This is a genomic window from Fulverythrobacter fulvus (assembly GCF_037154085.1).
In the GTDB taxonomy this organism is placed as follows: Bacteria; Pseudomonadota; Alphaproteobacteria; order Sphingomonadales; family Sphingomonadaceae; genus Andeanibacterium; species Andeanibacterium fulvum.
Map to the genome: position 1 here is coordinate 55,779 of NZ_JBANRM010000003.1, position 55,392 is coordinate 111,170.

Annotated in this window: 60 protein-coding genes (2 of these 60 running past the window's edge); 23 read left to right on the forward strand and 37 right to left on the reverse strand. The window is 64.3% G+C overall.

The genetic code is table 11. The annotated features are described in order from the left end of the window. The 4 genes from WFP36_RS09940 to WFP36_RS09955 form a co-directional block, all read right to left on the reverse strand. On the reverse strand, positions 1-524 hold the 5' portion of the coding sequence (locus WFP36_RS09940) for a cytochrome b (protein WP_336980143.1). 19 nt of this gene lie to the left of the window's left edge; the window shows 524 of its 543 coding nt (coding positions 1-524); its start codon is at positions 522-524; the stop codon falls past the left edge of the window. Positions 525-589: 65 nt separating this feature from the next. Beyond that, a complete protein-coding gene (locus WFP36_RS09945; protein WP_336980145.1) occupies positions 590-1,120 on the reverse strand; it encodes a DUF1003 domain-containing protein in 531 nt (176 codons plus the stop codon). Next, positions 1,117-2,727 (reverse strand): lysine--tRNA ligase, encoded by a 1,611-nt coding sequence (locus tag WFP36_RS09950; RefSeq protein ID WP_336980147.1) that lies wholly within the window; start codon positions 2,725-2,727, stop codon positions 1,117-1,119. Before WFP36_RS09950 ends, WFP36_RS09945 begins: the two co-directional genes overlap by 4 nt. Before the next feature lie 292 nt (positions 2,728-3,019). Beyond that, on the reverse strand, positions 3,020-4,039 hold the full coding sequence (locus tag WFP36_RS09955) for a hypothetical protein (RefSeq protein WP_336980149.1): 1,020 nt from the start codon (positions 4,037-4,039) through the stop codon (positions 3,020-3,022). Positions 4,040-4,537: 498 nt separating this feature from the next. On the opposite strand from WFP36_RS09955, the gene WFP36_RS09960 reads away from it, so the two are divergent. The 3 genes from WFP36_RS09960 to WFP36_RS09970 are packed head-to-tail and all read left to right on the forward strand — an operon-like array spanning position 4,538 to position 8,163. Beyond that, the gene (locus tag WFP36_RS09960) at positions 4,538-4,885 is read left to right on the forward strand and encodes a GFA family protein (protein ID WP_336980151.1); all 348 of its coding nucleotides are present in this window, start codon (positions 4,538-4,540) and stop codon (positions 4,883-4,885) included. A 9-nt stretch (positions 4,886-4,894) separates the two neighbouring features. Beyond that, a complete protein-coding gene (locus WFP36_RS09965) occupies positions 4,895-7,633 on the forward strand; it encodes an ATP-dependent DNA helicase (RefSeq protein WP_336980787.1) in 2,739 nt (912 codons plus the stop codon). Beyond that, on the forward strand, positions 7,630-8,163 hold the full coding sequence (locus tag WFP36_RS09970) for a SixA phosphatase family protein (RefSeq protein ID WP_336980153.1): 534 nt from the start codon (positions 7,630-7,632) through the stop codon (positions 8,161-8,163). The genes WFP36_RS09965 and WFP36_RS09970 overlap by 4 nt, the downstream gene beginning before the upstream one ends. A gap of 153 nt (positions 8,164-8,316) precedes the next feature. Here WFP36_RS09970 and WFP36_RS09975 read toward each other — a convergent pair whose 3' ends face one another. From WFP36_RS09975 to rpmF, 5 genes are all read right to left on the reverse strand, one after another. Then, on the reverse strand, positions 8,317-8,709 hold the full coding sequence (locus WFP36_RS09975; protein ID WP_336980155.1) for a MerR family transcriptional regulator: 393 nt from the start codon (positions 8,707-8,709) through the stop codon (positions 8,317-8,319). Between the two features lie 21 nt (positions 8,710-8,730). Beyond that, complete coding sequence (locus tag WFP36_RS09980; protein ID WP_463323412.1) at positions 8,731-9,027, reverse strand: integration host factor subunit alpha; 297 nt, start codon at positions 9,025-9,027, stop codon at positions 8,731-8,733. A gap of 126 nt (positions 9,028-9,153) precedes the next feature. Beyond that, complete coding sequence (locus tag WFP36_RS09985) at positions 9,154-10,119, reverse strand: beta-ketoacyl-ACP synthase III (RefSeq protein WP_336980157.1); 966 nt, start codon at positions 10,117-10,119, stop codon at positions 9,154-9,156. Further along, positions 10,116-11,198, reverse strand: a complete 1,083-nt coding sequence (gene plsX / locus WFP36_RS09990; RefSeq protein ID WP_336980158.1) for a phosphate acyltransferase PlsX — start codon at positions 11,196-11,198, stop codon at positions 10,116-10,118. The genes WFP36_RS09985 and plsX overlap by 4 nt, the downstream gene beginning before the upstream one ends. A gap of 24 nt (positions 11,199-11,222) precedes the next feature. Continuing rightward, positions 11,223-11,402 (reverse strand): 50S ribosomal protein L32, encoded by a 180-nt coding sequence (gene rpmF / locus WFP36_RS09995; RefSeq protein ID WP_226794022.1) that lies wholly within the window; start codon positions 11,400-11,402, stop codon positions 11,223-11,225. A 202-nt stretch (positions 11,403-11,604) separates the two neighbouring features. Between rpmF and WFP36_RS10000 the strand changes: the two genes are divergently transcribed. Next, positions 11,605-11,997, forward strand: a complete 393-nt coding sequence (locus tag WFP36_RS10000) for an MAPEG family protein (RefSeq protein WP_336980159.1) — start codon at positions 11,605-11,607, stop codon at positions 11,995-11,997. Here the strand turns inward: WFP36_RS10000 and WFP36_RS10005 are convergent. Then, positions 11,994-12,635: an MBL fold metallo-hydrolase gene (locus tag WFP36_RS10005; RefSeq protein WP_336980788.1), complete on the reverse strand. Its 642-nt coding sequence runs from the start codon at positions 12,633-12,635 to the stop codon at positions 11,994-11,996. The genes WFP36_RS10000 and WFP36_RS10005 overlap by 4 nt on opposite strands. A gap of 198 nt (positions 12,636-12,833) precedes the next feature. Further along, entirely contained in the window at positions 12,834-13,493 is a 660-nt protein-coding gene (locus tag WFP36_RS10010; protein WP_336980160.1) for a S24 family peptidase, read from the reverse strand. A gap of 125 nt (positions 13,494-13,618) precedes the next feature. On the opposite strand from WFP36_RS10010, the gene WFP36_RS10015 reads away from it, so the two are divergent. Further along, positions 13,619-13,807 carry a hypothetical protein gene (locus tag WFP36_RS10015; protein ID WP_336980161.1) on the forward strand — a complete coding sequence of 63 codons (189 nt, stop codon included), beginning with the start codon at positions 13,619-13,621 and terminating at the stop codon, positions 13,805-13,807. Beyond that, the gene (locus WFP36_RS10020) at positions 13,797-14,168 is read left to right on the forward strand and encodes a hypothetical protein (protein WP_336980162.1); all 372 of its coding nucleotides are present in this window, start codon (positions 13,797-13,799) and stop codon (positions 14,166-14,168) included. Before WFP36_RS10015 ends, WFP36_RS10020 begins: the two co-directional genes overlap by 11 nt. A 153-nt stretch (positions 14,169-14,321) precedes the next feature. On the opposite strand, the gene WFP36_RS10025 is transcribed toward WFP36_RS10020, so the two are convergent. From WFP36_RS10025 to WFP36_RS10060, 8 genes are all read right to left on the reverse strand, one after another. Next, positions 14,322-15,260, reverse strand: coding sequence for an NAD(P)-dependent oxidoreductase (locus WFP36_RS10025; protein WP_336980163.1), 939 nt, complete (start codon positions 15,258-15,260; stop codon positions 14,322-14,324). 3 nt (positions 15,261-15,263) lie between these two features. Continuing rightward, a complete protein-coding gene (locus WFP36_RS10030; RefSeq protein ID WP_336980164.1) occupies positions 15,264-15,800 on the reverse strand; it encodes a DUF3828 domain-containing protein in 537 nt (178 codons plus the stop codon). Further along, entirely contained in the window at positions 15,797-17,305 is a 1,509-nt protein-coding gene (gene cysS / locus WFP36_RS10035) for a cysteine--tRNA ligase (RefSeq protein WP_336980165.1), read from the reverse strand. Before cysS ends, WFP36_RS10030 begins: the two co-directional genes overlap by 4 nt. Positions 17,306-17,353: 48 nt before the next feature. After that, positions 17,354-17,878 (reverse strand): DUF2939 domain-containing protein, encoded by a 525-nt coding sequence (locus WFP36_RS10040; RefSeq protein ID WP_336980166.1) that lies wholly within the window; start codon positions 17,876-17,878, stop codon positions 17,354-17,356. A gap of 76 nt (positions 17,879-17,954) precedes the next feature. Continuing rightward, positions 17,955-18,851 (reverse strand): EamA family transporter, encoded by an 897-nt coding sequence (locus tag WFP36_RS10045; RefSeq protein WP_336980167.1) that lies wholly within the window; start codon positions 18,849-18,851, stop codon positions 17,955-17,957. A 92-nt stretch (positions 18,852-18,943) separates the two neighbouring features. Next, the gene (gene cobT, locus WFP36_RS10050) at positions 18,944-20,764 is read right to left on the reverse strand and encodes a cobaltochelatase subunit CobT (RefSeq protein WP_336980169.1); all 1,821 of its coding nucleotides are present in this window, start codon (positions 20,762-20,764) and stop codon (positions 18,944-18,946) included. Positions 20,765-20,791: 27 nt separating this feature from the next. Next, positions 20,792-21,448 carry a fructose-6-phosphate aldolase gene (fsa, locus tag WFP36_RS10055; RefSeq protein WP_226794030.1) on the reverse strand — a complete coding sequence of 219 codons (657 nt, stop codon included), beginning with the start codon at positions 21,446-21,448 and terminating at the stop codon, positions 20,792-20,794. A gap of 207 nt (positions 21,449-21,655) precedes the next feature. Further along, on the reverse strand, positions 21,656-22,357 hold the full coding sequence (locus tag WFP36_RS10060) for a DUF4197 domain-containing protein (RefSeq protein ID WP_336980171.1): 702 nt from the start codon (positions 22,355-22,357) through the stop codon (positions 21,656-21,658). Positions 22,358-22,414: 57 nt separating this feature from the next. Between WFP36_RS10060 and WFP36_RS10065 the strand changes: the two genes are divergently transcribed. Together WFP36_RS10065 and WFP36_RS10070 are read left to right on the forward strand one after the other, a co-directional pair. Further along, a complete protein-coding gene (locus WFP36_RS10065) occupies positions 22,415-24,580 on the forward strand; it encodes a primosomal protein N' (protein ID WP_336980172.1) in 2,166 nt (721 codons plus the stop codon). A gap of 131 nt (positions 24,581-24,711) precedes the next feature. Beyond that, positions 24,712-26,292, forward strand: coding sequence for a tetratricopeptide repeat protein (locus WFP36_RS10070; RefSeq protein WP_336980173.1), 1,581 nt, complete (start codon positions 24,712-24,714; stop codon positions 26,290-26,292). Between the two features lie 4 nt (positions 26,293-26,296). Here WFP36_RS10070 and WFP36_RS10075 read toward each other — a convergent pair whose 3' ends face one another. Beyond that, a complete protein-coding gene (locus tag WFP36_RS10075) occupies positions 26,297-27,331 on the reverse strand; it encodes a bifunctional transcriptional activator/DNA repair enzyme AdaA (protein ID WP_336980174.1) in 1,035 nt (344 codons plus the stop codon). A gap of 190 nt (positions 27,332-27,521) precedes the next feature. Here WFP36_RS10075 and WFP36_RS10080 point away from each other — a divergent pair, with 190 nt between their 5' ends. The 6 genes from WFP36_RS10080 (at position 27,522) to WFP36_RS10105 (ending at position 34,047) form a co-directional block, all read left to right on the forward strand. Continuing rightward, positions 27,522-29,090 carry a S1 family peptidase gene (locus WFP36_RS10080; RefSeq protein ID WP_336980175.1) on the forward strand — a complete coding sequence of 523 codons (1,569 nt, stop codon included), beginning with the start codon at positions 27,522-27,524 and terminating at the stop codon, positions 29,088-29,090. A 173-nt stretch (positions 29,091-29,263) separates the two neighbouring features. After that, complete coding sequence (locus WFP36_RS10085; protein WP_336980176.1) at positions 29,264-29,818, forward strand: F0F1 ATP synthase subunit delta; 555 nt, start codon at positions 29,264-29,266, stop codon at positions 29,816-29,818. 2 nt (positions 29,819-29,820) lie between these two features. Next, complete coding sequence (gene atpA, locus WFP36_RS10090; protein WP_336980177.1) at positions 29,821-31,350, forward strand: F0F1 ATP synthase subunit alpha; 1,530 nt, start codon at positions 29,821-29,823, stop codon at positions 31,348-31,350. 27 nt (positions 31,351-31,377) lie between these two features. Then, positions 31,378-32,256 carry a F0F1 ATP synthase subunit gamma gene (locus WFP36_RS10095; RefSeq protein WP_336980178.1) on the forward strand — a complete coding sequence of 293 codons (879 nt, stop codon included), beginning with the start codon at positions 31,378-31,380 and terminating at the stop codon, positions 32,254-32,256. 59 nt (positions 32,257-32,315) lie between these two features. Continuing rightward, positions 32,316-33,785: a F0F1 ATP synthase subunit beta gene (atpD, locus tag WFP36_RS10100; RefSeq protein ID WP_336980179.1), complete on the forward strand. Its 1,470-nt coding sequence runs from the start codon at positions 32,316-32,318 to the stop codon at positions 33,783-33,785. Positions 33,786-33,789: 4 nt separating this feature from the next. After that, the gene (locus WFP36_RS10105; protein WP_336980180.1) at positions 33,790-34,047 is read left to right on the forward strand and encodes an ATP synthase F1 subunit epsilon; all 258 of its coding nucleotides are present in this window, start codon (positions 33,790-33,792) and stop codon (positions 34,045-34,047) included. Between the two features lie 92 nt (positions 34,048-34,139). On the opposite strand, the gene WFP36_RS10110 is transcribed toward WFP36_RS10105, so the two are convergent. The 4 genes from WFP36_RS10110 to WFP36_RS10125 all read right to left on the reverse strand — a co-directional run bounded on the left by WFP36_RS10110 (position 34,140) and on the right by WFP36_RS10125 (position 36,749). Continuing rightward, on the reverse strand, positions 34,140-35,144 hold the full coding sequence (locus WFP36_RS10110; RefSeq protein ID WP_336980181.1) for an SMP-30/gluconolactonase/LRE family protein: 1,005 nt from the start codon (positions 35,142-35,144) through the stop codon (positions 34,140-34,142). Positions 35,145-35,167: 23 nt separating this feature from the next. Continuing rightward, positions 35,168-35,974 carry a hypothetical protein gene (locus WFP36_RS10115; RefSeq protein WP_336980182.1) on the reverse strand — a complete coding sequence of 269 codons (807 nt, stop codon included), beginning with the start codon at positions 35,972-35,974 and terminating at the stop codon, positions 35,168-35,170. Next, on the reverse strand, positions 35,974-36,348 hold the full coding sequence (locus WFP36_RS10120; protein WP_336980183.1) for a DUF6152 family protein: 375 nt from the start codon (positions 36,346-36,348) through the stop codon (positions 35,974-35,976). Before WFP36_RS10120 ends, WFP36_RS10115 begins: the two co-directional genes overlap by 1 nt. Positions 36,349-36,464: 116 nt before the next feature. Next, positions 36,465-36,749 (reverse strand): HNH endonuclease family protein, encoded by a 285-nt coding sequence (locus WFP36_RS10125; protein ID WP_336980184.1) that lies wholly within the window; start codon positions 36,747-36,749, stop codon positions 36,465-36,467. Between the two features lie 75 nt (positions 36,750-36,824). On the opposite strand from WFP36_RS10125, the gene WFP36_RS10130 reads away from it, so the two are divergent. After that, positions 36,825-38,318, forward strand: coding sequence for an ArnT family glycosyltransferase (locus WFP36_RS10130; protein ID WP_336980185.1), 1,494 nt, complete (start codon positions 36,825-36,827; stop codon positions 38,316-38,318). Positions 38,319-38,333: 15 nt separating this feature from the next. Here the strand turns inward: WFP36_RS10130 and WFP36_RS10135 are convergent, their stop codons facing one another. The 3 genes from WFP36_RS10135 to WFP36_RS10145 all read right to left on the reverse strand — a co-directional run bounded on the left by WFP36_RS10135 (position 38,334) and on the right by WFP36_RS10145 (position 41,354). After that, a complete protein-coding gene (locus tag WFP36_RS10135; RefSeq protein WP_336980186.1) occupies positions 38,334-39,257 on the reverse strand; it encodes a DMT family transporter in 924 nt (307 codons plus the stop codon). Next, positions 39,254-40,168, reverse strand: coding sequence for a DMT family transporter (locus tag WFP36_RS10140; RefSeq protein WP_336980188.1), 915 nt, complete (start codon positions 40,166-40,168; stop codon positions 39,254-39,256). The genes WFP36_RS10135 and WFP36_RS10140 overlap by 4 nt, the downstream gene beginning before the upstream one ends. Before the next feature lie 160 nt (positions 40,169-40,328). Then, positions 40,329-41,354 (reverse strand): glycosyltransferase family 2 protein, encoded by a 1,026-nt coding sequence (locus WFP36_RS10145; RefSeq protein WP_336980189.1) that lies wholly within the window; start codon positions 41,352-41,354, stop codon positions 40,329-40,331. Between the two features lie 86 nt (positions 41,355-41,440). On the opposite strand from WFP36_RS10145, the gene WFP36_RS10150 reads away from it, so the two are divergent. The 6 genes from WFP36_RS10150 to WFP36_RS10175 all read left to right on the forward strand — a co-directional run bounded on the left by WFP36_RS10150 (position 41,441) and on the right by WFP36_RS10175 (position 48,724). Continuing rightward, positions 41,441-43,381, forward strand: coding sequence for a hypothetical protein (locus WFP36_RS10150; protein WP_336980190.1), 1,941 nt, complete (start codon positions 41,441-41,443; stop codon positions 43,379-43,381). Positions 43,382-43,468: 87 nt separating this feature from the next. Further along, positions 43,469-44,416, forward strand: coding sequence for a hypothetical protein (locus tag WFP36_RS10155; RefSeq protein WP_336980191.1), 948 nt, complete (start codon positions 43,469-43,471; stop codon positions 44,414-44,416). Beyond that, positions 44,413-45,108 (forward strand): class I SAM-dependent methyltransferase, encoded by a 696-nt coding sequence (locus tag WFP36_RS10160; RefSeq protein WP_336980192.1) that lies wholly within the window; start codon positions 44,413-44,415, stop codon positions 45,106-45,108. Before WFP36_RS10155 ends, WFP36_RS10160 begins: the two co-directional genes overlap by 4 nt. A gap of 7 nt (positions 45,109-45,115) precedes the next feature. Next, positions 45,116-46,180 (forward strand): glycosyltransferase family 4 protein, encoded by a 1,065-nt coding sequence (locus tag WFP36_RS10165; protein ID WP_336980193.1) that lies wholly within the window; start codon positions 45,116-45,118, stop codon positions 46,178-46,180. Positions 46,181-46,358: 178 nt separating this feature from the next. Then, positions 46,359-47,876, forward strand: coding sequence for a CpaF family protein (locus WFP36_RS10170; RefSeq protein WP_336980194.1), 1,518 nt, complete (start codon positions 46,359-46,361; stop codon positions 47,874-47,876). 326 nt (positions 47,877-48,202) lie between these two features. Continuing rightward, positions 48,203-48,724 carry a DUF3788 domain-containing protein gene (locus tag WFP36_RS10175; RefSeq protein WP_336980195.1) on the forward strand — a complete coding sequence of 174 codons (522 nt, stop codon included), beginning with the start codon at positions 48,203-48,205 and terminating at the stop codon, positions 48,722-48,724. 134 nt (positions 48,725-48,858) lie between these two features. On the opposite strand, the gene WFP36_RS10180 is transcribed toward WFP36_RS10175, so the two are convergent. From WFP36_RS10180 to WFP36_RS10210, 7 genes are all read right to left on the reverse strand, one after another. Then, positions 48,859-49,848 carry a zinc-dependent alcohol dehydrogenase family protein gene (locus tag WFP36_RS10180; protein ID WP_419716628.1) on the reverse strand — a complete coding sequence of 330 codons (990 nt, stop codon included), beginning with the start codon at positions 49,846-49,848 and terminating at the stop codon, positions 48,859-48,861. 43 nt (positions 49,849-49,891) lie between these two features. Then, a complete protein-coding gene (locus WFP36_RS10185; RefSeq protein ID WP_336980196.1) occupies positions 49,892-50,257 on the reverse strand; it encodes a c-type cytochrome in 366 nt (121 codons plus the stop codon). After that, positions 50,254-50,637, reverse strand: a complete 384-nt coding sequence (locus WFP36_RS10190) for a hypothetical protein (RefSeq protein WP_336980198.1) — start codon at positions 50,635-50,637, stop codon at positions 50,254-50,256. The genes WFP36_RS10185 and WFP36_RS10190 overlap by 4 nt, the downstream gene beginning before the upstream one ends. A gap of 71 nt (positions 50,638-50,708) precedes the next feature. Next, on the reverse strand, positions 50,709-51,278 hold the full coding sequence (locus WFP36_RS10195) for a TMEM165/GDT1 family protein (protein ID WP_336980199.1): 570 nt from the start codon (positions 51,276-51,278) through the stop codon (positions 50,709-50,711). Between the two features lie 273 nt (positions 51,279-51,551). Beyond that, positions 51,552-52,052 (reverse strand): GNAT family N-acetyltransferase, encoded by a 501-nt coding sequence (locus WFP36_RS10200; protein ID WP_336980200.1) that lies wholly within the window; start codon positions 52,050-52,052, stop codon positions 51,552-51,554. Position 52,053: 1 nt separating this feature from the next. Then, positions 52,054-52,317, reverse strand: coding sequence for a YjhX family toxin (locus WFP36_RS10205; protein ID WP_082384704.1), 264 nt, complete (start codon positions 52,315-52,317; stop codon positions 52,054-52,056). 203 nt (positions 52,318-52,520) lie between these two features. After that, on the reverse strand, positions 52,521-52,769 hold the full coding sequence (locus WFP36_RS10210; RefSeq protein ID WP_336980201.1) for a hypothetical protein: 249 nt from the start codon (positions 52,767-52,769) through the stop codon (positions 52,521-52,523). Positions 52,770-52,831: 62 nt separating this feature from the next. Here WFP36_RS10210 and WFP36_RS10215 point away from each other — a divergent pair, with 62 nt between their 5' ends. Both WFP36_RS10215 and WFP36_RS10220 read left to right on the forward strand, forming a co-directional pair. Beyond that, complete coding sequence (locus WFP36_RS10215; RefSeq protein WP_336980202.1) at positions 52,832-53,776, forward strand: DMT family transporter; 945 nt, start codon at positions 52,832-52,834, stop codon at positions 53,774-53,776. 64 nt (positions 53,777-53,840) lie between these two features. After that, a complete protein-coding gene (locus tag WFP36_RS10220) occupies positions 53,841-53,975 on the forward strand; it encodes an entericidin A/B family lipoprotein (protein WP_054529412.1) in 135 nt (44 codons plus the stop codon). Between the two features lie 24 nt (positions 53,976-53,999). On the opposite strand, the gene WFP36_RS10225 is transcribed toward WFP36_RS10220, so the two are convergent. The 3 genes in view from WFP36_RS10225 to WFP36_RS10235 are tightly spaced (at most 8 nt apart) and all read right to left on the reverse strand, a layout consistent with a single transcriptional unit that may run on beyond the window. Further along, positions 54,000-54,593 (reverse strand): DUF938 domain-containing protein, encoded by a 594-nt coding sequence (locus tag WFP36_RS10225; protein ID WP_336980206.1) that lies wholly within the window; start codon positions 54,591-54,593, stop codon positions 54,000-54,002. Between the two features lie 8 nt (positions 54,594-54,601). Beyond that, positions 54,602-55,306, reverse strand: coding sequence for an NAD(P)H-binding protein (locus WFP36_RS10230; protein ID WP_336980207.1), 705 nt, complete (start codon positions 55,304-55,306; stop codon positions 54,602-54,604). An 8-nt stretch (positions 55,307-55,314) separates the two neighbouring features. After that, on the reverse strand, positions 55,315-55,392 hold the final stretch of the coding sequence (locus WFP36_RS10235; RefSeq protein ID WP_336980208.1) for a deoxyguanosinetriphosphate triphosphohydrolase. 1,098 nt of this gene lie beyond the right edge of the window; the window shows 78 of its 1,176 coding nt (coding positions 1,099-1,176); the start codon falls outside the window, past its right edge; the stop codon is at positions 55,315-55,317.

Here is a 55,392-nt window from a genome sequence, read left to right on the forward strand (position 1 = left end):
AAAGGCAGCATCCGGAACAGATTGCCGTCCCTGTCGAAGAATGTGTGCTTGAGCGCGCCGAGGATATGCACCGCGATCAGCGCCAGCATCACCGTGCCGCCCGTGGCATGGGCTTCGAAGATCGAGTGGCCCAGTTCCGGGTTCTTGCCCACGGGCAGCGCAGGCACGGTCACGCCATAGACGTCCACGGCCAGCGCATAATAGGACTGGCCCAGCCAGCCGCCCAGCGGCAGGCCGATCAGCAGCACGTAGAATAGCAGGTGGACGGCCTTTGCCGCCGTCTTTTCCCATGGCTTGAGCGAGGATGCGAGCGGCGGCGGGGCCTTCGCCAGACGCCACAACAGGCGCAGCACGGTGAGCGCCAGGATCACCATCCCCAGCTCCTTGTGCTGGTCCATCACTCGCATCTTTTCAGCAATTTCAAGATTTTCGGCCGATTCCGCGATCCGCCAGTTCACGATCACGGCAATGGCAATCAGCCAGTGGAGCAGCATCGCCACGGTTGAATAGCGTGTCTGCGTCATGGTCCCGTCTCCTCTTGATCCCCGTAGCGAAATGGTACTCACGCGCCACCGGGTAGCAAGGAAAACTATTCCTTGCCGCTGTCAGCAGCCTGACCTTCCACATGGCCCATTTCGCGGGCCAGCCGGTCGAGCCGGTGCGCGATGCGGATCAGTTCCAGCTGGGCGCGCAGGTTCACTTCGTAATCGTGGCGGGCGGCGATCCGGTCTTTCTTGGCCTGCCGGTTCTGGCTCATCATGATGATCGGCGCCTGTACGGCGGCCAGCATGGACAGCATCAGATTGAGGAAGATGAAGGGATAGCGATCGAACGGGGCGAACCCCAGCGCGGCGAAGGCATCGCTGTTGATCACCACCCAGGCCAGCAGCACAAGGCCGAAGCCCACGATGAAGCCCCAGCTGCCGCCCACTGCCGCAACCTTGTCGGCCAGCCGGTCGCCGAACCCGGCGTGGATCTGGTTTGCCTCTTCGCGGTCGCCGACGAACACCGTGCCGGCGGCGACGCGCTTGATCACCCGCTGTTCGTCCGGCGCCAGATCCTCAAGCTCGCGGCCCAGCAATTCGCGGGCCAGCTTGTGAGGATCGGCCGGAGCGTTCACTTGGCCAGCGCTTCCGCGATCAGGCGGCGGGTATTGGCCACGCCGTATAGCGCGATGAAGCTGCCCATGCGCGGCCCCTGGCTGGAGCCGAGCAGCGTTTCGTAAAGCGCCTTGAACCAGTCGCGCAGGCTTTCGAAACCGAAGCGTTCGTCCTTGCCGATCTCGTAGACTTCGGTCTGCAGATCCTCGGCCGATGCATCTTCCGCGGTGGTCGCCAGCACCGCATCGAGCGCGGCGAGCGCCGCGGCCTCATTGGCGTCAGGCGCGCGGCGGACCAGCGTGGGGGCCACGAAATCGCGATTATAGGCCAGCGCCTTGTCGACCAGAATGTTCAGTTCCGGATGATGCTTGGGATCGGCATCGTGGACGTAATTGCCGAGGTAATTCCACACCTGCTCATGCGTGGCATGCGTGCCCAGCACGCCCACCAGATTGAGCAGCAGGCCATAGGTCACTGGCAGCGTATCGCCATCGCCGCCGTGATAGCCATTGGCGCGCAGCAGGTTCCACGCGGGGTTGCCGAGCTGCTGTTCAATCGGCTGTTCGGGAATCTTGGCCCGGAACTGCCAATATTCGTCCACCGCGCGCGGGATCACGCCGACATGCAGCTGCTTGGCGCTCTTGGGTTCGCGGAACAGGTAGAAGCCCAGCGATTCCTCGCTGCCATAGGTCAGCCATTCCTCGATGGTCAGGCCATTGCCCTTGGACTTGGAAATCTTCTCGCCATTCGCATCCAGGAACAGCTCGTAGATCATGCCTTCAGGCTTACGCCCGCCAAGGATTTGCGCGATCTTGCCGGACTGAGTGACGCTGTCGGTCAAGTCCTTGCCGCACATTTCGTAATCGACGCCCAGCGCGACCCAGCGCATCGCCCAGTCGACCTTCCATTGCAGCTTGGACTTGCCGCCCAGGATCGACTGTTCGACCACTTCGCCATCATCCTCGAACCGGACGATCCCGGCCTCCGCATCCACCACTTCGATGGGCACCTGCAACACATGGCCGGTCTTTTCGCTGATCGGCAGGACGGGCGAATAGGTCTTGCGGCGTTCTTCGCGCAGAGTGGGCAGCATCACGCCCATGATCGCATCGTAATGCTTGAGGACATTCTTCAGCGCATCGTCGAACTCGCCGGAATCGTACCGGTCCGACGCGGCGACGAATTCATAGTCGAAGCCGAAACGGTCGAGGAAATCGCGCAGCATCGTGTTGTTGTGATGGGCGAAGCTGGCATGCCCCTTCTCGAAGGGGTCGGGAATGCGGCTCAGCGGCTTGTGGAGGTTTTCACGCAGCACTTCGGCATTGGGGATATTGTCGGGCACCTTGCGCAGCCCGTCCATATCGTCGGAGAAGGCGATCAGGCGCGTGGGATGGCCGCCGGTCAGCACTTCATAGGCGCGGCGCACCAGCGTGGTGCGCAGCACTTCCTGGAAAGTGCCGATATGCGGCAGGCCCGAGGGACCATAGCCGGTTTCGAAGACCACGGGGACGAGATTGCCCGCCGCATCGCGCTTGCCGCCGGGAAAGCGTTTGGCGAGGCGCTGGGCCTCCTGAAAAGGCCAGGCCTTGGATGTCTGTGCGGCGGCGATCAGTGCTTCATTGGTCATGGCGCGGGTCCATTGCGCCTTGCGCGCCATTTCGCAAGTGCGGCGATTCGATTTGGCCTGAATCGGCCCGGAATCCCGCCGAAGTTGACAAAGTTGACACGGTACAGGGATTTGCAATCCCCACCCCTGCGGAAGGGGCGTCAACTTCGCGAAGGGAGGGAGGGCGCGGGCTCATCGCATCCCTGCTAGCGCATTGGCCGCATGTAGGACAGGCGTGTAGAACAGGCGTGTAGGACAGGCGGGGAAAGAGGCGACCGCTCACACGGCCGCCTCCCCCCGCAGGTGGCATAGGTCAGGCCGCCTGCAAGTGCTTGCGCCGGGCCAGTTCAGGCCAGACATGGGGATAGTCGCTCAGGTCGATCCACGGATCGGCATGTTCGAACTTGCGGCCGATCGATTGCAGGATCAGGCGCGCGCGCTTCAGCCGGGCACGGCGAGAGCGGAACGGATTGGCCTTGTCCGGCGGCGCATCCAGCATCCGGAAGAGCAGCGCGTCACGCTCCTCGAACCGGGCGGGAAGCCTGCGCGGCAGGTCCACTGCCTCACCGCCCCGACGACGAACGGTTGAGGCGCCAGTCGGACGGCCGAATAGGGGCTGGCCAAACAGGGGCTGGATCGTCAGCGGCGTGACCGTGGCGGCGACAGCAGCCGGGGCGGCCGGTTCGGCAAGCGGTTGCGCCGAATGCCTGACCGGAGGCGCGGTCACGGCAGGCCGCGTAACCACGGGCGGCTGATCCTTGGGCCGGCGCCTGCGCAGCGGGCCGCTGAACAGGGCGAGCAACAGGACCGTGCCAGCCGCGCCCCAGGCAATGCCGTCAATCGCCTTGATCACCGCATTATCGGGATCGTTCGGGCTTTGCGCCGCAGGCAGGACCTCCTCCGAGCCGAGCGGTTCTTCGGACAGCGCCGTGGTTTCAACCGGGAAGTAATCCGTATTCACGGGCTGAGGAGCGACAGGCTCCGTCTGCTGGGCCTGCTGGGCGGCAGGCTCAGGCGCGCCAGAAGCCGTGCGCTGGGGTGCCGCCACCCGGCTTTCACGCGCCACAGGCGCTGCTGCCGGAGCTGCACTCTCCTCTTCGACTTCCACAGGTATCGGCTGGACGATGGGAGTCGCCTGCATCACCGGCGCCTGCGCGGCAGGAGAGGCCGGAGCAGCCGAAGGTGTAGCAGGCGGAATGTCGGGCGCCTGCGTCGAAGGAGGCGGCGCTGGCACCACCGGCTCCAGCGGAGGCACGATTTCAGGAGGCGGTGCGGCAGGCGGGTCCACCTGAGGGGGAACCACCTGAGCCGAAAGGCCGGTTGAACCAAGCACAAGTACCGCGGCAATCGCGGCAGTCGCGCAACGAGCGGATGTGAGTTTCCTTTCCATAGTGAAAGTAAAACGCCCGCCCGCTGGGCCACGTTCCTTCATCTACGGTTCACGCCGGGCACAAAATCCGGAGTTTTCCTTGATTTTTGCGCCTGCAAAACGGGTTGAATTGAAAATCACTTGCGATGGATTGCCGTGACTAAAAACGGATTGAATATTCGCTCGGAACGACTTGTCGTTAAGGTTCAACAGTTCGTCTCAAGACAATGCCACCCTTTTCCTCTCCCCTTGCGGGAGAGGATAGCAAAGCTTGCATCCGCAAGGATGCTAGCGGCGCTTGGCGAGGGGTTGGTGCAGAACTCCCTCTCCAACTTCGGGTAGGCCCTGAACGGGCCAACCCTTCGTATCCTCTCCCACAAGGGGAGAGGAACTATTGCTCGAACTTGCCCATTGTTCTCATTACGTTCTAAACTCCGGACCACCAGAGTCGAGGAGAGCCCCATGAGCTATACCGGCCATTGCCATTGCGGCGCCGTGTCCTTCACCGTGGAGGCTGACCTTCCGGAAAATGCCATCGAGTGCAATTGCAGCCATTGCAGCGACAAGGGGCTGATCCTCACCTTCGTGCCCGCCGGGCAGTTCACGCTGGACAAGGGCGCTGACGATCTTGGCGAATATCGCTTCAACACCCGCACTATCGCCCATCGCTTCTGCAATATTTGCGGCTGCGAGCCCTTTGCCGAAGGAACCAGCCCCAATGGTGAGATGCGCGCGATCAATCTGCGCTGCGTCGATGCTGCGGATCTTTCGGCAATCCGGCTCGACCCGGTGGACGGCGCGTCTTACTGACGGGGAGTGATTCAGCCCCTCCCCCTTCCCGCGCTTCATGCCAGCCACGCCGGCAGCTGGCTGCGCGCGGCCAATGGCTCCACGCGCGCGGTGGGCAAGGGGGAAGCGATCATGGCGGCGGCCGATACGCCGCTGCTGATCCTCAATGCCCCGCTGGTGGCGACCCGGCTGGGCTATCCGGACCTGTCCGGGCTGGATTTGCTGGAACTCTTCGCCTTCATTCACCCCGCCCGTTTCTGCGTGCCCACGCCCAAGGGCCTCGCCCATGCGCTGGGGCTGGAAGAACCGGCGAGCGACGATGGCGTGCCCGCTTTGCTCCAGTTGGCGGCGGGCAGGCTGCTGGAAACCTGCGAGAGCGAGGAATGGCAGGAACGCGAAGGCGCATGGAGCGTGCTGCAATCGCTGATGCGGCTGCGCTGGCCGTGGGCGAACGTGATCGCGCCGCATATCCGCCAGCCGCAGCGCGCCGAACGCTGGCTGTTCACGCGCCTGCCCGAATGGGAGGAAACGCCCGAGCGGCCCCAGCCCGCGCAAGTCACGCTTACGCCGGAGGAAGTGCGCGCCCGCCTTGCAACGCTCACCGGATCGGGCGCGGAGGAACGCGAAAGCCAGCGCGCCTATGCCGCCGAGGCCGCCAGCGCCTTCTCCCCGCGAGACCGGCGCGGCGTGCCGCATATGCTGCTGGCACAGGCGGGCACGGGCATCGGCAAGACGCTGGGCTATCTCGCTCCGGCCTCGCTCTGGGCCGAGAAATCGGGCGGCACGGTGTGGGTCTCCACCTTCACCAAGAACCTCCAGCGCCAGTTGCGCCGCGAAAGCCGCCGGGCCTGGCCCAACACCCGCTCGGATGGCACCCAGCCGGTAGTGGTGCGCAAGGGGCGCGAGAACTACCTCTGCCTGCTCAATCTGGAAGATGCGCTGCAAGGCGGCTTTGGCGGGCGCGCGGCGGTGCTGGCGCAACTGGTGGGGCGCTGGGCCGCCTATACGCAGGATGGCGACATGATCGGCGGGGACCTGCCCGGCTGGCTCGGCACATTGTTCCGCAACCGCGCGATCCGCAGCCTGACCGACCAGCGCGGCGAATGCGTCTATGCCGGTTGCCCGCATTATCGCAAATGCTTCATCGAACGCGCGGCGCGGGCCAGCGCGCAGGCCGATCTGGTGATCGCCAATCACGCGCTGGTGATGGTCAATGCAGCCAGAGGGCGAGACCATGCCCAGCGCCCCACCCGCATCGTGTTCGACGAAGGCCATCATGTATTCGATTCGGCCGATTCCACTTTCGCGGCGGAACTGACCGGGCTGGAATGCGTGGAACTGCGCCGCTGGATCACCGGCCCGGAACGCGGATCGAAAGGCCGCCGCCGGGGCCTAGCCGCGCGGCTGGCGGACATAGCCTCTTATGACGAGGCAGGTGGCAAGGCCGTGGCCGATGCCGTCACCGCCGCAGAGGCCCTGCCCGGCGAAGGCTGGCTGCAGCGGCTGGCGGAAAACCAGCCCTCCGGCCCGCTGGAGGAACTGCTCGCGGGCGTACGCGCCCTTACTTACGCGCGCGACGAAAGCGGCGGGCAGGAAGCAGGCTATGGCATTGAGACCGAGGCTGCCCAGCTTGACGGCAATTTCATCGAACTGGCCCAGCAGGCCGCGCAGGCGCTGGCGGCGATCCGCTCGCCCCTGATGAAGCTCTCCCTCCGGCTTGAGGCACTGCTGGAAGACCCGCCCGACTGGCTGGACGGCCAAGGCCGCGCCCGCATGGAAGGGGCGCGCTATTCGCTCAAATGGCGTATCGACATGCTCGCCTCGTGGGAGGCCCTGCTTGACCGTCTGGGCGGCGCGGCGGACCCGGATTTCGTGGACTGGCTGGCGGTCGACCGTTCCGACGCGCGCGAATACGATATCGGCCTGCACCGCCGCTTCCTCGATCCGATGAAGCCCTTCGCGCAGGTCGTGTTGGAACCCGCACATGGCGTGATGCTGACCAGCGCGACGCTGAAGGATGGCGGGGAATGGCAGGCCGCCCTTGCCCGCTCCGGCGCGAACTGGCTGGATTCGGCGCCTTTGCTGACCGAGCATGAAAGCCCGTTCGACTATGCCTCCAATGCGGAAGTGCTGATCGTCACCGATGTGAAGAAGGGCGATATTGCCGCTTTGGCAGGCGCCTATGCCCGGATCATCGAGGCATCGAAGGGCGGCGTGCTGGGCCTGTTCACTGCCATCCGACGGCTGCGCGCGGTCCATGGCCGCATTGCCGACCGGCTGGCGCGCAACGGCCTGCCGCTTTACGCCCAGCATGTCGATCCGATCGACACCGGCACGCTGGTGGACATCTTCCGCGACGATCCGCGCGCTTCGCTGCTGGGCACCGATGCGCTGCGCGACGGGGTGGACGTGCCCGGCGAATCGCTGCGCTGCGTGGTGATGGAACAGGTGCCCTGGCCCAAGCCCTCCATCCTCCACCGCGCCCGCCGCGCGGCCGGCGGCGGAAGCTCCTTCGATGACCGGATCATCCGTGCGCGCCTCGCCCAGGCCTTCGGCCGCCTGATCCGCAGCAAGGACGACAAGGGCCATTTCGTGGTCCTTTCCTCTGCCTTCCCCACAAGGCTGACGGCGGCTTTCCCCAAGGGCACGCCTGTCATCCGCCTGACGCTCGATGAGGCTTTACATCGCATCGCGAGCGGTGTTTCTGGGGCAAGCGACGCGATTCCGGCCCCTCCGGCATCGCCGCTGGAAGGATCCACGCCCTCGTGAAACTGCTCGGCCTTCTGCGCCATGCCAAATCCGATTGGGACGATATCGGCCTGCGCGATTTTGATCGCGGGCTGAACAATCGCGGCCGCAAGGGCGCCGCGCTGATGGGCCAGCATATCCGCGATCAAGGCATTGCCTGGCAGCAGGTCGTCGCCAGCCCTGCCGAGCGCGTGAAGCGCACGCTGGAAGCCGCCGGGATCGACGGCAACGTCAATTGGCAGGACCGCGCCTATCTCGCCAGTTCCAGCACGCTGATGGAACTGCTGCGCACGGTGGAGGGCAGCCCGGACAGCGTGCTGCTGGCGGGCCATAATCCGGGCCTGCAGGAACTGATCTTCGATCTGGTTCCACCCGATGCCGAAAACGCGCTGTTCGACGCGGCGGCGGAGAAATACCCCACCGCCACTTTCGCCGTGCTGGAACTGGATATTACCGACTGGCCGGAGCTGGAGCCCAATTGCGGGCGGCTCGTCTATCTCGCTCGCCCGCGCGATCTCGATCCTGAACTCGGGCCCGAAGGTAGGGAATAGCCCCCCTCCGCCTCACTCGTCATTGCGAGGAGGCGAAGCCGACGCGGCAATCCAGAGCCGAATATAACTGCGCGGGATCGCCGAGGGACTGCGTCCCTCGCGATGACGAAACGGCAATTACGGTGAGCCGGGAAGCCGCGCCTCAGCGGCCGATCAACGCTCCAGCGCGGCAGCCAGCCTGCCGCGGATCGCGCGCAGCTGCGGGACGATATCGCCCGCTGCCGGATGGACTTCGCTCTCGCGCAGCTGGGCCTGCTTGGCTTCGGCAGCATTTGCGGAAGCCTTTCCGCCCGACAAAGCCAGCCGTGCACCTTTCAGCGTATAGCCTTCCCGGTTCACCAGCCGGTCGATCGTATCGACGATGCGGATGTCTTCCGGACGATAGTAGCGCCGCCCGCCGCTGCGTTTCAGCGGCTTGAGCATGGGGAACTGCTGTTCCCAATAACGCAGGACGTGCTGCTTTATCCCTAATGCACGCGCCACTTCGCCGATCGTGCGCAGCGCATCGGCATCCTTGCCGTCGCTGAACCTCGGATCAATTTCCACTTTGCCCCTGCTTTCCTGTATTTAGCCCTGGCTTACCCGGTCTTTCAGGATCTGGCTGGCGCGAAAGGTCAATACGCGGCGCGGCGTAATCGGCACCTCGATCCCGGTCTTGGGATTGCGGCCGATACGTTCATTCTTGTCCCGTAACAAGAAAGTTCCGAAACCGGATATTTTAACATTTTCCCCGCGCTCCAATGCGTGGCACATATGGTCGAGAATAGCCTCGACCATTGCCAGCGATTCCGCGCGGGAAAAGCCCATCTTGCGATTGATCACCTCAGCGAGATCTGCGCGTGTGAGCGTGCCGACCGAACGCATCATCTTCCCGTCCCCTGTTCAGATATCCTGGACAGTTCCAATGGGGACAACCTAACACTTTGTGTGAACAAGGCAATATAACCCGCATTTCCGCGGTTCATTCATATAGCCGAAGTTTTCAGGAAATCAGATGCGGAGCAGGCTGGCGCCCCAGGTGAAGCCCCCGCCCATGGCTTCCAGCATCACCAGATCGCCCTGTTTGATACGCCCGTCCCGCACCGCGAAATCGAGTGCCAGGGGCACCGAAGCGGCCGAAGTATTGGCGTGACGATCGACGGTTACGATCACTTTTTCGTTAGCGAGGCCCAGCTTGCGGGCAGTGGCATCGAGGATACGCGCATTGGCCTGATGCGGCACGACCCAATCGAGATCGGCGGCAGTAAATCCAGCCTCTTCAAGCACTTCCTCAAGAACCTCGGCCAGATTCACCACGGCATGGCGGAACACTTCGCGGCCCTTCATGCGCACCTTGCCCACCGTTCCGGTGGAAGAGGGGCCGCCATCGGTGAACAGTAGTTCGTTATGGGCGCCATCGGCATGCAGACGGGTGACCAGCACGCCCGGACCGTCTTCCGAAACCTCCTCCGCAGTGAGCACGACTGCCCCTGCACCATCCCCGAAAAGGACGCAGGTGGCACGGTCTTCCCAGTCCAGAATCCGGCTGAAGGTTTCCGCACCGATAACCAATGCACACCTAGCCATTCCGGTCTTGAGTAGCGAATCAGCAACACCCAGAGCGTAGAGGAATCCCGAACAGACCGCCGATACGTCGAAGGCGATTCCCCCGTTGCAGCCCAGCGCATCCTGCACCTTGGTGGCGGTCGCGGGGAAGGTCTGGTCGGGCGTGGCAGTGGCCAGGACGATCAGGTCCACGGCGGAGCCATCGATGCCTGCCGCGGCCAGCGCCTTGCGCGCTGCCTCGGTCGCCAGACTGGAAGTGGTCTCGCTCTCGCCTGCGATATGGCGCGACCGGATGCCGGTGCGCTCCACGATCCATTCGTCGCTCGTATCGACAGTGCGGGCGAGCTCTTCATTGGTCACTGCGCGGGCCGGCAGTGCGGAGCCGGTACCCTTGACCACGGAACGGATCATGCTGCGTTCTCTTTATCTTGTCCGTTTGCGGCGGAGGAATTGCCGTTATTGCGCAGCCGTTCCTCGCCCAGTTCGGCAAGGTCGGCGGCGATGCGTTCGGTAATGCTCGCCTCGAGCAGGCGTGCCGTCACGGCGACGGCGTTGGCGACGCCATTGGCGGTCGCGCTGCCGTGGCTTTTCACCACGACGCCGTTGAGGCCCAGGAAAACCGCGCCATTGTGATTGTTGGGGTCGAGATGATGGCGCAGCAGATCGGTTGCCGGGCGGCTGACCAGGAACCCGAATTTGGAGCGCAGGGAGCTTTGGAAGCTGCGGCGCAGCAGATCGGCCACGAAGCGAGCCGTGCCTTCCACTGCCTTGAGCGCGATATTGCCCGAAAAACCGTCGGTCACCACCACGTCGACATCGCCGCGCGACAGACCGTTGGCTTCCACGAAGCCTTCGAACTGCATCGAAAGGCCGGTCGCCTCACGCAGGCGGGCAGCCGCTTCCTGCAACTGTTCCGTGCCCTTGTTGTCTTCCGTGCCGATATTGAGCAGGCGCACACGGGGCGCCTCGCGCCCGGTGACGATCCGCGAATAGGCAGCGCCCATGATCGCGAACTGCACCAGATTGCGGGCATCGCAATCGGTGTTCGCGCCCAGATCGAGCATGACGAGATCGCTGTCGCCCAGAGTCGGCATCAGCGCGGCGAGAGCCGGCCGGTCGATTCCGGGCATGGTGCGCAGGGCGAGCTTGGCCATGGCCATCAGCGCGCCGGTATTGCCGCCGCTGACCGCGCCGCCCGCCTGCCCCTGTTTCACAGCGTTGATCGCCATGCCCATGGAAGTCGTGCGCGCACGGCGCAGCGCCTGGGTGGGCTTTTCATCGCCCGCCACGACATCTGCGGCATGCAGGATTTCGGAGGCCCCGCGCAGGTTGGGATGATTTTCGAGCGCACGCTTGATGCGCTCCTCATCCCCAACCAGCAGGAATTTGAAGCGGTCATGGCGGCGGCGAGCAAGCGCCGCGCCTTCGACCATCACGCGCACGCCCTCATCGCCGCCCATCGCATCGACGGCGATACGCGGCAGATTCATGCGCTTACCCCTGTTAATCCGGGCTTAGAGCCCGACAGCGACGATCTCGCGCCCGTTATAGTGGCCGCAATGCGTGCACAGATTGTGCGGGCGCTTCAGTTCGCCACAGTTCGAGCATTCATGGAACGCCTCAACCTTCAGCGCATCGTGCGAGCGGCGCATGCCACGGCGGGAGGGAGACGTTTTTCTCTTGGGGACAGCCATCGCGGCACCTGTTCCTGCAAATTCTAGATCGGTTTAGTTAGCCGCCCTAGGCGAAGGACCGGCAATGCACAAGTGCGGTACACTTGCATTGCTGGCCGGGTTCGCGGCTGGCGGTGAAGGCGCGGCCTATAGCGATTTTCGCGTGCGTTGCAAGCTTCGCCGGGCATATAGGGCGACCACAACATTCCGGGGACGACCAGCCATGCACCTTACCGTTACGCTCACCTCGGCCGCAGTGGCCGCGATCATCGGTATCTGGCTGGCTTTCCGCGTCATCCAACTGCGCGCCAAATATGCCGTCGCCCACGGCCATGGCGACAATGAAGCACTGATGCGCCGGATGCGCGCGCAGCTCAATTATGCCGAAAACACGCCGCTGGTGCTGATCCTGATCGCGGGAATCGAGCTTTCCGGCAAGGCGGACATCTGGCTGTCCTATGTCGCGGCGATCTATTTCCTCGGCCGCCTGGCCCATGCAGTGGGCATGGACAGCGAAACCGTGCCGGTTACCCGCAAGATCGGCATGGGCACGACCTTCCTCGTCCTGATCGGCCTGGCGATCTATGCCCTGCTGATTGCGCTGGGGATCGTCTAACCCGCCACCGCTGCGTCGCTGACATAGGGATTGTCGATCCGCTCCTGCGCGAAATTGCTGACCGGGCCGTGGCCGGGGATGAAGGTCACGTCGCCCAGCGGCCAGAGCTTCTGCGTGATCGAGGCGATCAGATCGGCGTGATTGCCCAGCGGAAAGTCGGTCCGCCCGATAGAGCCGCGGAACAGCACGTCGCCCACAATGGCAAAGCGCGTCGGGCGGTTGAAGAATACCACATGGCCGGGCGTGTGGCCGGGGCAGTGAATCACTTCCAGTTCCACTTCGCCCACGGTGACCCTGTCGCCATCCTGCAGCCAGCGGTCCGGCTCGAAAATCTCGCCATGCAGGCCCCAGCGGCGGCCATCCTCGTCCAGCCGGGCGATCCAGAAGCGGTCCGCCTCATGCGGGCCTTCGATCGGCAGGCCCAGTTCCTTGGCGAGAATGCCCGTCTGCCCGCAATGGTCGATATGGCCATGAGTGACGAGCAGCTTTTCCAGCGTCACTCCGGCGCGGCGCACTGCGTCCTTCAGCTTGTCGAGATCGCCGCCCGGATCGACCAGCGCGCCCTTCATCGTCTTCGTGCACCAGATGAGCGAGCAGTTCTGCTCCAGCGGCGTCACGGGAATGATCGCAGCCCGCATTGGAGGCGATTGGGGGGGCGTCTGGGGGGCTGTGCTGGTCTCGGACATGGGGCTTAGGTGGCCGGAGGACGGCGGGATTGCAAGCGAGAGAACCTTCGTCATTGCGAGGGCAAGGCCCGAAGCAATCCAGGGTCCGGCGCGCTCGGCCGCTGGATTGCTTCGCTCCGCTCGCAATGACGAGCGAGAAGCAGCATCCGGCTAGATCCGCCCACCCTTCCACACCACGCGCCCGATCACGTCCACCTCCACCAGCGGCACTTCCACCGGGGGATAGGCCGGATTGGCGCTGATGAGCGTGAGCATGCCGGGCCGCGCGGCCTGGATGCGCTTTACGTGCAGCACTTCGCCCAGACGCACGACATGGATACCGTCGCGCAAGGGGCGCGGAGTGCGGTCGACCAATATCTCGTCCCCGTCGCGCAGCACCGGTTCCATCGAATCGCCCGCCACCGCGATGGCCGAGAGCATGGCGGGATCGAGACCCTGCTCGCGCAGCCAGCGGGCGGAGAAACGGAACGTGTCGAACGGCACTTCCTGCGCGCTGAAGCTGCCCGGCCCGGCCGAGGCGTCGAGCGCGAGGCGCGGCACTTCCACCCAGCCGCTCCCCGCCTGTGGAGCGTAGGATTTTTCCGCCGCCCCGCCCAATTCGCCTTCCGCTACGCCGAAGAAGCGGGCCAGCACCTGCCGGTCCTCCTCCGCCAGCCGGCGCGGACTGCCCTTGGTGATGAATTGCTGCAGATATGTGCCGTTCTTCCCGATCAGGCGGGAAAGTGCGGCCAGACTGACCCCGCGCGCATTGGCCAGCGCCACAAGGCGCTCGCGAGGGTCTGCGGGCGGGCTTCCTACAGGTTTTACCATAGATGCATCCTACACGTAGGAATTTTCCTAGACAAGTAGGATTTCACAGGCGAGGAGAGTCGCATCGAGTCGATGGCGGGAGACATGCCCCGCACCGCGCCAACACAAGCTGACGAGGAGTGACGATGCTGATTCGCAAGGTCGAGAAATTCCTGCGCCGCACCGGGATGCCGCCCACCAAATTCGGCCGCCTGGCCGCACACGATCCCCGCTTCGTGCTCGATCTGCGCAATGGCCGCATCCCCCGCCCTCGCATGGAAAGATGCGTGGAACATTTCATGAACATTTACGAGGAGCCCACTCATGCTCGCTGATCCTGCCACTCTGCCCCGCGCCCCGCACAAAGTCCCCCTCGTCCGGCGTCAGACGATTGCCGACCGGCTGCGCGCCGCCTTGCAGAGCCTCGCCTGCGGCCATGCGCGGATCGCCAGCCACCGGGAAACCTCATGGGCCAGCATAACCTTCGCCGGCACACGGCACCGGCTGGAACTGCTGTTCGAAGGGCCGGATGCCGTGGTGGCCGGCGAGCATTTCATCGCCGAACTGCCGGATTACGAATTCGACATTCCCCGCCAGCTCGTGGCCGATGCGGCCATCGTCGAAGTGGACCACGCCCTCGCGCCCGAACCGCGCCTGGCGGTGAGCGTGGAACTGCTGCTGCTGGAGGATGCGTGATGAATATTCTCCCCCACCCGGGGGAGGGGGACCATCCGCAGGATGGTGGAGGGGCAGGCGATTTATTCGCCCACCTCGCCCAAGCTCCTCTCCGCCGGTACCCCTCCACCCCCGGACTACGTCCGGCGGTCCCCCTCCCCGAACCGGGGAGGATCAGTAGCCCAGCACCGGATCGAAGCGCGGCTCCAGCGGCTCGCCCTTCCGGTAGCGTTCGCAGTTTTCCACGAAGCGGATGGCCCCGCGCAGCATGCTCTGCGGCGTGGGAATGCCCGAAAGGTGCATGGTGATATGCGCGTTATCCAGATCCCACAAAGGATGCTCCGGCGGCAGCGGCTCGGGGTCGGTCACATCGAGCATGGCGGCGAATATCCGCCGTTCCCTCAGCGCGTCGGTCAGCGCCGCCTGATCCACCACATTGGCGCGGGCGAAGTTCACCAGCACCGCTTCGGGCTTCATCGCGGCGATCTCGGCGGCGCCGATCATCCCTTCGGTTTCCGGCGTGCCGGGCACGGTGAGCACGATCCAGTCGAACTCCCCGATCCGGGCGCGCCACTGGTCCGGCGTCAGCGCGCCTTCGGCCGCATGGCGCCGCACCGGCACCACTTCCACACCGAAGCCGGCAAGCTTCTCGCCGATCTTCCGCCCGATCGCGCCATAGCCCAGGATCAGCGCCCTGCTGCCCGCCAGATCGCGAATGCCGGGCGCGGCGGAAAGCCAGTCATGCCGGTCCTGCGCCCGCACGATGGCCCGGTAATTCTTGGCAATGGCCAGCATGCCCAGCACCACGAATTCGGACACCTGAATATCGGTCAGCCCGGTGCCGTTGGTCAGCTGCACCCCCCGCGCGCGCATTTCGTCCATCGGCAGGAAATCCAGCCCGGCATAGACAGAATTGAGCCATTTCAGCCCCTTGGCCAGCGCCACGGCCTCCAGCAAGGGCGGCTTGTGATGCATGTCGAACCAGCCGATCTCGGCCTCCGGCGCGAGCGCGTGAAGCTCCTCCACCGAATGCCACCAGCGCGGCTCGATCCAGTCCGGCAGGCGCGATTCCAGCATCGGGCGGGCAAGGCCCGGCAGGACGGCGATGGTCATGGCCTATTCCGCATGATGTTCGGGATGGACGGTGGCAGCCCTGTGCTGCTCGATCGCGGCGACGAGGTCTGCCTTCAGGCCCTTGGGGAAGGAGTCGGAGACGATGTCGTCCAGCGTCCAGCGGCCGTTCTCGCGCAGCATGTAAAGCTCGCTTTCGGCCGTCTCGTCGCCTTCCCAGCCGAGATTGACGCGCGCATCCACGGTGGAGACGTCCGTCCCGTCGGCATGATGGACTTCGAATTCCACCCGGAAGGTCTTGGGGTCGAAATCCTGGCACTGGCACAGCCAGCTGAAGCCGTTGAGGTCTTCCACATCCTCGTCGCTGACGCCGGTCTTCCATTCGTCGATCAGCGCGGTGGTCTCGCTGGAGAACAGCGGAAGGTCCCAATCGGCCTCGGTCCAGGGCGCTTCCTTGCTGTAGGGCGCGAAAGCGGCCTGCGCGGCGGCGAGAATATCGGCCTCGTCATCGGCAAAGGCCGGAGTGACGGGAAGAGCCAGGGCCGCAAGGGCCAGAACCGCGCCGCGCAATACTTTCATCATCCCAGTTTCCATTCCCATCCCAGTGGATCGCCATCCATCACATCCACGCCCTTTGCCGCCAGTTCGTCGCGGATCGCGTCGGATGTGGCGAAGTCCTTCTCCGCGCGGGCGGCCTTGCGGCGTTCCAGCGCGGCCTCGATCTCGGCTTCGTCGATCACGGCGCCCTTGGGCCGCAGGCGCAATTCGGCGCGGTCCAGCTCCAGCAAATCGAGGCCCAGCACCGCATCCATCGCGCCCAGCAGAGTGAGGGATTCGTCGGTCGGCATCTTCTTGAGCGAAAGCAGTTCCTCAAGCACCGTCAGCGCCACCGGCGTATTGAGATCGTCGGAGATCGCCTCGTCGAAGCGGATCGCCAGCGGGCGCAGAGTCCCGCCGATCCCGTCAAGCAGGCGGGCAAAGGTCCAGCCGTCCTCGGGCGCCTCGACCGGATCGTGGCCATGGTCCGCATGGCGCTTCTTCAGCGCCTGCACCGCCAGCACCATGCGCTTGAGGCGAGTGAGCGCGGCGGAAAGCCCATCCCAGCTGAATTCCAGTTCGCTGCGATATTGCGCCTGAAGGCACAGCAGGCGGTAGGCCAGCGGGGGATAGCCCTTGTCGATCAGCAATTGCAGGCGGAGAAACTCGCCGGACGATTTGCTCATCTTTCCAGAGCGTTCTACCAGGAAGTTGTTGTGCATCCACATGCGCGCGCCGGAATTGGCCGCTTCGGACAAGCCCCCGCAGCCGCAGAAGGCCTGGTTCTGCGCGATCTCGTTCGGATGGTGGATTTCGCGGTGGTCGATCCCGCCGGTGTGGATGTCGAAGGGAAAGCCGAGCAGCTTGCCGCTCATCACCGAACATTCGAGATGCCAGCCCGGCGCGCCCCGGCCCCAGGGCGAATCCCATTCCATCTGGCGCGTCTCGCCCTCGGGCGTCTTGCGCCAGATGGCGAAGTCCGCCGCGTGGCGCTTACCCTCGACCGCCTCGATCCTGCTCTCACCCTCATCGGTGGCGGCGCGGGCCAGCTTGCCGTAATCCTCCACCGTCGAAACGTCGAAATAGAGGCCGGAAGGCAGTTCGTAGCAATGCTTGTCCGCGATGCTCTTCGCGAAATCGAGCATGTCCTCGATATAGTTGGTGGCGATGGACCAGTCGGCCGGCTGGCGGATATTCAGCGCCTTGATGTCCGCCCAATAGGCTTCGGTATAGTGGCGGGCGATCTCCCAGATCGACTGCGCTTTCTCCGCAGCCATCTTCTCCATCTTGTCCTCGCCCTGATCGGCGTCGTCCGTCAGGTGGCCGACATCGGTGATGTTGATCACATGGGTGAGCTTGAAGCCCTTCCAGCTGAGCGTGCGGCCCAGCACATCCGCGAAGACATAGGCGCGCATATTGCCGATATGGGGGTAATTATAGACCGTGGGCCCGCAGCTATAGACCCGCGCCTCCCCGGCATGGACCGGAGTGAAATGTTCCGCCTGGCGGGTGAGGCTGTTGAACAGCGTAAGAGGTGCACCTTCGATCATGAGCGCGGCTTTGATCCGAAGGGCGGCACTTGGTCAAGCGGCAGGCGCTTACTCCTTCGCCAGTTCCGGCTCGGGAATGTCGATTGCCGCCAGTTTCCATGACAAGCCGCTGCGGCTGAAGACCAGTGCCGGATAGGCCTTGCCATTCTCACCCTTCGGCACGGCGCGGAAAGTGGAAAAGCCGGTGCGCTCCACATCCCAGTCGATTTCCTTCGCCGGCTGGCCATCGCGCTTGGGCACGAGGCTGCCGGTTACCAGCAGCGCGGCCATGCCATCGGGCGTGATGACGCTGTCCACGATTCCGTCGATAAAGCCGTTCGCGATCAGTGCGCCGGCGCCCTGCATCGGGTTCGCCTCGCCGCGCCTTGCGGCTTCCTGCGCGATCTGGGCGCGCATCTGGTCTTTCAGGGACGAACGCAGGGCCGGGAAATCGATCGTTTCTTCAAGCGACTCGCGATCCGCCTCGCGCGCGGCATCGCGCAGGCTGTCCATCGCGATCCAGGGCGAGGCGAAGGCCCAGGCACCGGCCAGCAGGGCCAGCAAAGCCGCTCCGATCACGATGAATTTGCGCATGCTACCTCTCCTTGGGACCCAACTTTGGGGCACGCTGCCATGGCGCAGACGTCTAGTTCCGGCAAGCTGAACGCAGTCAGACCACGGCCTGAAGCAGCAAGGCGATCCCCACGCCCACCAGCGCAAGGCCGGTCCATTCCTGCCGCCCGAGATGGCGGCCCGAAACCCGCCGGTTGAGCAAGGCCGCCAGCGGCATCTCTATCAAGCCCAGTGTGCGGACATTGGCCGCCGCGGTCAGCGCAAGGCCTGTGAACCACATGAGCGTGGCCAGCATGCCGGTCGCCCCGGCGCCCAGACTGGGCTTCCAGGCGCGCAGAGTGGCGACGATCACGTCCTTGTCGGTCAGCCCCAGCCAAACGAGCAGCAGCGTGCTTTGCACGATCAGCGCGCAGGTCATCACATGCAGCGCGGCCATCCATGGCGCAGCACCGGGCAGAGTGAGGATCGCCGCGCGGAAGGAGAGCGAGGACAGGCCGAACATCGCTCCGCTGGTCACGCCGAACAGCACCGGGGCCGCCTCTCCCCGGAAAGCTGCCAGCCCGCCGCCACGCGGCACTGCTGCCCACAGCACGCCGAAGGTCGCGATCAGGATGCCTGCCCAGGCGCCCAGCGGCAGCCGGTCCCCCAGCAGCCACCAGCCACCCAGCGCCAGCAGCACCGGCTCGGTCTTGATATAGGCATAGGCCACCGCGAAGCCGCGCATATGCATGGCCTTGAGCATCAGCGCCGTGGCGCCAAGCTGCACCACCGCCCCGGTCAGCACCCAGCCGATCATCGCTTCGGAAAAGCCCGGCATCGGCTGATCCAGCCACAGCATGGCCACCGCATAGGCCGCCAGCGCGAAAGGGATCGCATAAAGGAAGCGCACCATCGTAGCGCCCAGCGTGCCGACCGTTCCGGTCAGCCCCGATTGGAGCGCGTTACGGACCAGCTGCGTAACAGCCGCGCCAATGGTGATGGGAACCCAGAGCATGGTGGAGGCCAGCTAACGCCTTGAATCCGGCGCGGTCCACTTATCTCCGCTTGGGCCAGCCATAGTTTTGCTGGCCTGTTGCCTGGAAACCCTCAATCCACCTCGAACAAACCCGCCAACTGTTCGATGATCGTGCCGCCCAGTTGTTCGACATCCATGATCGTTACCGCGCGCTTGTAATAGCGGGTCACGTCATGGCCGATGCCGATGGCGACGAGCTGGACCGGGCTCTGCTTCTCGATCCAGTCGATCACCTTGCGCAGATGCTGCTCCAGATAGCCGGCGGAATTCACGCTGAGGGTGGAATCGTCCACCGGCGCACCGTCGGAAATCACCATCAGGATGCGGCGATCCTCCGGCCGGGCGAGCAGGCGGGTATGGGCCCACAGCAATGCCTCGCCGTCGATATTCTCTTTCAGCAGTCCTTCGCGCATCATCAGGCCGAGATTCTTGCGCGCGCGGCGCATCGGCTCGTCGGCCTTCTTGTAGATGATGTGGCGCAGATCGTTGAGGCGGCCAGGCTGCGGCGCCTTGCCGCCCGCCAGCCATTTCTCGCGGCTCTGCCCGCCCTTCCAGGCGCGAGTGGTGAAGCCGAGGATTTCCACCTTCACCCCGCAGCGTTCCAGCGTGCGGGCCATGATGTCCGCGCTGATCGCCGCGATGGAGATCGGCCTTCCGCGCATGGAGCCGGAATTGTCGATCAGCAGAGTGACGATAGTGTCCTTGAACTCCTGATCCTGCTCCATCTTGTAGGACAGCGAATGGCCGGGGCTGATCACCACCCGGGCCAGCCGCGCGGCATCCAGCAGGCCTTCTTCCTGGTCGAAATCCCAGCTGCGGTTCTGCTGCGCCATCAGGCGGCGCTGGAGGCGGTTGGCGAGCTTGGTCACCACGCCCTGCAGACCGGTCAGCTGGCTGTCCAAATAGGCGCGCAGGCGGGTCAACTCGTCCTCGTCGCACAGGTCGGCGGCAGAGACGATCTCGTCGAATTCCTCGGTATAGACCTTGTAGTCGAAAGTGGAGGGATCTTCGGTCCAGGGGCGGTTCGGGCGGACGGGCATCATGCCTTCCTCCCCATCCTCGCCCACGTCGCCGTCGGTCATCTCCTGTTCCTGCTCGACCTCCTGCTCGCTCTCGCCATCCTGCTCGCCCTCGCCGCTTTCGGCGGCGACGTCCTGCTGCTGGCGCTGCTCGTTCTGGGGCTGATCCTCGTCGCCCTCATCCTCGCCGGACTGTTCGCCCGCCTGATCCTCGCCTTCCTCGTTGGAGGGCTGGTCGATCTCCTCGGCGCGGGTCAGTTCCAGATGGCGCAGCATGTCGAGCGTGAGGGACTGGAACGCCTTCTGATCGTCGATCGACAGGGCCAGCCGCTCGAAATCGCCGCCTGCCTTGTCCTCGATCCACTCGCGCACGAAATTGACGCCCTGTTCGGCGGCGCGCGGCACCGGCTGGCCGGTCAGCTTCTCGCGCAGCATCAGGGCCAGTGCGGTCTGGACCGGCACTTCATCCGCGCTGGTGGCGCGCGAGATGGGATCAGAAGCCATGCGCATATCCAGCGAGGCCGCCAGATTGCCGCGAATGCCGTCGTAATTATTCTCGCCCAGCGCCTCGTAACGCACGGCTTCCACTGCGTCGTAACAGGCACGCGCAGAAGGCTCGACCGGGGCATGGCGATTATGCAGCGCCGGATTGTGATGCCTCATCCGCAGCGAATAGCTGTCGGCAAAGCCGCGGGCCTGCTGTGCCTGCTCGCGCGGCAGAGTGCGGCCCGGCATGGGCACCTTGATCGAATCCCCCACGATGCCGGGTGCATCCGCCGTCCACGTCACGTCGATTTCCGCATCCTGCGAAATCGCGCGCGCGGCGCCGGTCAAAGCCTGCTTGAAGCGGTCGAGGGGAGTTTCGTTGGCCACTGAATAACTTTCGGCGGGGAATCCGCCCTATTTGAGGATGGTCTGCCCGGTCTTGGCCCAATCGGCAAGGAAGCCTTCGATGCCCTTGTCGGTCAGCACATGCTTGAACAGGGCGCGGATCACGGCGGGCGGCATGGTTGCCACATCGGCACCGATCCGCGCGCTTTCCAGCACATGGATGGGATGGCGGATCGAGGCGGCGAGGATTTCCGTCTCGAAATTATAATTGTCGTAGATCAGGCGGATGTCGCGCAGCAGGTCCAGCCCGTCGAACCCGTTATCGTCATGCCGTCCGACGAAAGGCGAAATGAAGCTCGCCCCGGCCTTGGCCGCCAGCAGCGCCTGATTGGCCGAGAAGCACAGCGTGACATTCACCATCGCGCCATCGTCGGTCAGGGCCTTGCAGGTTTTGAGACCGTCGACAGTGAGCGGCACCTTGATGCAGACATTATCCGCGATCTTGCGCAGGACTTCCGCCTCTTTCATCATGGTCGGGTGATCCAGCGCCACCACTTCGGCACTGACCGGCCCATCCACCAGCGCGCAGATTTCCTTCGTCACTTCCATGAAATCGCGGCCCGACTTGGCAATCAGGCTGGGATTGGTGGTGACCCCGTCCAGCAGGCCCGTGGCGGCCAGATCGGCGATTTCAGCGGTATCGGCGGTATCGACGAAGAATTTCATGGTCTCGTTCCAGACGACGTGTGACTCGTACGGGCGGCTATATGCTTACGCCACTGCCTAGGCCAGCCCGGGCTGCGACGATGAACTAACGCGAGCAGCCCCTCATCGTCATGCTGAACTTGTTTCAGCATCCATTCGTCCCCACGAACTGAGGTCCAATTTGGAGTAATGGATCCTGAAACAAGTTCAGGATGACGAGTCAGTCACTCAAGACGTAGCCGTCAGCACCGCGATCAGCATCGGGTCCTTCGTGCTTGCCGGATCGGCGCGGATTGCCGCTTCCTCGCGGCCCATTTCTGCCCAGATCGCATCGTCCACCTCGCCCGCAAACTGGTGAGCAACGCCCGCCACGTCCACGCCGGTGAGCTTGGCCAGTGCCTCGCCCACCAAGGGTTCCTGCGAGATGCGCAGGGCGTCGGCCAGTTCGGGCGACATCGCCTCGATCAGGCTGCCCGCCATCTGCCCGCGCAGATAGCCGGTCGCCGCGGTCGGCCCACCTTCCAGCAGCGCCTTGGCATTGGCCAGGCCGATGACTTTCACCGTATCGGCCACCATGGGCGCCGCCCGGCGGGCGCCGCGTTCCGCCACTTTGTTGAACTCGCGCTGGAGGCGCTCCTTGAACACCACCGAAGTGAGAATGCTGGTGAGGATATTGCCGCGCGAGCCGAGCACATCCGGCAAATCCAGCCGGGTGAGCTGATTGTCCCAGAAGCCGCCCGGCGCCATCAGGCGGGCAAAGGCATTGGCCTGGGCGAGGAACAACAGGCGGCGAACTGCCTCCACCAGGCTGTAACGCTGCATGCTCTCGCAGCCGGGCAGCGTCAGCAGCGCCATGCCCGCCGCACCGGCCAGCAGTGCGCGGCGGCCAAGCCGTGCACCTTCCGCCATTTCCACATTGCGTTCCATCATCCGATCCTCCCTGCGCTTGCGGTGGGCCATGCCGAAGCCCATTAAGCACCGCATATCATGAACCGCGTCAGACTGCTCCACTTCAACGCCGCACTCGGCCCGCTGGACTACCGGCTGCCCGAAGGAATGGACGCGCCGCCCGGAACGGTGGTGGCCGCCCCGCTCGGCCCGCGCCAGATCATCGGCATCGTGTGGGAGAAGGACCGGCTGCCTGCCGACGAGGTGCCCGATGCCAAACTGCGCCCGCTGCTGGGCAAGCTGCCCGTCCCGCCGCTGAAGGAGAGCCTGCGGCGGCTCATCGAATGGACGGCGGATTATTATTGCGCCCATCCCGCCTCGGTCGCGCGGATGGTGCTTTCCAGCGGCGGTGCCCTGAAGGGCCCGGCGACGATGACCGAATATCGCCTGACCGACCAGACGCCGGAACGGATGACGCCCCAGCGAGAGGCCGCGATTGACGCCTTGCAGGGCGAGCAGGCGACCATCCGCGAACTGGCCGGAATTGCGGGCGTTTCCGAAGGGGTGCTGCGCGGCCTCGTTAATCAGGGGGTGCTGGAGCCGGTGGAAGTCGATTGCGACCGCCCGTTCGAGCGGGCGCAGGCGGATTTTCACCTCCCCTCCCTCTCGCCTGCCCAGCGGGAAGTGGCGGACCGTTTCGCTGGCGCGGTGAGCGAAGGCAAATTCGCCCCCTTCCTGCTCGATGGCGTTACCGGATCGGGCAAGACCGAAACCTATTTCGAAGGCATCGCAGAGGCTCTGAAAAAGGGTCAGCAAGTGCTTGTCCTGCTGCCCGAAATCGCGCTGACCGAGGCGTTCCTGCGCCGTTTCGAGGACCGCTTCGGCGCGCCGCCCGTCACCTGGCATTCCTCGCTCAAATCCACCGAGCGGCGCCGGGCATGGCGGGCAATTGCGGCTGGCACGGCGCAGGTCGTAGTCGGGGCACGTTCCGCCCTGTTCCTGCCCTATGCCAATCTCGGCCTGATCGTGGTGGACGAAGCGCATGAGGTGAGCTTCAAGCAGGACGATGGCGTGCGCTACAATGCGCGCGACGTCGCCGTGATGCGCGCCCGGTTCGAGAAGATTCCCGTGATCCTCGCCAGTGCGACCCCTGCGCTGGAAAGCCTCCAGATGGCGGAGGCGGGGATTTACGAGAAGCTCGACCTGCCCGCCCGCTTCGGCGGGGCGGAACTGCCGGATATCGAAACGCTGGACCTGACAAAGGAGCCGCCCGAGCGCGGCCACTGGCTGGCACCCCGGCTGGTAGAGGAACTGAAGGCCCGGCTGGAACGGGGCGAGCAATCGCTGCTGTTCCTCAACCGGCGCGGCTATGCCCCGCTCACCCTGTGCCGCCATTGCGGCTATCGCTTCCAGTGCCCCAATTGCAGCGCCTGGCTAGTGGAGCACCGCCTGTCCCGCCGCCTCGCCTGCCACCATTGCGGACATGAGACCCCCACTCCCGATGCCTGCCCCGAATGCGGCGAACCCGATTGCCTTGTCGCCTGCGGCCCAGGGGTTGAGCGCATTGCCGATGAAGTGGCGGAAATCCTACCCGAGGCGCGCGTGGCCATCGCCACATCGGACACGCTGAACTCGCCCGAGAAGATCGCCCATTTCGTCGGTTCGGTGGAAGAAGGCGCGGTGGACGTCATCGTAGGGACGCAGCTCGTCACCAAGGGCTTCCACTTTCCCGAGCTGACGCTGGTGGGCGTGGTCGATGCCGACCTCGGCCTTGAGGGCGGGGATCTGCGCGCGGCGGAGCGGACCTATCAGCAGGTCGCGCAGGTCGCCGGCCGGGCCGGTCGCGGAGCGAAGAAGGGCGAGGTCATCATCCAGACCCGCCATCCCGACGCCCCCGTGATCGCAGCCCTCGCCGCCGGAGATCGCGACGCCTTTTACGAGGCCGAGGCCGAAGGCCGCCGCCATGCCGGTGCCCCGCCCTTCGGCCGCTGGGCCGCGATCATCGTTTCCAGCGAGGATGAAAACGAAGCGCGCGAGGCCTCCCGCCAGATCGGCGCGACCCGCCCCAATGTGGCCGATGTGCAGATCCTCGGCCCTGCCCCTGCTCCCTTGAGCCTGCTGCGGGGCCGCTATCGCTACCGCCTGCTCATCAATGCGCGCCGTTCCGCCCAGTTGCAGGACGTGATCCGCGAATGGCTCGGTTCGCTCAAATTCCCCGTGGGCGTGCGGGTGAGCGTGGATATCGATCCCTACAGCTTCGTCTGACAGCACCGCGTTACCGAAAGGCAACACTCGCCGCGATGCAGTTTCATATGAAATCGCGCCGGGTTCCGGTTTGCGGCCGCGCCCCTATGCTGCAGCGCATATTGCGGATTCGCAGATCACAGGGGCTTTCAATGAGAATTCTGGTCGCGCTGCTGGCGCTTGCCATCGCTGCACCCGCAGGCGCGGAGGAATGGTGGCGGGCTGAAACCGACCATTTCGTCATCAAGTCACGCGATTCCGAAAAGGAGACGCGGGAATTCGCGGCCGATCTGGAACGCTTCGATTCCGCCCTGCGCAGCTTGCAGAACATGCCCATCGGCGAAGCGGAAAAGAGCACTGCCAACAAGCTGACCGTTTATCGCTTCGGCAACCAGACGGACATTGCCCGGATGGCCGGAAGTTCCGAATCCGGCATTGCCGGCTTCTTCATTTCCAATGCCGGCCGCTCGGTCGCCTTCGTGCCTGCCAACAAGAAGCGCAGCACCTCGATCAAGACGAAAGTCGACGAAGACACCCAGCTCAACGAGAAGACCGTGCTGCAGCACGAATATACGCACTATTTCATGCTGCAGCATTTCCCCGCCGCTTATCCGGCCTGGTATGTCGAAGGCTACGCCGAACTGCTCGGCACGATCCGTCTGAACGACGATGGCAGCTTCTTCGTGGGCGAACCCCCACTGCACCGCACCTATCAGCTTACTCAGATGGCCCAGTTCCGGCTGGAAGACATGCTGGATGCAAACCACAAGGTGACCGGGCTGGAGGCCTATCAGTTCTACGGCACAGGCTGGGCGCTGACCCATTACCTCAATTTCGCGCCCGGACGGCTGGCACAACTCAACGAGTATCTGGCCGCCATCGGCCAGGGCGAAGACAGCCTCACCGCCGCAAAGCGCATTTTCGGCGATCTCGGCCAGATCGAGAAGGAACTGCGCGGCTATATCCGCACCCGCATGCCCGGCATCAATGTGAAGCCCGATAATTATGCGCCGCCCAAGGTGGCCATGCGCCCGATGACCGATGCGGAAGCGGCCGTGATCCGCACCGAAATGCGCCTGGGTCGCGGCGTCGACCCGAAGCACGCCAAGGACCTTCTGGCCGACGCGAAAGCGCAGGCGGTGCAATATGCAGCGGATTATCACGCCCAGGCGATCCTGGCGGAAGCCCAGCTTCAGGCCGAGAATCTCGACGAGGCGGAACGGATCGGGACGCAGCTGCTAGACACCGATCCCTCTGCCATGGACGGCTGGCTGATACTCGGTTCGGCCGCGACGCAGCGGATCAAGGACGATCCCACGCAGGCGGCCAAAGCGCGCGAATATTTCGGCAAGGCGGCCATGCTTGACCGCAACGATCCCCGCCCGCTGATCGGGTTCTATTATACCTATGTCAAAGCGAAGGAAGAACCGCCCGAAGACGCGATCATCGCGCTGGAAACGGCCTTCGACCATGCCGGGACCGATGTGGGCTATCGCCTGCTGCTGGCCCGCCAGCTGACCAGCGAGAACCGGCTGGACACCGCCCGCACCGTGCTGCTGCCCATTGCCTTTCGCGGACACGATCAGGGCGAGGAAGCCGGCAAGGAGAATGACGACAAGCCTTCGCTCACCAAGCTGCTTGCCCTTGTGAGCCGGGGCGAGCGCGATGCGGCCATCGCCATGATGGACAAGATGTTCGAGGAAGAAGAGGAAGACGGCGCCGAAGGGGGCTGAGCGTTCAGCTCCGTTCCCGCGCCAGCAACTCTTCCTTGATCGCGGGCCCATAGGCGTAGCCGCCGATGGAACCGTCAGCCCGCACGACACGGTGGCAGGGGATCAGCACGGCGACATTGTTCGCCCCGTTGGCCCCGCCCGCAGCGCGCACGGCCTTGGGCTTGCCAGCAGCGGCGGCGATTTCGGCATAGGACCGCGTTTCCCCCTTGGGGATGCGGCGCAGTTCCCGCCAGACCGCTTCCTGAAAGGCGGTGCCCTTCACATCGAGCGGAATGTCGCCCCCGCTGCCCGGAGCTTCGACAGCCGTCATGACGCTGGCCAGCAGCGCAGCAAAGTCCTCGCCCCCTTCCACAAGCTCAGCAGCGGGGAAAATCGCGCGCAGTTCGTCCACACCTTCATTGAAGGACAGGCGGCACACGCCCTTATCGGTCGCAGCGACCAGCATCGGGGCGAGCGTCGTTTCCACCACTGCCCAGCGGATCGTCACCCCTGCCCCGCCCTTTGTCCATGCCGATGGCGCCATGCCCAACCTTCCCTTCATTGCATCATAGAAGCGCGAGGGTGCTTCGAACCCCGCATCGTAAATCGCATCGGAAACCCGCTCGCCGCCCGTCAGCGCAGCGCGCGCCCGTTCCTCGCGCAGGGCACGGGCATAGGCTGCGGGAGACAGGCCCGTCAGCCGCTTGAACACGCGCTGGAAATGGGCGGGCGAATAGCCGGTCAACTCTCCCAGAGCATCGAGACCGGGCGCCACCTCCGCCTGCCGGATCGCCGCGATGGCTGCGAGCACTGCCTGCCCGTCGCGCGCGGCCTCGTCCGGCTTGCAGCGCTTGCAGGGGCGAAAACCGGCTGCTTCGGCGCTGGCTTCATCGGCATAGAAGCTCGTATTCTCCGGCCGGGGCCGCCGCGCGGGGCAACTCGGACGGCAATAGATGCCCGTGCTCTTCACCGCCACCACGAAGCGCCCGTCCTGCGAGCGGTCGCGCGCGGCGAAGGCTTCCTGCATGGGCCCTAGAACGGAGGGGTCGGTTATTTCCATTCGCCCACTCTATGCCAGCGCCCCGGCGAATGCGTCCCGATTCTTGCGTTCAAACGGGGCGGCCTCTCTCGGGGTTCTCGGGCAGGCCGTTCCTTTTCGGTTCAGGTTACGGCGACATATTCTGCGCCCGGTGCCAAGTCAGCAAGCAAAGCGCCTTGCAACCCCGCGGAGCGAATGCGAAATTAACCGAATGGTTCCGTTCCGTTTCCTGCGTCGCGTGCTGGCCGCGCTAGTCGGCCTTGCGCTATTGCAGACGGCATCCTCCGCCAATGCCGACCCCGCCGATATCGACGCCGCATCGCGCGGCGTGGTGCGCGTCATTATAATCGGTGACGATAATGGCGGGGCTTACCCCGTCTCTCACGGCACCGGCTTTGCCGTCACGCCGGAACGGATCGTCACCAATGCCCATGTGGTGGAAGAGGCCCGCGCCGACCGCGACCTGTCCATCGCCATCGTCCCGTCCGACGGGGGCAAGGTGGTCTATGGCAAGATCACGGCCTTTTCCCCGCGCAACGATCTGGCCCTGCTGGCCACTACCGTTCCGCTCAAGCTGCCGCCGCTGACCATTTCCGGCACGCCGGATACGGAGTCTGGCCCGGTCACTTCGGTCGGCTATCCGATGAATGTCGACCGGGCACAGGGCCTGGGCGTGAACGACATCTTCCGGGCACAGCCCCCGGTGAAGAGCCGGGGCTTCCTGTCCGGCGCCCGGCCGACCCGCGATTTCGACACGCTGCTCCACACCGCCCCCATCGGCAAGGGCAGCAGCGGCGGCCCGCTGCTCGACAATTGCGGCCGGGTGGTAGGCGTCAACAGCTTCGGCGCAGAGAGCGACGGGACCGATTCGGAATTCTACTTCGCCGTTTCCACGCGGGAACTGCTGCCCTTCCTGCGCGACAGCGGGATCACGGCGCAGGTTAACGGCCTGCCCTGCCGTTCGCTGGCCGAACTCGACGCCGCCGAACGCGCCCGGGCCGAGCGGGAGAAGCTCGTCGCCATCCAGCAGCAGCAGGAACGGGCCGCCCGTGTCGCCGCGCGCTCCGAAGAAGTGCAGCGCGAGCAGGAATTCGCGATCATCGAAGAACGCGAAAATGCCATGATGCTCACTTTCCTGCTGCTCGTCTGTGGCGTGGCCGGCGGCTTCATTGCCTGGCGGGAACGGGAAGAAGGCAAGATCGGCCCGATGAAGATCGCCGCCGGTGCCGCCGCCGTCGCGCTGGCCGTGGCTCTGTTCACCTGGCTCAGCCGCCCCTCCTTCGGCGACGTCGAAGATCGGGTGGCAGCCATCCTCGACAAGGAAGCGAAGGCCGAGACCGGCAAGCAAGGCGCGGTCGCCATCCCGGCAGGCGGCGCGGCGCGGCTGGTCTGCGTCGTGAATGTCGATCGCAGCCGCATCACCAGCATTGCCACCGACGATATCCCCTTCACCTGGACCGAACAGGGCTGCGTCAACGGCCGCACCCAATATGGCCTGCGCGACGGGAAATGGTCGCGCATCCTCGTCCCCAATGACGAGGCGGCGGTTTCGGTGAACTCCTTCGATCCCGCCACGCGCGAATATAGAGTGGAACGCTATCTGCTGGCGCATGACGCGATGGAGGCCGTGCGCAAGGCCCGCTCCGAATTCGACGCCCCGCAATGCGGTGCCTCCCAAACGGACATCGCCGCTCTGGGCAACAATCAGTCGGCCATCACCGCCCTGCTGCCCGCCCAGCCCAATGAGCGCGTGATCTACGATTGCCATCCGGCACAATAATGCGTCCCTGAACTGCTTGCCCGGCCTGCCTGTCTAAAACGGGGGCCGACTCGGGTTGCGTTGTAGGAATGCCGGTGCTAGTCGCGCGCCAACCTTGCTGGGGGCACCTTCGGGGGCCTCGTTTGGGCTGGGCATAGTTTACCGTTTCTTCGGACCCAAAAGGACCTTCGCGCGTGGAGATTTCCGCCGGAATTCAGGCTAGCCTCGCCGGGCGTTATGCGTCGGCGCTGTTCGACCTCGCATCGGAGGCCGGCAATGTCAGCGCGGTCGAATCCGACCTCGAGGCGCTGGCCACTGCTCTTAACGAATCGGCGGATCTCGCCGCCCTCATCCGCAACCCGGAAGTGAGCCGCAGCGATCTGGGCAAGGCCATGGCCGCCCTCGCCAAGGCGATGAAGCTGGACAAGCTCACTGCCAATTTCCTGGGCGTTCTGGCGGCCAATCGCCGCCTTGCCGAACTGCCTGCGATCATTCGCGCCTTCCACGCGATCGCTTCCGCCCAGCGCGGCGAAGTGACTGCCGAAGTGACCAGCGCCCATGCGCTGAGCACCGATCAGGTGGATGCGCTGGAAAAGAAGCTCAAGGCCCGCGAAGGCCGCAACGTCAAGATCCGCACCAGCGTCGATCCTGAACTGCTGGGTGGCCTGGTGGTCACTATCGGTTCCAAGCGTATCGACAGCTCGATCCGCACCCGTCTCAATTCCCTCGCGAACGCGATGAAAGGCTGAACATGGAAATCCGCGCCGCAGAAATCTCCAAGGTCATCAAGGACCAGATCGCCAATTTCGGCACCGAAGCGCAGGTCAGCGAAGTCGGCTCCGTCCTCTCGGTCGGTGACGGTATCGCCCGCATTCACGGTCTCGACAGCGTTCAGGCCGGTGAAATGGTCGAATTCGCCAATGGTGTGCAGGGCATGGCCCTCAACCTCGAAGCCGACAACGTCGGCGCGGTGATCTTCGGTTCGGACGCCAACATCAAAGAAGGCGACACCGTCAAGCGCACCGGCACCATCGTGGACGTTCCGGTGGGCAAGGGCCTGCTGGGCCGCGTGGTCGACGCTCTGGGCAACCCGATCGACGGCAAGGGCCCGATCGTTGCCGACAAGCGCGCCCGCGTCGAATCGAAGGCTCCGGGCATCATCCCGCGCAAGTCGGTGCACGAACCCGTGCAGACCGGCCTCAAGGCGATTGACGCCCTCGTGCCCGTCGGCCGTGGCCAGCGCGAACTGATCATCGGTGACCGCCAGACCGGCAAGACCGCCGTCGCCATCGACACCTTCATCAACCAGAAGGAAGTCAACCAGGGCACCGACGAATCCAAGAAGCTCTACTGCATCTACGTCGCCGTGGGTCAGAAGCGCTCCACCGTGGCCCAGATCGTGCGCCAGCTCGAAGAAAACGGCGCGATGGAATATTCCATCGTGGTGGCCGCTACCGCTTCGGAACCGGCTCCGCTCCAGTATCTCGCGCCCTACACCGGCGCCGCCATGGGCGAATTCTTCCGCGACAACGGCATGCATGCCGTGATCGTGTATGACGACCTTTCCAAGCAGGCCGTCGCCTATCGCCAGATGTCGCTGCTGCTCCGCCGCCCGCCGGGCCGTGAAGCCTATCCGGGCGACGTGTTCTATCTCCACTCGCGCCTGCTCGAACGCGCCGCGAAGATGAACGACGATAACGGCGCCGGTTCGCTGACCGCCCTGCCGATCATCGAAACGCAGGCGGGCGACGTGTCGGCCTATATTCCGACCAACGTGATCTCGATCACCGACGGTCAGATCTTCCTCGAAACCGGCCTGTTCTACCAGGGCATCCGCCCGGCGATTAACGTCGGTCTGTCGGTCAGCCGCGTGGGCGGTTCGGCCCAGACGAAGGCGATGAAGAAGGTCGCCGGCTCGATCAAGCTGGAACTGGCCCAGTATCGCGAAATGGCTGCCTTCGCGCAGTTCGGTTCCGATCTCGACGCTTCGACCCAGAAGCTGCTCAATCGCGGCGCGCGCCTGACGGAGCTACTCAAGCAGCCGCAGTTCAGCCCGCTGCCCTTCGAAGAGCAGACCGTGTCGATCTTCGCCGGCACCAATGGCTATCTGGACGCGATCCCGGTGGCCGACGTAACCCGCTACGAAAGCGAAATGCTCAGCTTCCTGCGCCAGAGCCACGCCGACGTTCTCGGCCTTATCCGCGACACCAAGGAATTCGGTGACGAGGCCAAGGCAAAGACGGTCGCCGCGCTCGACGCTTTCGCAAAGCAGTTCGCCTGAGCCCCACGGGACTAATAGGGAGCCGTCATGGCCAGCCTTAAGGAACTCAAGGGCCGTATCAACTCGGTCAAGTCGACCCAGAAGATCACCAAGGCCAAGCAGATGGTCGCGGCGGCCAAGCTGCGCAAGGCGCAGGCGGCTGCCGAAGCCGCCCGCCCCTATGCGGAGCGTCTCGCTTCGGTGATGGGCTCGCTCGCCTCGCGCATTACCGTGAGCGAGAGCAGCCCCAAGCTGCTCGCCGGAACCGGCTCCGACCAGCGCCACCTGCTGGTGGTGGTGAACACCGACAAGGGCCTGTGCGGCGGCCTCAACTCGAACATCGTCAAGGCGGCCATCGCCAAGGCGAAGGTGCTGATCGCGGAAGGGAAGAAGGTCGAATTCTTCCTCGTCGGCAAGAAGGGCCGCGCGCCCATCCGCCGCAATTTCCCCGATGCGATCGCCGGGAATTTCGACACTTCGGACGTCCGCCAGCCGGGCTATGAGGAAGCCGAGAAGATCGCCGCCGAACTGGTCGCCATGTATGAGGCCGGCAAGTTCGACGTCGCCCATCTCGTCTATGCAAAGTTCAAGTCGGCTCTCGCCCAGGACCCGACCGAGCAGCAGATCATGCCCGTCCCCACTCCCGAAGCGGCTCCGTCCGCCAGCGGCGGTGCAGTCGTGGAATACGAGCCCGACGAGGAAGCGATCCTGGCCGAGCTGCTGCCGCGCTATCTGAAGACCCAGCTCTTCGGCGCGTTGCTGGAAATCTCCGCTTCCGAACAGGGCGCATCGATGACCGCGATGGACAATGCCACGCGTAACGCCGGCGATCTGATCCAGAAGCTGACCATCCAGTACAACCGCAGCCGCCAGGCCGCGATTACCACCGAACTCGTCGAAATCATTGCTGGCGCGGAAGCGCTGTAGCAACTGTCAGGAATCTGGGCGCCGAAGCGCTCTAAGAGATTAAAGGCAAGGAAACGAACATGGCCACCGCAGCCAAGACCAAGAGCAAGCCCAACATCGCCGCGGGCGGCACGATCAGCCAGGTGATCGGCGCCGTCGTCGACGTGACCTTCACCGGCGAACTGCCGGCGATCCTTACCGCGCTGGAAACGAAGAACGGCGAGACCACGCTGGTGCTCGAAGTCGCCCAGCACCTCGGCGAGAACACCGTCCGCACCATCGCGATGGACGCCACCGACGGTCTCACGCGCGGCCAGCCCGTGACCAGCACCGGCCAGCAGATCTCGGTGCCGGTCGGCCCCAAGACCCTCGGCCGCATCCTGAACGTGGTCGGCGAGCCGATCGACGACATGGGCCCGGTTGGCGCCGACAAGTTCGCGCCGATCCACGCCGAAGCCCCCGCCTTCATCGACCAGTCGACCGAAGCTGCCATTCTGGTGACGGGCATCAAGGTCATCGACCTTCTCGCCCCCTACGCCAAGGGCGGCAAGATCGGCCTGTTCGGCGGCGCCGGCGTGGGCAAGACCGTGCTGATCCAGGAACTGATCAACAACATCGCCAAGGGCCATGGCGGCGTGTCGGTGTTCGCCGGCGTGGGTGAACGTACCCGCGAAGGTAACGACCTCTACCACGAATTCCTCGACGCCGGCGTTATCGCCAAGGACGCCGAAGGCAATGCGACCTCGGAAGGTTCCAAGGTGGCGCTCGTGTTCGGCCAGATGAACGAACCCCCGGGCGCCCGCGCTCGCGTGGCTCTCTCGGGCCTGACCATGGCGGAATATTTCCGCGACGAAGAAGGCCAGGACGTGCTGTTCTTCGTGGACAACATCTTCCGCTTCACTCAGGCAGGCGCCGAAGTGTCGGCCCTTCTCGGCCGTATTCCTTCGGCCGTGGGTTACCAGCCGACCCTGTCGACCGACATGGGCCAGCTGCAGGAACGCATCACCTCCACCACCAAGGGTTCGATTACCTCGGTGCAGGCGATCTACGTTCCCGCGGACGACCTTACCGACCCTGCTCCGGCAACCTCCTTCGCTCACCTTGACGCCACGACCACCCTGTCGCGCGCGATCTCGGAACTGGGCATCTACCCGGCCGTGGACCCGCTGGACTCGACCAGCCGCGTTCTCGAACCGCGCGTCGTTGGCCAGGAACACTACGAAACCGCCCGCCGCGTTCAGGAAACCCTGCAGAAGTACAAGTCGCTGCAGGACATCATCGCCATTCTGGGCATGGACGAACTGTCGGAAGAAGATAAGCTGATCGTGGCTCGCGCCCGCAAGATCCAGCGCTTCCTCTCGCAGCCGTTCCACGTGGCCGAAGTGTTCACCGGTATCCCGGGCAAGTTCGTGCAGCTGGAAGACACCATCAAGTCGTTCAAGGCTGTGGTGGACGGCGAATACGACCACCTGCCGGAAGCCGCGTTCTACATGGTCGGCGGCATCGACGAAGCGGTCGCCAAGGCCAAGAAGCTGGCTGAGGACGCCTAAGCAGATGGCTCTGCACTTCGAACTCGTCACGCCGGCCAAGCTGGTCCTTTCCGAGGACGTCCACATGGTGGTCGTCCCCGGCGAGGAAGGCGAATTCGGTGTGCTTGAAGGGCACGCACCCTTCATGTCCACCATCCGCGACGGGGCCGTGCAGGTCTATCGCACCGCGGGTGGCCAGCCTGAGGAAATCAAGGTCCGCGGCGGTTTTGCCGAAGTGGGCGCCAATGGCCTCACCGTGCTGGCGGAGCATGTGGAAGGCTGATCCAGCCTTTCGCTGACACAATATTGAAAGGGCGGCCTCGCGGGGCCGCCCTTTTTCTTTTGCGCTATCAGGCGCTGCGCGCCCCCGACGAGCTATTTCAGCCGATCGACCGGCCCCGCCGCTAGCATCGGCACGCGATAGATCGTCATCGCGACATTGCGCACACCCTCGGGCGTGGCCCACGCCTTCCCGTCCGGCCCCACGGCGCCCATTGTGCCGACGTAAAGCGTCTTGCGATCCGGCCCAGCGAAGGCAGCCGTGATTGCCCGGCGCGGCACGGGGATCACACCCAGCGCCTTGCCGCTCCGGTCCAGCACATGGACCCCGGCATCGCCGGTTACGTAGAGCCGTCCTTCTCCGTCGACCGCCAGCCCATCGCCACCAAAGCCCTTCTCCTCGCCCGAAAGCGTGGCGAAGACGCGCCGGTTCGTCGTGGCGCCATCCTTGCCGACATCGAAGGCCAGCACCTTCTCCTTGTCGGTAACGTAGAGCACTTTCCCGTCCGGGCTCAGCGCCAGCCCGTTGGTGAAAGCGTCCACCTTCTCGGCCACCACCGTCACATTGCCTGCCGCGTTGACGTGGAACAGGCCCGTCTGGGTGAAGAAGGCCCCGCCCTGTCCATCGGCGAACAGATCGTTGAGGCGCCCCAGTGGCCGACCATCGGCGAAGCTGTTGGCCAGCACTCGCCGCTCGGGCGCCAGTTGGACCACGCGAGTCAGTTCCGGGCAGGAAGGCATGTGCAGCCCCGGATCGGTGCAGGTCCGCTCCACCGAGAAAACGCGCCCGGAAGCATCGATGGACACGGCGCCCGCCCCCGCCACGCCAGGCATCCAGACATAGGCCTTGCCGTCCGGCGCCAGCTTGCGGACCGAATTGCTCTGCTCCTGTGCGAAGAGAATGCCTCCATCCTCCGTGCCGGTCATCCCGTCCGCCGTCATGAAATCCGCCCAGACGAGTTCCCACTTCGCCCCGGCAGCAATCACGCCGGGAATTGCAGCAACCGGTGCGTCCTTCTCTCCCGCCAGCAACTGCGCCTGCGCGGGAACGGAGGCCAGGGCCAGTGCAGCCGCCAGGGCCATGGTGATGCGCGTCTTCATGCTCTTCTCCCCCAGCAGCACCCTCACTTCCCTTCGGAAGCGGGTTCGATCGTGTTGAACTCCCCGTCGAAGCCGGTGCGGTCATTATCGTAATTGTCGTGGATCATCCGGTCGAAGCCGTCCGCCCGCACCCAGGCGAGTTTCACCTTCCACGGCGAAGCGAGCGTGACCGGGTCTTCGATCGTCATCTCGGCCTCGATCCGGTCATGCGAGACCATGCGGATACGCTCGACATAATGGGCTTCTTCCGAAAGCGGCGGCGCCGTGTGGAAGAACTCGTTGGGGTTCTTCACTGCCACCGTGTCGATCACCAGCGTATCGCCTTCCCAGCGGCCGATGGCATCGCCCCAGACGGTCGGCCAGATATCGTCCTCGCCCGGATGGCCGCGCCCATCGGTGTAGACATGGCGCACATCGCGATAGGCATTGATGATCAGCACTTCTTCCGGAGTGATGAGAAACTGGATCGGCGCGGCGCCGTTCATCATCATCGGGTAACCCCAGCCTTCCGCCTTGCGATTGCCCTGGGTCTTCATCCGCTCTGCCTGACGGCGCTTGCCCTCCTCGTTCCAGGGGGCGTTGAAGCCGATCAGCTTCATGATATCGAGCGTGGGATTGCCGCCCGAAGCCTTTGCGTCCTGCGCGGCGACGGACAGGCCGCCAATGGTCGTCTCGTCATTCTCGGTAAGCCACAGCCCGTCCCAATAGGGCAATTTGGCGAACTGCGTGGCGCGCTGCTGAGGGGACGCCGTCTCCGCATGGACGGGAATTGCGGGAATGGCCGCCCCGGCGATGAGCACGGCGGCCAGAAGCTGGGCCGCGCGCCGCATCAGGCCTTCTTCCCCAGCTTCTTGCCCTCAGGCGTCATGACATCCAGCACCACCCCGCCCGGATCGCCATTACGCAGGGGATTGACCGTGATCTTCAGCGTATCGCCCGGCTTCACCGTCTTGGGCCGCCAGCCATTGGCATAGAGATACATGGGCGCGCCCATCTCCATGCTCCACTCCTTCGAAACGCCCTTGGCGTCCTTCACCATCAGCTGGATGTAGCAATGGGGGTTGGTCCACTGGAATTCCTTCACGGTTCCGGTGACCGTCACGACCTTGGCCTGGTCGAACATGGCCATGCTGTGGTGAGCCTGCGCCGGCACGGTGCCAAACGCCACGGCAAGGGCTGCCGCCCAAGCGAGGTGATATCGCAATCTCTCTCTCCCTGCCCTGTTAGGCTGGCGACATAGTGACACCTGAACTTGACTTCGTCATCATGGGAAAATCACCACTTGGCACAATTCGGAAAGTGACGGATTTCCTAGAAAAATCAGCGCGCCTTTCGGGTCGGCACGTAAAAATCCGGCGGACGGGAAGCGACCCATTCCACGAACTTGGCCACTTCCACGCTGGCCAGAAGGGCGCGGCGTTCACCGCCGATCCGGCTGAGCTGGGCATTGGTGAAATGGGCATGGATCGTGCGGTGGCAGATCGGGTGGACCGGCACCGTATCCCGCCCGCCTTTGGCTTTGGGCACCGTGTGGTGCCACTGCACCTTGCTGCCCAGCGGGCGAGTGCAGAGCCAGCAGACAGTGAGTGCTTGCGTTTCTGTCACTTGACCTTTCCCTTGCGTTGCAGTCCTAGGCCGTAAAGGAAAACCGGGCAGACCATGGTGCATAAGCAGGCGGGCATGACGGGAACCACACGCATCATTCGCCTGCCCACAGGATCGGTCCTGTCCCTCCTGCTGCTGCTCGCCGTCACGCTCGCCACTCGCGCGCCCTATCTGGGCAATCCTGCCCCGTCCTTTGACGAACAACTCTACAATCTGATCGGGCAACAGATGCTGCACGGCGCGCTGCCCTATGTCGATCTGTGGGATCGAAAGCCGATCGGGCTGTTCCTGATCTTCGCCTTTTCCGCATGGTTCGGCGATCTCACCGGCCTTGGTCAGGTAATGGGCTATCAGGTGGTAGCCATGCTGTTCACCCTTGCGGGCACCATGCTCACCTGGCGGCTTGCTGCACGGGAAGGAACCCGGATGGCCGCGCTGGCGGCAGGCATCGCCTATCCCGTGTTCATGGGGTATTACGGCAGCTTCGCCGGGCAGAGCGAGGCTTTCTATGTCCCCCTGATGCTCGCCATGCTGGCATTGGTGGAAGCAGGCAGCCGCAAGGCAGGTATCGGAGCTGCGTCGCGATACTTTGGTATGGCGATGCTGATCGGCGGACTGGCTCTGCAGATCAAATATACTGTCGCCCCGCAATGTGCCTTTCTCGGCTTGGCCGCTCTGTGGCAGCTTCACCGTAAGGGTGCGCGCTTGCCCCGGCTGATCCCGACTGCGCTGACCTTCGGCCTGCTGGGCCTGTTGCCGACCGCGATGGCAGGTCTTTTCTACGCTCTTGCAGGCTATTGGGACGAATTCCTCTTCGCGAATTTCATCTCGATCTTCGATCGCGGCTCCACCGGGCAGTGGTTCCCCAAGAGCCTGTTACCGTTTTTCCTTGTGCTCGCCATGCCGGCAATCGCCGGTCCGATCGCGTTGGCCATCGGGCGGCAACGCCCAACACCCGCCTATCTCCTACGCACCGGCTGGGCCGCTTCCTGCGTGGCAAGCCTGTTCATGGGAAGCACGATCTACGCCTATTACTTTGCCGCGCTGGTGCCCGCAGCCGCACTCATGGCGATGCCCCTGTTCTCGCGCCTGGGCCGCTGGCCGCTGGCCGCCCTGATCGTGCTGCAACTGGTCAATTACCACCTGCCGGACCGCTTCGCCCAATCGCGGGCAGACAGGGCAGCGCTCGCCCGGATTGCCAGACTGGCCGCGCCCCATGTCGATGACCGGGAGCATTGTCTCTATGTCTTTGACGGACCTTCGGCATTGTATCGCGCAACGAGCAGTTGCCTGCCTTCCCGCTTCATTTATCCCGACCATCTGAACAATGCGCTGGAAGCTCATGCGCTGGGCATCGACACGGCGCGGGAAGTGCGCCGCATTCTGGCGCGAAAGCCGGGCGCCATCATCACCGCAAACCGCGCAGTGACCATCCCCAACCAACGCACTGTCGCTATCGTGCGCGCTACGCTCGCCCGTGAATACCATCCGGTAGCGAGTGTCGCCTTCAACGGACGCGTGCTGACCGTCCACCTCCGCAATGACGGAAACGACGGCAGGCCTGGCTAGATCGGCCCCTGCCCTTCAGCGCCCTTGCAACGCGCGCGTTTCCCGGATGGCTGCATTCACGCGCCGCCGCGCATCCCACCACATCAGCAACCCGGCCGAAATGATCACTGCGGCCCCGGCCATGGTCACAAGGTCGGGGCTGTTGTTGAAGAATATCCAGCCAAGCGCCGTGGAGGCCAGAAGCTGGATATAGGTCGCGGGCGCAATGGTGGATGCGCCTGCCCGCGTAGTGCCGACATAGACCATCCAGTGCCCGATCGTTCCGGTGCCGGTCACGACCAGGCATCGTGCGATCACCGTCCAGTCCGGCCAGCCGATATGCAGCATGGCAATGCCGCTCGCATTCCCGACCAGCGCCGCGATTATCAGCAGCACGGCCGCACCTGCCGCTACGAAGAACTGCATGGAAAGCGCGCTGCCCTGCCCGGCAGAGGCGCGATTGGAAATGATCAGCAGGCTCATCCCCAGCGCGGTGAGCAGCGGCAGGAAGGCCGGCCAGCCCAGGGCCATCACATTGGGCCGGAGCACGATCAGCACGCCGGTAAAGGCAACGATCACCGAAACCCATGTGACCGGACGCACCCGCTCGCCCAGCAAGGGGCGGCTCAGCAGCGCAGCGATGGCCGGTGCTACGAAGGTGATGGAAACCGCGACAGTCAGCGGCATCAGGAAGATCGCGCAGAAGAAGCCCAGCGTGCCCGTGCCCAGGCTGACGCCGCGCGCAAGCTGCAACCACGGGTTCTGCGGGATGAAGGCGCCCACGCCTTCCCGGAAATAGAGCGGCACGCCGGTAACCACGGCCCCCAGCGTGAAGCGCAGGGCCGCCACGGCAAGAGGGGACCACGCGCCGGCAATGCTCTTGGTCACCGCATCACCGCAAGTGAACAGGGCAAACCCCGCCAGTGCGATCAACAGTCCCGATCTCTCGCTGCCCTTCACTTCGCCTCCGCTGTTGCGCGCAGGGCTCTGCGGCGGCTGTCCCACCACAAGAACAGCCCGGCCCCGATGATGATCGCCGCGCCCAGCAGGGCCACGGGATCGGGAATGTCGTTATAGAAAATCCAGCCGAGCCCCACGGCCATCAGCAACTGGCCATAGGTCATAGGCGCAATCGTACCCGCGCCGGCCTTCACTGTGCCCATATAGATGAACCACTGGGCGAAAGTGGCGCTGACGCCGATGAAGGCACAGCGGGCCACTACGCTCCAATGCGGCCAGACGAGTTCGAAGCGCTCGATCCCGCTGAAATGGCCCAGGGTCGACGCGAAGATGAGGAAGATCATCGCCGTGACCGACATGTAATATTGCATGGCCAGCACGCCTGCAGTGCCGGCCACGGCGCGGTTGGCGATGATCGTCACCGCCATGCCCGTCGCGCCGATCAGCGGGAACAGCACGCCCCAGCCCAACGCCTCGAAATTCGGCCGCAGCACGATGATCACGCCCACAAAGGCAATGGCCGTGGCCACCCACGCCGCAGGCCGCGCCGGCTCCCGCAGGAAGAACATAGCAAGCATGGCGGTGATCATGGGCTGAGTGAAGGCAATGGTCGTCGCCTCGGCCAGCGGCATGATCCACACGGCCAGGAACATGCCGATTGCGGAAAAGCTGATCGCGACACCCCGCAGCCATTGCAGCTTCGCAGATGGCAGCCGGATCGCCTGCCATCCTTCGCGCGAGCACAGAAGAATCGCCAGGCCGATCGTCCCCACCACGTAGCGCGTCGCGGCCATCGCCACGGGCGACCACTGGCCCGCCATGCCCTTGACGATCGCATCGCCGATTGAAAGCGTACAGAACCCTGCAAGCGCCCAAAGCAGGCCGGCGCGTTCATGATGATGGGCAGACATGGGCGGGGCTCTCTCCTGAAATGGACCTTGCCATAGGAGCGCCCACGGTCTTGCGCCAGACCCCACAATTTGTTGCACGCAGCGCAAAAGTTGCCGCATCCGGCGCGCCTGCCGTTCTACGCAGGAAGGATGCGCCTCCCTTTCGCGATTGCCCGATTATCTAGGCTTTCAGGGCCTTTCCAGCCAGCACGCTGATCGGAAGTTCACGCCGGAAGGCCGCACCGGAACATTCGCTCAGCGAATATTTGTCGCGCTCTCCGATGGTTCTGCGCAGGATGAGTTCGCCCAGCAGGCCGACGGTGATCATCTGGCCACCGAACAGCACCAGCAGCATGCCCAACATCAAGAGCGGGCGTTCGCCGATGCCGTAACCCATGAACCACAGCACGGTCAGGTAGCTCAGGATCGCTCCGCCCAGTGTCGAGAGGATCAGCCCCCCGCCCCCGAACAGATGCAGCGGCCGTGCGCCATACCGCGTGTTGAGCCAAACGGTCAGGAGGTCCAGCGCGCCCTTGATCAGCCGCTTGGCACCAAATTTCGACTTGCCGAAGCGGCGCGCGCGATGCTGCACCGGGATCTGGCCGATGCGGAACCCGCGTGCATGAAGCAGCGCGGGAACGAAACGGTGGAGCTCGCCATAGAGGTTTAGCTCTTCCAGGGCTTCGCAGCGATAAGCCTTGAAGCCGCAATTGTGATCGTTCAGTTCAAGCCCGAAAGCCTTGTTCACTGCCTTGTTGAACAGGCGCGAAGGCAAGGTCTTGTCCAGCGGATCGTTGCGAACCTGTTTCCAGCCCGAAACGACCTCCGCCCCTTCATCGAGAGCTGCCAGAAAAGCCCCGATCTCTGCCGGATCATCCTGAAGATCGGCATCCATGGAAAAGACGATCTGGCCCCGCGCCGCGCCAAACCCGGCTGAAAGCGCAGCCGATTTGCCGAAATTGCGGCGGAAACGGATCAGGCTGATGCGGCTGTCACGCTCCATCAGATCGCGAACGATGCGCTCCCCGCCATCGCGGCTGCCATCGTCGATGAAGATGATCTCGAAACTCTTGCCCAGCCCTTCGCAATTCTCAACGATTTCCCGATAGAGAATTTCCAGGCTCTCGCTTTCGTCGAAGAACGGAACGACGAAGCTGAGCTCGAGCGATGAGGCCAGAATCTGATCGATCGGCGCTTCAAACGACATGTTTGCGTTTTCCCCTGTTCCGGTTGCATCGTGCTAGGGGCAGGAGGAAAAGAATTGGTTAACGCTATTTGTAAGGAATTGGCGGCATGATCGTCACGGTACTGGCCACGGCGATCCTGGCCTTTGTGGCGGCCTTGCCCGGCCTTCTGCTATGCCGTGGGGAACGTGTCTCCACCGCCGGCGCGGCAGCGGCTGCCATTGCATCGTTAACCGTGTCGATGATGGCCACGGCACTCATCGCCGCAGCGTTTCACGGGGTGACCGGCGCGAGCCTGCCGGCCTGGGTGCTGCTTCCTGTCTCGCTCCTCCTCGCCATCGCCGCCTTCGCGATAAGCCGGGGCAAGGCATGGCATTGGCAAGGCTTCGAATGGCAGGCACTGGCTGTCGCCGGTTTCTTCGTCCTGCAGGGTGTAGTAACTTACGCGCTCGCCATCACCGAGTTGCCAGATGGTTCGCTGCGCATCCATGCCTGGTATAATGCGGACTGGTTCAAACATATCGGCCATGTCTTCGGCATCGCCGATCTGGGCCTGCCAGCGGGAGACATTTTCGGCGCAGGCCTTCCGCTCCATTATTACTGGCTCAGCCATGTCCTGCCCGGCGCGGCGACGTCGATCGGCGGAGATGGATGGGCTGCAATCTACACGGCGAATGCGATCTACTCCGCGCTACTGGCGGCCACGTTCTACGGCGTTGTCCGCCTCGGCGGAGCATCGCCGAATATCTCGGGCATCGCCGCCTCCCTTGCCACCTTCATCTGCGCCCGCCCGGCCACGTGGAAGGCCCTCTTTGCTCCCGGCGGAGTGCAGGAGCTGCTCCATGGAACGGACGCGCCTGTCGAACCTGCCTTCGCCTCCCTTGCCCTCTATATCCCGCAGCATGCGCTCGTGCTTGCACTGCTGCTTGGCTGGGCGGTGCTAACGCTGGGGGCAGACAAGCCCGCCCTGCGCCTGCGCATGCTCTCCCTCGCTGCTCTCAGCACTGCCATGACGGTATCTACCCTGTTCGGGGCCGCGATCCTGCTGACCTACGGGCTGACCGAACTCTACCGACGCCGGATTGCGGCGATCCCCGAACTGGCCGCGATGGCGATCGCATCTGGCCTGCTTGTCCTGGCGTTACAGGTCGTCTCGCTCACTGGAGCTGACCCTGCGACGATCCTGCAAAGCGCGCCGGAGCGCGGGTTGCCAGGCAGCACGATCGAGCGAGCCTTCCATTCCCTTTCCCTGACTCTCCTCAATTGCGGCCTGCCTGCCCTTGCCGCGCTCTATCTGGCAGCCAAATGGGCACCCGCCGACACCAGCGAGCGCAATGCCCGCATCTTCGCCTGGTCGCTCATCGTCACGGTCATCGGCGTGGCGATTGTCGCGGAAGCAGCCGTCGGCAAGCTGATCGCCCATGAATTGCGGCTGCGGCTCGTCAACCTCATGGCAGTGGCAGTCGGCATCACGGGCGGCTGGGCGTTGAGCAGAGCCTTCGGGCCGGGGAACGGAAAGAAGAGCGCCGTCGCCGTGGCAGTTCTCCTGGTGCTTACGGCGCTCGCCGCACCGACGGCCGCAGTGCGGCTGCTATGGCATGCCAACGGGCGAGATGCTTTCACCACCTTCGTTCCGGCGGACGACCGCTCGGTGCTGGCCGATCTACGCAAGCAGAGCACCCCGGCTGAAATCATATGGCAATATCCAGAACCGCCGCTGCTCGCGGCGACGCCCGGAGATGACAATTGGAGCGCGGTCTTCGCAGGACGCACCAACCTGTCCTCGGAACGGGCGACCGATCCCGTCCGTGTCGGCCCGGACCTGGCCCTTTCGGCACGGTTCTTCGCAGGCGAAGACGTACCTGTTCCCGCCCAGGCGGACTGGATCTATCTCTCCCGCGCACTGCACCCGCACAGTTACGATAGGCTGGTGCTGCGGCTCGAGCGGGACCCGGCGTGGTACAAGGCCGCGTGCAGGCCGGACGCCTGCGCCTTTCACCGCAATAGCGCCACGACGCGCACCGTCCGCGAGGGGACGGAGGGTATTTAGACTCCGTCAAGATTTTCGGATTATTTACCATAATCCAGCGAGCGTCTCGCACGCAGGCACGCTCACCCGCCGACAGCAAAGCAGTCCATGAACGCCAATCCGCTTCCGAAATGGCTGACCCGATTGGTCGAACATCTGCCGTTGAACCCGGCAGGCCATAGCCTGCTGCGCAAGCCCGTCTGGCGCTTTGCTGCACTTGCCCTTGCCGTGCTCATCTTCGCGGGCGGCGCCTGGTGGTCCTTTTCCGGCCTCGCGATTTCTCCGTCCGATCTGCGCCCGGGGCCGCTTGCAATTCTTGCGCTGCTGATGATCCCTTCGCTGCTCTATGGCGGGCTCGGCCTCGTCCTGCTTGCACGCAGCAGCGGTTTTTCCATGCCCCTTGGCAAGGCCACCGTCATCGGCGCCTATGCCTATCTGGCGGAAATGCTGCCCCTGCCCGGCGGGGCAATCGTGAGGGCCGGCGCGCTGGTCAAGGAAGGGGCCGGGGTAAAGCGCAGTTCCGCATTAGTCATCCTGACGGCGATCTTATGGGTGTCGCTCGGCATGCTCGGCGCGGGTATCGCGCTATGGCATCAGGGGCTGCAACTTGCCTTGCCTCTTCTCCTTGCGGGCCTAGCATTTGTGCTGGCCATTACGACCTGGCTCTGGGCGAGTGCTGGACCGGCGCTGGCAATCCAGACCCTGTTGCATCGCATGGCAGGCATCGCACTGATTGCCGTCAGGCTGCAATTCGCCTTCGCCGCGCTTCATGCTCCGGCCGCGCTTTCGGCCATGTTCCCCTTTGTGCTGGCAAGTCTTCTGGGGTCGGCATCCTCGATCGCGCCCGCCGGTCTGGGGATCAGTGAATCCCTCGCAGCACTTGTCGCAACCACAGTCGAATTCTCGCCGGGAACGGCATTTCTGGCAGTGGGGATCGATCGGCTGTTCAGCCTCCTCGCCTGTGCGTGCACCGCCTTGATACCGCATTTGCGCCTGCGCGCCCGCCCTGCGCTGGGAGGCAACGCAACGAGCAAGACACCAGGAAACCTGCGATGACCCGATCCGCCAGCAGTATCGACGAACACAGCGTGGCCCTGCACAGCGGGGATTACGTTGCGCGCTACAATGCCAAGCCCCTCACCCGGGTGCAAAGGCTGGTGTCGCGCATGCATTTGACGAAGGAGACCAGGGTTGCGGATTTCGCCTGCGGCAACGGCATGCTGCTTCATGCCATGGGGGACAGTTTCGCGAGCTACGACGGCGTAGACTTCTCACCTGACTTCATCGCCTCCGCCAATGCCTGGGCAGAGCGCGAGAATTGCCGGGACTATCGTTTCCATCTGTGTGACATTCGCGATTTCTGCCGAGCCAACCCGCAGGCGTTTGACGTTGCGACCACGCTGGATTTCTCCGAACATGTCGACGATGCGCTGGCGATCGAGATCTATTCGTCGATCCGCGGCGCCCTGCGTCCGGGCGGGCGGCTATACCTCCACACCCCCAATCTGGATTTCTTCATGGAACGGGCACGGCAGTTCGGGCTGCTACCGCGTTTCCCGGAACATATCGCAGTCCGAACCGGCAAGGCGACGGCCGCGCTGCTGGAACATGCCGGCTTTGCCGCTGACGCGATCGACGTGCAGATCATCCCGCATTACAACATACTGAAAGTGCTGCACCCACTATCCCGGCTGCCGGTGGTGGGGCCGCTCTTCTCCGCACGCCTGTTTATCGAGGCTGTCGCCTGAGACTGCGATGGAGGGGCATTCTCGCATACTCTTCATCACCCGCAAATGGGCGCCGGCAGTCGGCGGGATGGAAACCTATTGCCATCAGCTGACTGCCGAACTGGCGGCGATCGAGCCGATCGAGGTCATAGCCTTGCCCGGGCAGGCCAATGGCATGCCGCCGAAGATGCCGCATTTGCTCCGGTTCGGCCTCACCGCGAGCCTCCGCGCCTTCTTCCGCCGCCGATTGCCCGACGTGCTGCATATCGGCGACATGGTCCTGTGGCCCCTCGCCCTTGTCGGCAGGATGCGGGGTTATCGCAGGATTGTCATTTCGGCCCACGGGACAGACGTGGCCTTCCATCGGCGCGGCGGGCTCAAGGGCAATGCATATGGCGCATATCTGCGCCTTGGAGCACTCTTGCTGGGCAAGGCGACGATCATCGCCAATTCCAACGCGACGCGCGACGTCACCGCCGGCACGGGCTGGCGCAATATCGAGGTAGTCCCTCTCGCCACAGAACTTCGCGGCCCGGCGCCTGACGGCACGCATGAGGACTTCATCCTGTTCGCGGGCCGCCTTGTCGAGCGCAAGGGCTGCGCCTGGTTCATTCGCAACGTCCTGCCCCTGTTGCCAGCCGGTTCGACTCTCAAGGTCGCCGGCACCGGGTGGGACAGCGACGAACTCGCCGCGCTCGACCATCCGGCGGTTGAATATGTCGGCAATCTTCAGGGCACGGCGCTGATCGATGCCTATCGCAAGGCGAAATGCGTGATCGTTCCCAACATCGAGCCCAAGTCAGGCGAGTTCGAGGGATTCGGACTGGTGGCGACCGAAGGTGCCGCCGCGGGTGGCCTCGTGCTTGCATCGACCACCGGCGGCCTGATTCAGGCGATCGAGGAAGGGGTGACCGGGTTTGGAGTTCCCCCCGGCGATTCTGCTGCCTGGGCTGCGGCAATCGGCCGGATTTCCGAATGGACCGATGAACAGCGCAAGGCCTTCCTCGCCCGTTCCATGGTTCACTGCCAAACCTACTATTCCTGGGATCGTGTCGCCCGCGAAACCCATCTTGCATACAAAATCGACAAATAGATCAAATGCTTACCGGAAAGCCACGCAGGACATCCCTCAGAGGCCACGCGCAGCCCCGCATTTAGACAATTTCAAGGTTCGTAATCTATTCACCAAACTTCGACAGGCCCCGTTTGGCACAATGCCTTGATGGCAGTGCTCGCGGGACCCTTGAATTGACGGCCGCAAGGAGCGGGGAATGAGTGCATTCGGACGGAAGAACGGCGTAGGCGGCATGGCTCCCGGAGCCCGGCCGAGCTTCGGCGTTGCCAAGCCGATGAAGGGTGGCGACTATCGCAAGCCCACGCCCACCCCGTCCGGTGGCGACCAGTTTCCGCCTTTGCCCGGCGATGACGGCGCCGCCCATCCGATGGGCCACAAGAACTCCGACGCGATGGCCCGCCTGTCGGAGCGCGCCAATCAGGTGGTCGATAATTCGCCGCTGATCGAAGGCTTCGAGGCGAGCGTCCACAAGATCAAGGAACAGGTGCTTCCCCGCCTGCTCGAACGCGTGGACCCGGAAGCTGCGGCGACTCTTTCCAAGGAGGAACTCTCCGAGGAATTCCGCCCGATCATCATGGAAGTGCTGGCCGAGCTGAAGGTCACGCTCAACCGGCGCGAACAATTCGCGCTGGAAAAGGTGCTGATCGACGAGTTGCTCGGCTTCGGCCCGCTGGAAGAGCTGCTGGGCGATCCGGACGTGTCCGATATCATGGTCAACGGCCCGAACCAGACCTACATCGAAAAGAAGGGCAAGCTGATGCTCGCCCCGATCCAGTTCCGCGACGAGCAGCACCTGTTCCAGATCGCGCAGCGCATCGTGAACCAGGTCGGCCGCCGCGTCGACCAGACCACGCCGCTGGCCGACGCCCGCCTGAAGGACGGCAGCCGCGTCAACGTGATCGTGCCGCCGCTCTCGCTGCGCGGCACGGCCATCTCCATTCGTAAGTTCTCCGAGAAGCCGATCACGCTCGACATGCTGCGCGACTTCGGCTCGATGAGCGACAAGATGTGCACCGCGCTGAAGATCGCGGGTGCCTGCCGCATGAATGTGGTCATCTCGGGCGGTACCGGCTCGGGTAAGACGACCATGCTCAACGCCCTGTCGAAAATGATCGACCCGGGCGAGCGCGTGCTGACCATCGAAGACGCGGCCGAACTTCGCCTGCAGCAGCCGCACTGGCTGCCGCTGGAGACCCGCCCGCCGAACCTCGAAGGCCAGGGTGCCATTACCATCGGCGACCTCGTGAAGAACGCCCTGCGTATGCGCCCTGACCGCATCATCCTGGGCGAAATTCGTGGCGCGGAATGTTTCGACCTTCTGGCCGCCATGAACACCGGCCACGATGGTTCCATGTGTACCCTGCACGCCAACAGCCCGCGTGAATGCCTTGGCCGTATGGAAAACATGATCCTGATGGGCGACATCAAGATCCCCAAGGAAGCCATCAGCCGCCAGATCGCGGAATCGGTGGATTTGATCGTGCAGGTGAAGCGCCTGCGCGACGGTTCGCGCCGCACCACCAACATCACGGAAGTGATCGGGATGGAAGGCGACGTGATCGTGACGCAGGAACTCTTCAAGTTCGAATATCTCGACGAGAGCGAGGACGGGAAGATTCTGGGCGAATTCCGCAGTTCGGGCCTGCGCCCCTACACGCTGGAAAAGGCCCGCCAGTTCGGCTTCGACCAGGCCTATCTGGAGGCGTGCCTCTAAGGCTCCGCCCCCCGCCGCCTGGCGGGAAAGTGACACGGAACGACCGGCGAAACCTGTGACCTTCGGCTTCGACATCTTGCGCGAAGCCGGATGCATCATTTTGTAATCACGTGCTTTATTTGCACCATCGGCGCAATGCAGAGACATTTCGCGCGCAGCGAAGTGTGACTTTTCGCCCTGCTGCCTTGCGGAGCGTTTGGTGGGTCGATTCCGGCGCGGTTCCATCCACGAGGTTAGGCCAGATTTCAGCTGTGTAGGAAAGGTGTTTGACAAGCCCTGCCCACCGGCGCCTCCTCTGCGGCGAACCCGACGTCAGGAGAGAGTGCATGGCCACCGCACCCCGCCCAGCAGACCGGCTTACCGACAAGACCTCGGTGCCGGATGACGAGAGGGTCCGCGACTGGATCGGCGCGGATGTCTTCACCCATTGGACTGCCCTGCGGGCATGGATTGCCCAGGCCTATCCCGGCATCTTCAGCCCGGACTGGATCTATGGCGGCAAGAAGCACGGCTGGGCCCTGCGCTACAAGAAATCCCGGGCCTTCTGTACGCTGCTGCCCGAATATGGCTCGTTTGCCGCCGTCATCGTGTTGGGCGAGACGGAGCGCGAAAAGTTCGAGGCGCAGCGCAGCAGTTTCAGCGCCCGGCTCTCACGCCTGTTCGACGAGACCGAGACCTTCCGCGACGGCAAATGGCTCAAGGTGGACATCCTGTCCGCCGAAGACCTGCGGGACGTTACGGCGCTGCTCGCGCTGAAACGGCGGCCAAAGGGTTGGGCGGTATGGGAAGGCGCCAGGGACACCGTCCTTCCTCATGACCACCCGATTCACGACCTCCGCTCGTCCTGAGCCTGTCGAAGGACGCGCGCTGCCGGTTGCTCAAAGACAGGTTTGAAATGGTCTCAACCTGAGAAGTGATCTCACTCCAGTTCAATTGTCCCGTGCGTCCTTCGACAGGCTCAGGACGAGCGGGCGTCATAGGCCTAAGGCACCAGCACCGCCGCGCCCTGCAACGCCCCCGCGCGCAGCTTCTCCAGCGCCGCTGCCGCCTCGCCCAGAGGGAATGCCTCTGTCGCCACGCGCAGATCGGCCTTTTCCGCCACTTCGAAGAAGCTCGTCCCGTCTTCCCGCGTAAGGTTTGCGACGGAGAGGATTTCCCGCTCTCCCCAGAGATCGGCATAGGGAAAGGCCGGAATGTCGCTCATGTAAATGCCCGCGCAGACCACGCGCCCGCCCTTGCGCACGAATTTGAGCGCCAGCGGCACCAGCTCTCCCACCGGGGCGAAGATCAGCGCCGCGTCCATTTCCTGCGGCGGGGCATCGCTCGACGCACCTGCCCAGGCACAGCCGAGCGACAGCGCGAAAGCTCGGCTTTCCTCATCCTCCGGACGAGCGAAGGCATAGACCGTCCGCCCCTGCCACACGGCGATCTGGGCGAGGATATGGGCCGCCGCGCCAAAGCCGTAGAGCCCGATCACCGGTGCATCGCCCGCCATGCGCAAGGCCCGCCAGCCGATCAGCCCGGCGCAGAGCAACGGAGCGGCTTCCACGTCCGAGAAGCGATCCGGCAGGGCGAAGCAGAAATGCGCATCCGCCACAGCATGGGTGGCATAGCCGCCATCGCGGGTGGCCCCGGTGAAAAGCGGCCGGTCGCAGAGGTTTTCCCGGCCCGCGCGGCAATAGCGGCAAGTTCCGCAGGCATGGCCCAGCCAGGGAATGCCCACGCGCTGGCCAAGGGCGAAGCCGGTCACGCCTTCGCCCAACTGCGCCACCCGGCCCACGATCTCGTGGCCGGGGATCACCGGGTAATGCGCTTCCACTTCGCCATCGAGCACGTGGAGATCGGTGCGGCACACGCCGCAGGCCGACACCTCCACCAATATCTCGCCCGCACCCGGCTGCGGCACCGGCCGCTCCACAAGGTGGGGCGGATGGCCGGGGCCGTCGATCTGCATGGCGGTCATCACGGGCATCGGCGCAGGTTCCTCAGGCAAAAACTGGGCCGATCATGCCCTATCAATGGCCGGCCGCGCCACCCGTAAGGTTGCCGGCAGTCTCGGCAGGCACCGCCGCGCGGCTGACATAATCAGCCAGAGTAGCGATCTGCTCGTCAGTGAGGATGCCGGTGAAGCTGGGCATGTCGCCGCGCCCATTGGTCAGCCGGTCCAGCACCAGTTCGCGCGACATATGCGGATTGCTGTCCAGCGAAGGCGCATAAGTCGCGGCCGAATTGGCATCGGCCAGCTTGTGGCACTGGTTGCAGCCCGTATCGCGAAAGATCTGGCGCCCTTCGTCGAGCGACGGCGCATTCTCGGCCCCGGCATGGACGGCCCAGCCCAGCGCAAATGCTCCGCCGAGGAGAGCGAATGGCAGGGCCTTCATTGCGCGCCCTCCCCTTCGCCCGCCACCTGTTCGCACGATCCGGTTGATTCGATCTGATATTGCTCGCCCATCCCATGGTCGGTGCGCATGGCGGTCGCTTCATAGCGCCCGGAAGCCGGCTCGATCGTGTGAGTGACGAGGCTCTCGCTATGCTCGTCCGTCACGACCTCATCCAGCGCCAGCACCCCGCCCCGATCCTCCAGATCAGCAGCCGCGAAGACGCGCACAGGCTCGGTAATCGGCGGAAACTCCGCCGTGCTGACATTGCGCATGGTCTCCACCTTGCAGCGATAGCTGGCGCGTTCCTCCGCCGGTTCTGCCGCGGCCACGCCGAAAGGGGCGGCAAAGGCGGAAAGGCTGGCAAGGGCAAGCGATTTCATGGGGGTCACCTTTCTCGTTCCGCCGGGGGGCATAATGCCCCCCAACTGTCCGGCCGATGAAGCGTTCCGCATCACAGCAGACCTGCCGTCTGCGCCAGCAGCCACACGCCGATGACCAGGAACAGCAGCGCCGCGATCACGCGCACGGTGGCCAGCGGAATGCGCTTGATCAGCTGGTTGCCCAGCAACACCGCCGGGACATTGGCGATCATCATGCCCAGCGTGGTGCCGAGCGTGACGAGCACGGCGTTCTGGTACTGCGCGCCCAGCGCAATGGTGGCGACCTGCGTCTTGTCGCCCATTTCCACCAGGAAGAAGGCAATGGTGGTGGAAACGAAGGCGCCGAAGCGCGGGGGCTTCTGTTCGGCTTCGTCCAGCTTGTCAGGCACCAGGGTCCAGGCAGCCATGGCAATGAAGGACGCGGCGATGACATAGCGGAACCACTGCCCGTCGAGCAGCGAGGCAACCTGCCCGCCGATCAGCGCGGCAAGGAAGTGATTGGCCAGAGTGGCCACCAGAATGCCCATGATGATGGGTACGGGCCGCCTGAAACGGGTGGCCAGCACGATGGCGAGCAATTGGGTCTTGTCGCCGATCTCGGCGAGAGCGACCACGGCAGTGGATGTAAGCAGGGCTTCCAAGGCAGAACTCCGGGGCCGGGCGCAAGCAAGACAGCAATAGCACCAATTCCCCCCGCCCGGCCGAGCGAAGGAACGGTGCCATTGGTCTCGCCCGAACGGTGGTTCCCCGTTCCCTGCACACCATGGCCTCTCGACCAAGTATGTTGACATGCAGGCCCGCCTCGCGGCGGCTGGCTACTCCCCAGATGACGGGCCGCAGTTACAGCGAGTGGATCGGATTGGCAAGGGGCGATGCCGGGCCGCCCCGTGCAAGGTGCGGCCCGGCCCCGATCCTCACTCCTTCTGGTCGAGCCCGAAGGCGGGATGGTGGATCAGTTCCCCCTGCGGCGCCGCTCCATCGAAGGGCAAGGCCTGCACCACTTCCGGCGGGCAGCCGGGCACGAACAGGCCGGGAAAGGCCCGGAAGCCGAACCGGCCATAATAGCCCGGATCGCCCACCAGAGCCGCGCCCTGGCTGTCCGCCCGCAAGCGGCGGATGGCTTCTGCCATCAGGGCCGAGCCAATCCCCTGCCGGTGCCGTTCAGGCGCAACGGCCAGTGGGCCGATCAGCCCCCAGCCACCTTGCTCCCCGATCCGTGCCGCCGATACAGCGAGATGGCCCACGACCACACCCCCATCCTCCGCGACGAGCGACAAGGTAAGCGCGCCGCTTTGGCGCAGCCTGTCCACTATGCTGGCCTCGGTTCCGGTGGCCTGCGGCAGCAGGCGCATCGCCTCCGTCACTACCTGCGCGATTGCCGGAATATCGCCCGGCGCTTCATTGCGGATCAGCATGTCATGCCCCCCGATTGTCGAGTTGTGCCCGCACGGAGGCGAGGCCGCGCTTCGATATGCGATAGGGACTGCCGGATCGCGATACGATCAGGCGCCTGCGCCGCAGCCGATTGAAGAGGGTCAGGTCGAAATCGGCCAGGACCAGCCCCTCGCGGGTGAAGCAGGTGACGGAAGTGATCTTGGGGCCATCGCCCCGCTCATGCAGAATATGGCCGCCAAGGGCCAGAACGTGCAGCGCACGCTGTTCGTTTCTTGAGATATTCATGGAAGTCTCGTGTGAAAGGCGTGAAAAATCGCCCGGATGCACGGCATCCGGCGGTTCCGGTTTCACAAGGCTCTCTGAAATTCAGAGAGCCCAATCACACAAGCTCGGACATCCACACTCCATGGGTGAGCGACAGGCATGCGCCGCTCACCCCGTCGATATAGGACATGGTGCGCGCCAGACAAGCCGGCTTGCACGTCGCTCTAGCCGCCCTTGATCGCCAGCCCGATCAGCGTGAGCCCGACCAGCGCGCAGACGAAGAAGACCTTCGTCCACGGCATCCAGCCCACCTTGTCGATATGCTTGCGTCTGGTGCGCCGGACGTCGGCCCATATGGCAATGCCCGCCATCAGCAGCAGCCCGCCGCCCCATAGACCGAACAGCGTGGCATCGCTGGCAAAGCGCAGGGCATCGGGTTCGTGCAGCATGGTGCGCGGCATATGGGCGCGCATCTGCCCCGCGACAAGCCGCCGCCGGGCTTGATCGCTTGAACTGGACGACTAAGGCGGAGGGAATGCCCTCGCCATCCGCCCCACCCGCTTCGCCCGCCCGCCATCGACCGCTGCTGGCGCTGGCGATCCGGTTGGGCGCGATAGCGGCGATTTCCACCATGACTGCGCTGGTCAAGCTCGCTTCGGCGCACGGCGTGCATCTGATGGAAATCCTGTTCTGGCGACAGGGGCTGACCATCCCCATCCTGCTGGCGTGGGTGATGGCGACAGGCGGCCTTGCACAGCTGAAGACCCAGCGCCCCGGAACCCACGCCGTGCGCGGGATCTACGGCATGATCGGGATGATCCTGAATTTCAGCGCCTTCATCATGCTGCCGCTGGCGGAAGCGACCACCTTCGGCTTCACCGCGCCGATCTTCGCAGTGATCCTCTCCGTTATCCTGCTGAAGGAGAAGGTGGGCATCTATCGCTCCACCGCCGTGGCGCTGGGCTTCATCGGCGTGATCGTGATCGCCCAGCCCGGCAGCGGGCATATCCAGCCGCTGGGCGCCGCAGTGGCGCTGGGCGCGGCCTTCATGATCGCGCTGATCTCCATTCAGGTGGCGGACCTCAACCGCACGGAAAAGCCGCTGACCATCGTGTTCTGGTTCGCCGCCTTCAGCACGCCGGTCGCCGCCCTGTTCCTGCCCTTCGTTGGCAAGGCGCATGATGCGACGACATGGGCGCTGCTGGCAGGCATCGGCGTGGTCGGCACGGTTGGCCAGCTGCTGCTGACGGCAGCCCTGCGCTATGGCGCCGTGGCCAGTGTGATCGTGATGGATTATTCCTCGCTGATCTGGGCAACGCTCTACGGCTGGCTGATCTGGGACCAGCTCCCCCCCACGGCCACATGGCTGGGTGCGCCGATGATCATCGCGGCCGGGCTGGTGATCGCCTGGCGCGAACACCATTTGCACCGCCAGAGACTGGAAGCCGCACGGCTGGCCGAAAAAGAGGCCGCCCTTTAGTCATCTTTCATCAATGCGGCCGGAGCGATAGGTTCCAGCCAGAAACGCATAAGGAACGCACAACATGCTTCGCAAACTGGTTATCGCCACCGGCCTTGCCGCCATCGCGCTGACCGCCTCTGCCTGCAACACGGTGAAGGGCCTGGGCCGCGATATCGAATCCGTCGGCCAGACGGGCGAAGAGGCGATCAACAAATAAGCGGCGATCGCTGCCGGTCAGCCCTCAGCGCTTGCGATAGGTGAGCGCCAGATTGTTGGCCGGCATTGCCACGCGGCTGGTACGCGCAAAGCCGTTGCCTGCGGCCAGCGCGTCCACATCCTCGATCCGGCGGATGCCGAAGCGCGGGTCCTTGTCTTTCAGCCACTGATCGAAGGCGATGTTGGAAAGCGCGGTTTCCACCGCATCTTCCAGATAAGGCCCATAGAGGACCAGCGGGGCGCTCTGGCCCAGCAGCCGCGCCGCGCCGGCGAACAGCCCCTCGGCCGAAGTCCAGGGGCTGATATGGATCATGTTGATGCACACCATCGCATCGGCTGCGCTTACCGGCCAGTCGGCAGACGCGGCATCGAGCGCGAGCGGCGCGCGCAAATTGGACAGGCCCGCTTCTTCCCGCCATGCGGCAATGGACTGGAGCGCGGAAGCGTCCGGATCGGTCGGCTGCCACTGCAGCGCGGGAAAGGCAGCGGCGAAATGCACCGCATGTTCGCCCGTGCCCGCCGCGATTTCCAGCACCAGCCCCTTATCCGGCAGTTCCTGCCGCAGGACCTCGGCAATGGGTTCACGATTGCGGGCGGCTGCGGGGGCGGTCTGCTTCATGGCGACCTTCAAGCCTGTTCCTGCTGGTCTTTCAACTCGTAGCGATGGATCGCGCGCATCAGGCTGTCATGCTCATGCACGAAGCGCCCGCCCGCCTTTTCCCGTGCGAGCGAGAGGATTGCCTGCGACAGGCGATGGGCCGAGATGGAGCGATATTTGCTCCACGAACCTTGCAGCAACAGATCGGTCAAGGGGCTTGCCAGCCGCCCCAGCCCTTCGGCCGGGCGCATGTCGCCATGGCGCACCCCGCGCAGCAGGCCGGGGCGCAGAATGTCGAGCCGCTTGAAATGCAGCTTGGCCAGTGCATTCTCCGTCTCGCCCTTCACGCGCAGATAGAAGTTCTTGGCCGCCGAATTGGCGCCGACGGAAGAGACGAAGATGAAGTGCCAGGCACCCGCTTCCTTCGCGGCACGGGCCACATCCAGCACCAGCGAATAATCGACCTCGCGGAAAGCTTCCTCGTCGCGCCCCGCCTTGCGCCAGGTAGTGCCCAGCGCGCAGATCACCACTTCGGGGTGGATCGCATGCAGCACTTCGCCCCACTGCTCCACCGGAGCCAGGCGCATTTCCATCCGCGCGCCCTTCGGCAACGGCACTTCCCGCCGCGCCATGGCGGTGAGGCGGAAATCGGAACGGCCGACCAGCTCTTCCATCACCGCGCGGCCGACAAGGCCAGTCGCGCCGACGAGCGTGAGCTTCACCGGATCAGACATTGGCCCGCTCACACATTGGAAAGCCCTTCCGGCACCTTGCCGAAAATCTTCGCATATTGGTCGATGGCATAGCGATCGGTCATGCC

Coding starts and splice junctions, on each gene's coding strand:
- WFP36_RS10220 (WP_054529412.1), top strand. CDS start 53,841: ATGCTTCGCAAACTGGTTATCGCCACCGGCCTTGCCGCCATCGCGCTG.
- WFP36_RS10115 (WP_336980182.1), bottom strand. CDS start 35,974: ATGCGGCGCGCGGCCCAGCTTCTGGCCGCCGTGCTCATCGCCGGGGCG.
- WFP36_RS10025 (WP_336980163.1), bottom strand. CDS start 15,260: ATGACCATCGCCGTCCTGCCGGGCCTTGCCCGCCCGATGCTGGAATCG.
- plsX (WP_336980158.1), bottom strand. CDS start 11,198: ATGAATCTGCCGCGTATCGCCGTCGATGCGATGGGCGGCGATGAGGGC.
- rpmF (WP_226794022.1), bottom strand. CDS start 11,402: ATGGCTGTCCCCAAGAGAAAAACGTCTCCCTCCCGCCGTGGCATGCGC.
- WFP36_RS09985 (WP_336980157.1), bottom strand. CDS start 10,119: ATGATCCGTTCCGTGGTCAAGGGTACCGGCTCCGCACTGCCGGCCCGC.
- WFP36_RS10140 (WP_336980188.1), bottom strand. CDS start 40,168: ATGTCTGCCCATCATCATGAACGCGCCGGCCTGCTTTGGGCGCTTGCA.
- WFP36_RS10040 (WP_336980166.1), bottom strand. CDS start 17,878: ATGCGCAAATTCATCGTGATCGGAGCGGCTTTGCTGGCCCTGCTGGCC.
- WFP36_RS10030 (WP_336980164.1), bottom strand. CDS start 15,800: ATGATGAAAGTATTGCGCGGCGCGGTTCTGGCCCTTGCGGCCCTGGCT.
- WFP36_RS10210 (WP_336980201.1), bottom strand. CDS start 52,769: ATGCGCGCCCATATGCCGCGCACCATGCTGCACGAACCCGATGCCCTG.
- WFP36_RS10075 (WP_336980174.1), bottom strand. CDS start 27,331: ATGGAAATAACCGACCCCTCCGTTCTAGGGCCCATGCAGGAAGCCTTC.
- WFP36_RS10205 (WP_082384704.1), bottom strand. CDS start 52,317: ATGAATATCTCAAGAAACGAACAGCGTGCGCTGCACGTTCTGGCCCTT.
- WFP36_RS10010 (WP_336980160.1), bottom strand. CDS start 13,493: ATGGTAAAACCTGTAGGAAGCCCGCCCGCAGACCCTCGCGAGCGCCTT.
- WFP36_RS10045 (WP_336980167.1), bottom strand. CDS start 18,851: ATGCTCTGGGTTCCCATCACCATTGGCGCGGCTGTTACGCAGCTGGTC.
- fsa (WP_226794030.1), bottom strand. CDS start 21,448: ATGAAATTCTTCGTCGATACCGCCGATACCGCTGAAATCGCCGATCTG.
- WFP36_RS10015 (WP_336980161.1), top strand. CDS start 13,619: ATGCTGATTCGCAAGGTCGAGAAATTCCTGCGCCGCACCGGGATGCCG.
- WFP36_RS10180 (WP_419716628.1), bottom strand. CDS start 49,848: ATGCCCGTGATGACCGCCATGCAGATCGACGGCCCCGGCCATCCGCCC.
- WFP36_RS10105 (WP_336980180.1), top strand. CDS start 33,790: ATGGCTCTGCACTTCGAACTCGTCACGCCGGCCAAGCTGGTCCTTTCC.
- WFP36_RS10175 (WP_336980195.1), top strand. CDS start 48,203: ATGGCCACCGCACCCCGCCCAGCAGACCGGCTTACCGACAAGACCTCG.
- WFP36_RS09980 (WP_463323412.1), bottom strand. CDS start 9,027: ATGCGTTCGGTCGGCACGCTCACACGCGCAGATCTCGCTGAGGTGATC.
- WFP36_RS10130 (WP_336980185.1), top strand. CDS start 36,825: ATGACGGGAACCACACGCATCATTCGCCTGCCCACAGGATCGGTCCTG.
- WFP36_RS10155 (WP_336980191.1), top strand. CDS start 43,469: ATGAACGCCAATCCGCTTCCGAAATGGCTGACCCGATTGGTCGAACAT.
- WFP36_RS10150 (WP_336980190.1), top strand. CDS start 41,441: ATGATCGTCACGGTACTGGCCACGGCGATCCTGGCCTTTGTGGCGGCC.
- WFP36_RS09960 (WP_336980151.1), top strand. CDS start 4,538: ATGAGCTATACCGGCCATTGCCATTGCGGCGCCGTGTCCTTCACCGTG.
- WFP36_RS10185 (WP_336980196.1), bottom strand. CDS start 50,257: ATGAAGGCCCTGCCATTCGCTCTCCTCGGCGGAGCATTTGCGCTGGGC.
- WFP36_RS10005 (WP_336980788.1), bottom strand. CDS start 12,635: ATGCGGGCTGCGATCATTCCCGTGACGCCGCTGGAGCAGAACTGCTCG.
- WFP36_RS10070 (WP_336980173.1), top strand. CDS start 24,712: ATGAGAATTCTGGTCGCGCTGCTGGCGCTTGCCATCGCTGCACCCGCA.
- WFP36_RS10160 (WP_336980192.1), top strand. CDS start 44,413: ATGACCCGATCCGCCAGCAGTATCGACGAACACAGCGTGGCCCTGCAC.
- WFP36_RS10230 (WP_336980207.1), bottom strand. CDS start 55,306: ATGTCTGATCCGGTGAAGCTCACGCTCGTCGGCGCGACTGGCCTTGTC.
- WFP36_RS10065 (WP_336980172.1), top strand. CDS start 22,415: ATGAACCGCGTCAGACTGCTCCACTTCAACGCCGCACTCGGCCCGCTG.
- WFP36_RS10080 (WP_336980175.1), top strand. CDS start 27,522: ATGGTTCCGTTCCGTTTCCTGCGTCGCGTGCTGGCCGCGCTAGTCGGC.
- cysS (WP_336980165.1), bottom strand. CDS start 17,305: ATGATCGAAGGTGCACCTCTTACGCTGTTCAACAGCCTCACCCGCCAG.
- WFP36_RS10020 (WP_336980162.1), top strand. CDS start 13,797: ATGCTCGCTGATCCTGCCACTCTGCCCCGCGCCCCGCACAAAGTCCCC.
- atpD (WP_336980179.1), top strand. CDS start 32,316: ATGGCCACCGCAGCCAAGACCAAGAGCAAGCCCAACATCGCCGCGGGC.
- WFP36_RS10110 (WP_336980181.1), bottom strand. CDS start 35,144: ATGAAGACGCGCATCACCATGGCCCTGGCGGCTGCACTGGCCCTGGCC.
- WFP36_RS10145 (WP_336980189.1), bottom strand. CDS start 41,354: ATGTCGTTTGAAGCGCCGATCGATCAGATTCTGGCCTCATCGCTCGAG.
- WFP36_RS10000 (WP_336980159.1), top strand. CDS start 11,605: ATGCACCTTACCGTTACGCTCACCTCGGCCGCAGTGGCCGCGATCATC.
- atpA (WP_336980177.1), top strand. CDS start 29,821: ATGGAAATCCGCGCCGCAGAAATCTCCAAGGTCATCAAGGACCAGATC.
- WFP36_RS10200 (WP_336980200.1), bottom strand. CDS start 52,052: ATGCTGATCCGCAATGAAGCGCCGGGCGATATTCCGGCAATCGCGCAG.
- WFP36_RS10170 (WP_336980194.1), top strand. CDS start 46,359: ATGAGTGCATTCGGACGGAAGAACGGCGTAGGCGGCATGGCTCCCGGA.
- WFP36_RS10165 (WP_336980193.1), top strand. CDS start 45,116: ATGGAGGGGCATTCTCGCATACTCTTCATCACCCGCAAATGGGCGCCG.
- WFP36_RS10215 (WP_336980202.1), top strand. CDS start 52,832: ATGCCCTCGCCATCCGCCCCACCCGCTTCGCCCGCCCGCCATCGACCG.
- WFP36_RS09950 (WP_336980147.1), bottom strand. CDS start 2,727: ATGACCAATGAAGCACTGATCGCCGCCGCACAGACATCCAAGGCCTGG.
- WFP36_RS10190 (WP_336980198.1), bottom strand. CDS start 50,637: ATGAAATCGCTTGCCCTTGCCAGCCTTTCCGCCTTTGCCGCCCCTTTC.
- WFP36_RS10060 (WP_336980171.1), bottom strand. CDS start 22,357: ATGATGGAACGCAATGTGGAAATGGCGGAAGGTGCACGGCTTGGCCGC.
- WFP36_RS10095 (WP_336980178.1), top strand. CDS start 31,378: ATGGCCAGCCTTAAGGAACTCAAGGGCCGTATCAACTCGGTCAAGTCG.
- WFP36_RS10225 (WP_336980206.1), bottom strand. CDS start 54,593: ATGAAGCAGACCGCCCCCGCAGCCGCCCGCAATCGTGAACCCATTGCC.